We start from the raw sequence: 57,671 nt of genomic DNA, 5'->3' as shown, positions 1-57,671 counted from the left end.
TCTACCGGGCGCTGGTGGCGTACCGGGCGCGGCTGGCCGAGCAGCGCGGCAAGACGCTGGTGCAGGTCGACTGCTCGCCGGACAGCCGCCCGATCCTGGAGCGGCTGGGGCTTGTCGCGGTCACCACGACCACTCCGTACGTCTACACTCCGTGATCATGGAACCGTTGACGGAGGACGAGCGGCTGACCCTCAGGACCGGAGCCTTCGGCGCGGTCTTCCTGGTCTCCAACGCCGAGCCGGGAATGCTGTCCCTGGTGCGGGAGAGCTTCGCGGCGTCCGGGGCGCTCGGCGGCGCCAGCGGGGTGGTGAAGGAGGCACTCACCGCGGGCCGGCTGCCGCAACTGCCCCGGGACTCCGCGCTGGAGATCGAGGCGACGGTGCTGCCCGCGTTGCGCCGCGCGGTGGAGATCCTGCGGGCGAAGTCGCCGGCGGACGTCGAGACGTACCGGTCGGTGGTGCTGGCCGCGGCGGAGCGGGTGGCGCAGGCCCACCGGGGGAAGTCGACCAGTGAGGCGGCGGTGATCGACAAGATCAGGGGTGCGCTGGCCGGGCCCGCCTGACCGGCTCGGCGGACCAGAGCGCGCGGACGCTGGCCCGGACACAGCGGTCGCGGACGCGGCCGCAGGCGCACCGGTAGGTGTCCGGGATCATCCGGCGGCAGGGCCGGCGGGAGGTGCGCAGGCCTCCCGCCGGGTCGCGCCGACCCGGTGATACGCCGTTTTCGGACATATGCCTCACCTCCCGGTTTGTGAGCCTACCCGGCACTCGGGCGCCCGGTGACCTGTGTCACTCTGAGCGCCCGGAGGGGCGATGCTACTTGTGGGTAACATAGGTCCCGTGGGCAACCGCACAGCAGCCCGCAGTTGACCGATCGTTAAGTCACGCGGGAGGCTGCGCCCGTGACCGGGCGAGTGATCGCTACACCAAACAGGAGGGTCGTCGAAGCGCGATGAACATCGTCGTACTCGTCAAGCAGGTGCCCGATTCGGGCGCGGACCGCAACCTGCGTCCTGACGACAACACCGTCGACCGCGGTTCGGCGAACAACGTCATCAACGAGATGGACGAGTACGCCATCGAGGAGGCGTTGAAGATCAAGGAGGCGCACGGCGGCGAGGTCACCATCCTGACCATGGGTCCGGACCGGGCGACCGAGTCGATCCGCAAGGCGCTCTCCATGGGCCCGGACAAGGCCGTGCACGTGGTGGACGACGCCCTGCACGGGTCCTGCGCCGTGGCCACCTCCAAGGTGCTCGCCGCCGCCCTCGGTCAGCTCGGCGCAGACCTGGTGATCTGCGGTGCCGAGTCGACCGACGGCCGGGTCCAGGTCCTCCCGCACATGATCGCCGAGCGGCTGGGGGTCGCCGCCCTGACCGGCGCGCGCAAGCTCACCGTCGACGGCTCCACCTTGACCGTCGAGCGGCAGACCGAGGAGGGCTACGAGGTGGTCACCGCCGCCACCCCGGCCGTGGTCTCCGTCTGGGACACCATCAACGAGCCGCGCTACCCCTCCTTCAAGGGCATCATGGCCGCCAAGAAGAAGCCGGTGCAGACGCTCTCCCTGGCTGACCTCGGCGTCGCCCCCGCCGAGGTGGGCTTCGACGGCGCGACCAGCGCCGTGCTCGAGCACACCAAGCGCCCGCCGCGCTCCGGCGGCGAGAAGATCACCGATGAGGGCGAGGGCGGCGTGAAGCTGGTCGAGTTCCTCGCCACCGAGAAGTTCGTGTGAGAGGTCTGGACATGTCTGAGGTTCTCGTCGTCGTCGAAGCCACCCGGGAGTTCGGCGTCAAGAAGGTCACCCTGGAGATGCTCACCCTCGCCCGCGAGCTGGGCACCCCGAGCGCGGTCGTGCTCGGTGGCGCCGGTGCCGCCGAGGCGCTGAGCGCCAAGCTGGGCGAGTACGGCGCGGAGAAGATCTACGCCGCCGAGGGTGCGGAGATCGACGGCTACCTGGTGGCCCCGAAGGCCACCGTGGTGGCCGAGCTGGTCGAGCGGGTGCAGCCGGCCGCCGTGCTGCTCGCCTCGTCGCAGGAGGGCAAGGAGATCGCCGCCCGCCTGGCGGTCAAGCTGGACAACGGCATCCTGACCGACGTGGTCGCCCTCGCCGCCGACGGCACCGCGACCCAGGTCGCGTTCGCCGGCTCCACCATCGTCAAGTCCAAGGTCACCAAGGGGCTGCCGCTGGTCACCGTCCGGCCGAACTCGCTCACCCCGGCCCCGGCCCCGGCCAGCCCGGCGGTGGAGCAGCTCACCGTGTCGGTCACCGACGCCGACAAGCTCGCCAAGGTCGTGGAGCGGGTCGCCGAGCAGAAGGGCTCCCGCCCGGAGCTCACCGAGGCCTCGGTCGTCGTCTCCGGCGGTCGCGGTGTCGGCAACGCGGACAACTTCAAGCTGGTCGAGGAGCTGGCCGACCTGCTCGGCGGCGCCGTCGGCGCGTCCCGCGCGGCGGTCGACTCCGGCTTCTACCCGCACCAGTTCCAGGTGGGCCAGACCGGCAAGACCGTCTCCCCGCAGCTCTACATCGCGCTGGGCATCTCCGGCGCGATCCAGCACCGGGCCGGCATGCAGACCTCGAAGACCATCGTCGCGGTGAACAAGGACGCCGAGGCGCCGATCTTCGAGCTGGCCGACTTCGGCGTGGTCGGCGACCTGTTCAAGGTCGTCCCGCAGGCCGCGGAGGAGATCCGCAAGCGGAAGTGACCGAAGGGAGCTGATCGGCGGGCCGGGGAGCTGAGCCGGCCCGCCGATCAGCCCGTCAGGGTTGCCCTCGGCGAGTTGTCGGCGACGTGGGCCCGTTCAGCGTACCGACTGGGAACATCCGGCGTGGCCCGGGATCGACGGGCGGTCCGGCGTCCGGCGGCACGGCGCTGGGCCGTTAGGCTGAGCGGGATGGCATACCTGGATCACGCGGCGACGACCCCGATGCTCGATGAGGCACTCGAGGCGTACCTCGCCACGGCCCGCGAGGTGGGCAATGCGTCGTCGCTGCACGCGACGGGCCGGCGCGCCCGGCGGCGGGTGGAGGAGTCCCGTGAGCGGGTGGCCGCCGTCCTCGGTGCCCGCCCCTCCGAGGTGATCTTCACCGGGGGTGGCACCGAGAGTGACAACCTCGCGGTGAAGGGCATCTTCTGGGCCCGCCGCACCGCCCACGCCGAGCGGACCCGGGTGGTCTCCAGCGCCGTCGAGCACCACGCCGTGCTGGACGCGGTGGACTGGCTCGCCGGCCACGAGGGCGCCGAGGTCGGCTGGCTGCCCGTCGACGCCGCCGGCCGGCTCGACCCGGAGCGGCTCCGCGCCGAGCTGGCCGCGCACGGCGAGCGGGTGGCCCTGGTCACCACCATGTGGGCCAACAACGAGGTGGGCACCGTGCAGCCGGTCGCCGAACTGGCCGCGGTCGCCGCCGAGCACGGGGTGCCGTTCCACACCGACGCGATCCAGGCGGTCGGGCAGGTGCCGGTCGACTTCGCCGCGAGCGGAGTGTCCGCCCTCACCGTCACCGGGCACAAGCTCGGCGGTCCGACCGGTGTCGGCGCCCTGCTGCTGGCCCGGGACGTCGCCGCCACCCCGGTGCTGCACGGCGGCGGCCAGGAGCGCGACGTCCGCTCCGGCACCCTCGACACCGCCGGCATCGTGGCCTTCGCGGTCGCCGTCGAGTCCGCCGTGAAGGGCCAGCAGGAGTACGCGGCCCGGATCGCCGCCCTCCGCGACGAGCTGGTGGAACGGGTCCGGCAGGCGGTCCCCGAGGTGATCTTCAACGGCGACCCGGTCGAGCGGCTCCCCGGCAACGCGCACTTCTCCTTCCCCGGCTGCGAGGGGGACGCGCTGCTGCTCCTCCTCGACGCCCAGGGCATCGCCTGCTCGACCGGCTCGGCCTGCTCGGCCGGGGTGGCCCAGCCCTCGCACGTGCTGCTGGCCATGGGCGCCGACGACGACCGGGCCCGTTCGTCACTGCGGTTCACCCTCGGCCACACCAGCACCCGGGCGGAGGTCGACGCGCTGATCGCCGCGCTGCCGGCCGCCGTGGAGCGAGCCCGCCGCGCGGCCGCTCTCCGCACCCCCCGCTGACCCGGATACCCTCGGTGAGGACGAGGGGAGTGAGCCGGTGAGGGTTCTGGCGGCGATGTCGGGCGGGGTGGACTCCGCGGTGGCGGCGGCGCGCGCGGTGGAGGCCGGGCACGACGTGACCGGGGTGCACCTGGCGCTGGCCCGCAACCCGCAGACCTACCGCACCGGTGCCCGGGGCTGCTGCACCCTTGAGGACTCCCGGGACGCCCGTCGGGCCGCCGACGTGCTCGGCATCCCGTTCTACGTCTGGGACCTGGCCGACCGCTTCCACGAGGACGTGGTGGACGACTTCGTCGCCGAGTACGCGGCCGGACGTACCCCGAACCCGTGCCTGCGCTGCAACGAGAAGATCAAGTTCGCCGCGGTGCTGGACCGGGCGGTGGCGCTCGGCTTCGACGCGGTGGTGACCGGCCACCACGCCCGGCTCGGCCCGGACGGTCTGCTGCGGCGCAGCGTCGACCTGGCCAAGGACCAGTCGTACGTCCTCGCGGTGCTGACCCGCGCGCAGCTCGACCGGTCGATCTTCCCGCTCGGCGACTCCACCAAGGCCGAGGTACGCGCGGAGGCCGCCCGGCGCGGCCTCGCGGTGGCCGACAAGCCGGACTCGCACGACATCTGCTTCATCGCCGACGGCGACACCCGGGGCTTCCTGGCCGAGCGGCTCGGCGAGGCCCCCGGCGAGGTGGTCGACGCGCTCACCGGCGCGGTGGTGGGCAGCCACACCGGCGCCTACCAGTACACCGTCGGGCAGCGGCGCGGCCTGCACCTGGACCGGCCCGCCCCGGACGGCCGCCCCCGCTACGTGCTCTCCATCACCCCGAAGACCAACACCGTGACGGTCGGGCCGGCCGAGGCGCTGGAGGTCTCCCAGGTGCGGGCCACCCGCCCGGTGTGGACCGGTGGCGAGCGGCCTGCCGGCCCGGTCGAGTGCGAGGTGCAGTTGCGGGCGCACGGCGACGTGGTGCCGGCGACCGTGTCGCTGGACGCCGACGGGCTGCACGCCGAGCTGCGGCGCCCGGTACGCGGGGTCGCCGCCGGGCAGGCCGTGGTGGCATACCGGCCGGACCCGGCCGGGGACGTGGTGCTCGGCTCCGCCACCATCACCGGCTGAGCCCCCGCTGCTCCCGCTCAAGCTCTCGCGGTCGGTGCGCGTTTCGGCATTCCGCGATGGGCACTGGGCGTCCGGCGTGGTCGGTCGGCGGTGACCATAGCTCTGGCCCTGGTCTTTTCGGTGCCGCCGGCCGTCGCGCCCCGAAGCCCTCCTCGCGCCGGCGACTGTGCCTGCGCGTCCTTTCGAGCTGATGTCATAAACGATTCAGCCTGCCGCTGCCGCTGCCGCTGCCGGGTGCGGGTGCCGGCGGGTGCGGGTGCGGGTGTCAGGGTTGGAGGCCTGGTCGGGTCGTGCGGCGGTGGCGCTGAGTCGTTCGTGATGTCAGCTCGAAAGCGGCTGCGGGGACTAGGGCGCGTCTCCCGGATCTTCGCCGGCCTGCGACGAGCCCAGGCGGCGCCCGGCGGCGTTGTCGGATCGCCGCCTGGGCCTCGTCTCGGCTCGACGAGATCCGGGAGACACGCCCTAATTCGGGCTGCGTGCCGGCCACGTGGACACCGCTGGCGTGCCGTTCTTCGCCCGGGGCGGCGTCCCCGCCGGAAGCGGGCCGGGCAGCGGATAGTCTGCGGCGGTGAGTGATCAGCCCTGGCCCTGGCCCGCTGGGGCGGCGACCGGCATCGGTTCGCTGCCCGGCACCGACATCGCCGAGGCGCAGCGCATCGTGCTCGGCGAGCTGCCCGCCCTGCCGCACCTGCCGGAGCTGCCCGCCCGGGGTCCCGGTGCCGACCTGATCGGCCGGACCGCCGGGCTGCTCGTCGAGCTGCCGGTCGAGCTGTTCGCGGCCCGCTGGCGGGTCGCGCCGCGCCCCGGCAAGGACCTGCGTCGCGCCCGCGACCTGATGGAGCGCGACCTCGACCAGCTCGCCGAGCAGGCCGAGGAGTACGCCGGCCCGGTCAAGGTCCAGGCGGCCGGCCCGTTCACCCTGGCCGCGTCGGTGGAGCTGCCGATCGGCGGCCGGATGATCCGTGACCCGGGCGCGGTGCGGGACCTCGCCGGCTCGCTCGCCGAGGGGCTGCGCGGGCACGTCGAGGCGGTGGCCCGGCGGCTGCCCCGGGCGTCGGTGCTGCTCCAGCTCGACGAGCCGTCCCTGCCGGCGGTACTGGCCGGCCGGGTGCCCACCGAGAGTGGCTTCGGCACCTACCCTGCGGTGGAACCGGAGGTCGCCAGGGCGCTGCTGCGCGACGTGATCGAGGCGACCGGCGTGCCGACCCTGCTGCACTGCTGCGCGCCCGAGGTGCCGCTGGAGCTGATCCGGACCGCCGGGGCCGCCGGCGTCGCCCTCGACCTCGGACTGGTCACCGACCTGGACCCGCTCGGCGAGGCGATCGACGCCGGGCTCGGGCTGCTGGCCGGCGCCGCGCCCGCGCTGCCGCCGCCCGGCGGTCGCGCCCCCACCTCGGCCCAGGTCGCCGACCGGGTACGCCGGGTCTGGGACCAACTAGGCTTCCCCCGCCGCCGGCTCGCCGAGCAGGTGGTGGTCACCCCCGCCTGCGGCCTGGCCGGGGCCGCCCCGGCGTACGCCCGGGCGGTCCTCGCGGCGTGCCGGGACGCCGGCCGACGGCTGGCCGAGGACTGAGGTTTCCTGTCGCACCTACCGGGCAGGATGACCGGCATGATTGGACAGCTGCGTTCCGTGGTGATCGACTGCCCCGATCCGCGCGCGCTGGCCGGCTTCTACGCGGAGCTGCTCGGCCTCCCGCTGATCGAGGACAACTCCGACGGCGACGAATGGGTGGTGCTCGGCGGTCCGCCGGGGCACCAGCCGCGGATCGCCTTCCAGCAGGCGCCCGGCCTGCGCGCGCCGGACTGGCCCGACCCGGACCGGCCGCAGCAGTTCCACCTCGACGTGACGGTGGACGACATCGAGACCGCGGAGAAGGCAGCGCTGGCCCTGGGGGCGCGGCGGCTGCCCGGCGAGGGTGAGGGTTTCCGGGTCTACGCCGACCCGGCCGGGCATCCGTTCTGCCTCTGCTGGGACTGACCGCGAGCGGCGCGGCTTGCGGCGGCGGTGCATGATCGCCACCGTGATCGACTCTTCGCCGCGCCGCTCCTCCGGTTCGCTGTTCGGTCTCGCCTACGGCGACGCCCTGGGCCGGCCCACCGAGTTCCTGACCGTCGCCGAGATCGTCCGCCGCTACGGCCCGGCCGGCCCGCGGGAGTTGACCGGCGACCCGGCGCTGGTCACCGACGACACCCAGATGGCGCTCGCGGTGGCCTGGGCGCTGCACGACGCGCCCGCGTACACGCCGGGGGTGGTGGAGCCGCTGCTGCGGCAGCGGTTCCTCGCCTGGGCGGTCAGCCCGGACAACAACCGCGCGCCGGGGATGACCTGCCTGCGGGCCTGCGCCGAGCTGGACCGGGGCGTCCGCTGGCAGCAGGCGACGGTCGCCGGCTCGAAGGGCTGCGGGGCGAACATGCGGGTCACCCCGGTCGGGCTGCTCGACGTCGACCTCGACACGCTCGCCGGGCTGGCCCAGCTCCAGGCCGGCCTGACCCACGGGCACCCGACCGGCCTGGCGGCCAGCGAGCTGACCGCGTACGCGGTCCGGCTGCTGCGCGACGGCGCCGCGCTCACCGACCTGCCCGACCTGCTCGCCACCCGGGCCCGGGAGCAGCGGACGGTCTACCGCGCCGACTGGCTCGGCGACCTGTGGCAGCGCCCCGGCGAGGCGACGCCCGAGGAGTTCATCGCCCGGGGGTGGGACGAGTGCCTGCGGGTACTCGGCCGGCTCGACACGGCGCTGGCCCGGCCGGACGACGGCGGCGACCCGTGCCGGCTCACCGGGGAGGGTTGGATCGCCGAGGAGGCCCTGGCGACCGCGCTGCTCTGCGCGCTGCGGCACGCCGACGACCCGGTCGGCGCGCTGGCCCGGGCGGCCACCACCGCCGGCGACTCCGACTCCATCGCCGCGCTCGCCGGGGCCTTCCTCGGCGCCGCCCGTGGCATGTCCGCGTGGCCCGCCGACTGGTCCACCCGCATCGAGTACGCCGACCAGCTCACCACCCTCGCCACCCCCCACGACTGACCGGCCCGCCCCCGGCCGGTGAACCGGCGGGTGGTCGGGGGCCGGGGGCTCGGCGCATGCTGGTGTCGCGTGCCTGGTCAGGGCGGGTGGGAGGACGGTTGTCAGCCCTGCCCGCTACGGTGCGGAGGTCACACGATCACGGGAGGTCGACTAGGGTGTCCGAGAGCGGCAGCGGGTCCGAGGACGCGGTTCCCCAGACGGTCAGCCCCGCCCAGGAGGCGGCGGCGGGCGCCGAGCCGACCCCGGAGGCCCGGGAGCGGCACGCCACGCTGAGCCAGGAGCTCACCGAGCACCAGTACCGCTACTACGTGCTCGACGCGCCGACCATCCCGGACGCGGACTTCGACAAGCTGCTGCGCGAGCTCGAGGCGCTGGAGGAGGAGTACCCGGCGCTACGCACCCCCGACTCGCCGACCCAGCGGGTGGGCGGGACCTTCTCCACCGACTTCACCCCGGTCACCCACGCCCAGCGGATGCTCTCGCTGGACAACGCCTTCGCCGACGAGGAGTTGGCCGCCTGGGCCGAGCGGGTCGAGCGGGACGCCGGCGGCCCGGCGCCCTACCTCTGTGAGCTCAAGGTCGACGGCCTGGCCATCAACCTGACCTACGAGAAGGGCCGACTGGTCCGGGCCGCCACCCGGGGCGACGGTCGCACCGGCGAGGACGTCACCGCCAACGTGCGCAGCATCCGGGACGTGCCGGCCCGGCTGACCCCGTCCGACGACTTCCCGGACGTGCCCGACCTCCTGGAGGTGCGCGGCGAGATCTACTTCCCGGTCGCCGCGTTCGCCGACCTCAACGCCGGCCTGGTCGAGCAGGGCAAGGCGCCGTTCGCCAACCCGCGCAACGCCGCCGCAGGCAGCCTGCGCCAGAAGGATCCCCGGATCACCGCCTCCCGCCCGCTGCGCCTGGTGGTGCACGGCATCGGCGCCCGGGACGGCTTCCAGCCGACGGCGCAGTCCGAGTCGTACGCGGCGCTCAAGGCATGGGGGCTGCCCACCAGCGACCGCTGGCGGGTGGTGCCCGACCTCGCCGGGGTGGCCGAGTACATCGCCTATTACGCCGAGCACCGGCACGACGTCGAGCACGAGATCGACGGCGTCGTGGTCAAGGTCGACCCGGTTTCCATCCAGGGGCGGCTCGGCTCGACCAGCCGCGCGCCACGCTGGGCGATCGCCTTCAAGTATCCGCCGGAGGAGGTCAACACAAAGCTGCTCGACATCGACGTCGAGGTCGGGCGGACCGGCCGGGTGACGCCGCGGGCCGTCCTCCAGCCGGTCAAGGTGGCCGGCTCCACCGTCGCGTACGCCACCCTGCACAACGCCCGCGAGGTAGAGCGCAAGGGTGTGCTGATCGGCGACACCGTGGTGCTCCGCAAGGCCGGCGACGTCATCCCCGAGGTGCTCGGCCCGGTGGTCGACCTGCGCCCCGCCGACGCCCACCCGTTCGTCATGCCCACCACGTGCCCGGCCTGCGACACCCCGCTCGCGCCGGCCAAGGAGGGTGACGTCGACATCCGCTGCCCCAACGCGCGTACCTGCCCGGGCCAGATTCGCGGACGGGTCGTCTACCTGGCCGACCGCAAGGTGCTCGACATCGAGGTGCTCGGCGAGAAGAGCGCCGCCGCGCTGCTCGACGCGCAGATCATCACCAACGAGGGCGACCTGTTCCAGCTGGACGCCGAGCAGCTGGCCCGCTCTCCGTTCTTCGTCAACAAGGACGGCACCCTGGGCAGCAACGCCACCAAGCTGCTGGAGAGCCTGGCCGTGACCAAGGAGCGGGACCTGTGGCGGGTGCTGGTCGCGCTCTCCATCCGGCACGTCGGCCCGACCGCCGCGCAGGCCCTCGCGCGGCACTTCCGGTCCGTCCCGGCGATCGAGGCGGCCAGCGAGGAGGAGCTGTCCTCGGTGGACGGGGTCGGCCCGACCATCGCCGCCAGCATCAAGGAGTGGTTCGCCGTCGACTGGCACCGCGAGGTGGTGCGCAAGTGGGCCGAGGCCGGCGTGCGGATGGCCGAGGAGGCCGGCGAGGAGGGGCCGCGCCCCCTCGAAGGGGTGACCGTGGTGGTGACCGGCACCCTGGCCGGGTTCAGCCGCGACCAGGCGTCCGAGGCGATCCAGAGCCGGGGCGGCAAGGTCACCGGCTCGGTCTCCAAGAAGACCGGCTTCGTCGTGGTGGGGGAGAACCCCGGGTCCAAGGCCGACAAGGCGGCCAGCCTCAAGCTGCCCGTCCTCGACGAGGAGGGCTTCCGGGTGCTGCTGGAGTCCGGCCCGGACGCGGCCCGGGCGGTGGCCCGCGTCGAGGAGTGAGGGCGGGCTCGAAGTGGATCTCCGCGGGGTCGAGGCGCGGATACCAAGTTAATTACGACTACGACCGATTCGTGACTGTCGTGGCGGGAATCGGGCCCTGAGGGCGTTTCATTGGCGTACGGCGTGTGACGGCGCACGCCGGAGGGCCGCTCCCGGGAGGTGCGATGGAGACCGGCGACCCGCGTAACTCCGTGCCGCCTGGGCGGGGTACGCCGTTCTTCGGTTTCGTCGCCGTGGTCGGGGTGCTGGCCGTGCTCGTCTCGGCCGGTCCGCTGGCCGGGCTGCCGGAACGGCTGTCGGACATGCCGCCGGCCTTCTGGACCATGGCGGCGCTCGCCGTCGCCTGTGACGCCCGCCCGTTCGTCCCGCCCGGCCGGCGCCGGACCTCGGCGGTCTTCCCGTCGACCTGCTTCACCTTCGCGATCCTGCTCGGCTGGGGGCTCGGCCCGGCCGTCGCCGTGCAGGCCGTGGCGGTGGCCGTCTCCGGCTGGCGGCTCGGATACGCCCTCTGGCGGACCGGCTTCAACGCCGCCCAGTACGCCTGCGCGCTCGGTGCCGCGTACCTGGTCACCCGGCTCGGTGCCGGCGACCTCTTCGACGGCGGGCGGCTGCACTGGGCCGACGTCGCGGCGGTGGGCGGTGCCGCCGCAGCCTGGTTCACGGTCAACTACGGCCTGGTCACCTTCGCGATCCGGCTGCGTTTCGGCGCCCGCTGGTGGCCCCGGGTCCGCCTCGGCCTGGCCTACGAGCTGCTCTCCACCGGTTCGCTGCTGCTGCTCGCCCCGGTGCTGGTCGCCGCCGCCCGGGCCAGCGCCGCGTTGATCCCGCTGGTGCTGGTGCCGCTCTTCGCCGTCTACCGGATGGCCCGACTCTCCGCTGAGCAGGAGCAACTGGCCGCCCTCGACCCGCTCACCGGGCTGCCCAACCGCAAGGCGCTGCTGGCCGAAGTGGCCGAGCAGGTGCACCTGCACGCCGAGCGCGCCGCCCGGAGCGAGCCGGACGCCCACCTCGCCCTGCTGCTGCTCGACCTGGACCGGTTCAAGCACGTCAACGACGCCCTCGGGCACGCGGTGGGGGACCGGCTGCTGGTCGAGGTGAGCGCCCGGCTGACCGACGTGGTGGACGAGGATCACCTGGTGGCCCGCCTCGGCGGCGACGAGTTCGCCATCGTCGTACCCCGGCTCACCGGTGCCGACCAGGCCCGGGAACTGGCCGACCGGGTGGTCGCCGCGCTCGCCGAGCCGGTCCCGCTGGACGGGCTGCCGCTGGACGTGGGCGGCTCGATCGGTGTCGCGATGTTCCCGGAGCACGGCGAGGACTTCGCCACGCTGATGCGCCACGCCGACGTGGCCATGTACGACGCCAAGCACCGCAACGACACCGTCGCCGTCTACGCGGCCGAGTCCGACCACAACTCGGCGGAACGGCTCGGCCTCCTGGCCGACCTGCGCCGGGTGCTGGAGTGCACGCCGACCCCGCCCGTCGCGGCGCCGCCCGGCGTACGCGGGGGCGACGGCGCCGCCCTCGCCGCCGCGCCCGGCCTGCCCGCCCCGGCTCGGGCCGACGGCGTAGCCCGCAACGGCGGCCGGCGCGGCGTCGCTGCCCGGCCGGGCCAGGGGTCGGGGCGGTGGCGGCTGCGTCGCCGACCGGCCCGGGTCGACCTGCGGCACGACGACGAGCTGATCAACCGGATCGTCACGAACGCCGATCCGATCCGCCGCCGGGCCGCCCGCACGGTCGGCGCCAACGCGTCGGTGGGCGCCGCGGGTGACCGGTTCCCGGAGGCGCTCGGCGAGGGCCCGGTCCGCAACGTCGGCGGCGGGGACGACCCGGCCGGGGATCCGGGCGAGATCACCATGTACTACCAGCCGCAGATCGCCATCGCGACCGGCGAGGTCGTCGGGGTCGAGGCGTTGCTGCGCTGGCGACACCCGCGCCGCGGCATGGTCGACCCGGGGGAGCTGATCCAGGTCGCCGAGCAGAGCGCGGTGATGCGGCTGCTCACCCGCCGGGTGGTGGACGACGTGACGGAGCAGCTGGCGAAGTGGTCGGCGGCCGGCCTCACGCTGCGCGCCGCGCTCAACGTCAGCGTCCGTGACCTGCACACCGGCGAGATCGCCGAGCAGATCGCCGACCGGCTGGCCCGGTACGGCGTGCCGCCGGACCGGCTCCAGGTGGAGATCACCGAGGGCGCCCTGATGGCCGACCCGCGGCGGGTGCTGGCCAGCATCTCCCAGCTGCATCGCATTGGCGTCGGCATCGCGTTGGACGACTTCGGCACCGGGTACTCGTCGTTGCAGCACCTGCGCCGGCTGCCGCTGTCCGAGGTGAAGGTGGACCGGTCGTTCGTCCTCGGGATGGCGGAGGACCCGGACGACGCGGCGATCGTCCGGTCGATGATCGAGCTGGCCGGGGCGCTCGGGCTGCGCGTGGTGGCCGAGGGCGTGGAGGACGAGCGCACCTGGCGGCTGCTGCACGCCGCCGGCTGCGACGTGGCCCAGGGCTGGTTCTACGCCCGCCCGATGCCGGCCGAGGAGCTGGTCACCTGGCTGTCCCGCTACCGTCCGGTCCACCCGGTGTCGGCCGCGGAAGCGGAGGGGCCGCGCCGACCGGCCCGGTGACGGGGCCGGGAGGGGGAGTCGGAGGCGCCGACCCGACCGCAGGACAATAGACTCGCTGCGGTCACCGCGCGTCATCGCCACCGACGAACGCGCGGCCGGCACACCGAAGACGCAGCAGGACAGCCACGAAGGGGGCACCCGATGGCCGCCATCTCCCGCGAGGAGGTCGCGCACCTCGCGCGACTGTCGCGGCTCGCCGTCACCGAGGAGGAGCTGGACACCTTCGCCGGTCAGCTGGACGTGATCCTCCAGTCGGTCGCCCAGGTCGGCGAGGTCGCCGCGGCGGACATCCCGCCGACCTCCCACTCGGTGCCGCTGACCAACGTCCTACGCGAGGACGTGGTGGCGCCGTGCCTGACCCCGCAGGAGGCGCTGTCGGGTGCGCCCGACGCCGAGGAGCAGCGGTTCCGCGTCCCGCGGATCCTGGATGAGGATGTGGCTTCATGAGCGAGCGCAGCGAGCGAATCATCAGGATCAGCGTGGTGGTGCCTCATGGCGGCACGGAGCGAAGCGGAGTGTCGGCATGAGCGACCTGATCAAGCTGAGCGCGAGCGAGATCGCGGGGCTCGTGGCGAGCGGGGAGACCTCCGCCGTCGAGGTGACCCAGGCCCACCTGGACCGGATCGCCGCCGTGGAGGACCAGGTCCACGCCTTCCTGCATGTCGACACCGAGGGCGCGCTGGCGGCCGCCCGCACCGTCGACGAGCGCCGGGCCGCCGGCGCGGAACTGGGCCCGCTGGCCGGCGTGCCGGTCGCCGTGAAGGACGTGCTCACCACCAAGGGTGTGCCGACCACGGTCGGGTCGAAGATCCTGGAGGGCTGGCGCCCGCCGTACGACTCGACGATCGTGCAGCGGCTGCGCGACGCGGGCACGGTGATGCTCGGCAAGACCAACATGGACGAGTTCGCCATGGGCTCCTCCACCGAATACTCGGCCTACGGTCCGACCCACAACCCCTGGGACCTGACCCGGATCCCGGGCGGCTCGGGTGGCGGCAGCGCCGCCGCGCTGGCCGCGTTCGAGGCGCCGCTGGCGATCGGCTCGGACACCGGCGGCTCGATCCGCCAGCCCGGTGCGGTCACCGGCACGGTCGGCGCCAAGCCCACCTACGGCGGCACCTCCCGGTACGGCCTGGTCGCGTTCTCCTCGTCTCTGGACACGCCTGGTCCGTGCGCCCGTACGGTGCTGGACGCCGCGCTGCTGCACCAGGTGATCGGCGGGCACGACCCGCGCGACTCCACCTCCATCCCGGTCGCCGTGCCGGACGTGGTGGGTGCGGCGAAGCTCGGCGCGACCGGCGACCTGACCGGCGTGAAGCTCGGTGTGGTCACCGAGTTCACCGGCGAGGGTGCCGAACCGGGCGTGATGGCCGCGTTCCGCGAGTCGGTGGAGGCGCTGGCGAAGCTGGGCGCCGAGATCGTCGAGGTCTCCTGCCCGCACTTCAAGTACGCCCTGCCGGCCTACTACCTGATCGCGCCGAGCGAGTGCTCCTCCAACCTGGCCCGGTTCGACGGCGTCCGGTTCGGCCTGCGGGTCGGCGACGACGGCAACCGGTCGCTGGAGGAGGTCATGTCGCTGACCCGCGAGACCGGCTTCGGCCCGGAGGTCAAGCGGCGCATCATGATCGGCACGTACGCGCTCTCGTCGGGCTACTACGACGCCTACTACGGGCAGGCGCAGAAGGTCCGCACCCTGATCACCCGGGACTTCACCGCAGCGTTCGAGCAGGTGGACGCGCTGATCTCGCCGACCACCCCGTTCGTGGCCTTCCCGATCGGGGCGCGTACCGCCGACCCGTACCAGATGTACCTGGCGGACCTGTTCACCATCCCGACCAACCTGTACGGCGGGCCGGCCATCTCGGTCCCGTGCGGCCTCTCCGAGGGGCTTCCGGTGGGTCTGCAGATCATGGCCCCGACGATGGCGGACGACCGGATGTACCGGGTGGCCGCCGCGCTGGAGTCCACGGTCGGCACGTTCGCCCCGCCGGCCCTGTGACCCGCCCGCGGGGCGGCCGACCGGCCGCCCCGCGAGGGGCGCGGTCACGTCCGGGAACGGGCGCCGCGGCAGCCGAAGCCAACACCGATCGGCAACACGCGGTCACCGTTCGGTCCATTACGCCTTCCTGGCTGTCCTGATTGGATAAGGTCGCTTCGCGCTGGTGAACGCGAATCCCCGGCTTACCTTGATCGAATCCTGGACGGGCGATGAAGACGCTGCGACCGATAATGATCGTATCGGCACTCCTGCTGGTGCTGCTCGGCACGGCACAGCCAGCGGCTGCCGCGACGATCACCATCACCTCCGGTCCGCCGGCGTCCCCGGTCACCGCCTACGAGGAATACCCGACGCACACGTTCACGGCGTCGGGTGGCACGGCGCCGTACACGCTGTCGTTGCGGGCGGGTGCGTTGCCGCCGGGCCTGGCGTTGGCGTCGGCGGGGACGCTCTCGGGTACGCCGACCACCCCGGGCGAGTACACGTTCGAGATCCGGATGACGGACGCGAACAGCGACTTCGCCGAGCAAACCGTGACCGTCAAGGTGGTGGCACCGACCATCACCATCACCTCAGGCACCCCCGCCTCCCGGGTCACCGCCTACGAGACGTATCCGACGCACACGTTCACGGCGTCGGGTGGCACGGCACCGTACACGCTGTCGTTGCGGGCGGGTGCGTTGCCGCCGGGGATGGCGTTGGCGTCGGCGGGGACGCTCTCGGGTACGCCGACCACGCCGGGCAGCTACCAGTTCGAGATCCGGATGAGTGACGACCACGGCTTCTACGCCGAGCAGGACGTGACCGTCGAGGTGGTGCCGCCCACGATCACCATCACCTCGGGCGTGCCCACCTCGCCCTGGTACACCGCGCAGCCGTACCCCACGCACACCTTCAAGGCCTCCGGCGGCACCGGGCCGTACACGCTGTCGTTGCGGGCGGGTGCGTTGCCGCCGGGGATGGCGTTGGCGTCGGCGGGGACGCTCTCGGGAACGCCGACGGCGACGGGCAGCTACTCGTTCGAGATCCGGATGAGTGACGACCACGGCTTCTACGCCGAGCAGGACGTCACGGTCGTCATCGCCAAGCCGGCCACCACCATCACGTCCGGAGCGCCGCCCAAGGGCGCGGTCGGCGAGGCCTACTCGTTCCGGTTCACCGCCACCGGCGACTCCAACATCACCTTCAAGCTGGACGCCGGTGACCTGCCCGACGGGCTCGACCTCGGCCCGGACGGCGTGCTCAGCGGCACCCCCGAGGCCGAGGGCAGCTTCACCTTCACGGTGAAGGCGACCGGCACCGCGTCGAGCGCCACCGACGAGGTCACTCTCGTCATCGACGCAGCGCCGTCCTCGCCGTCCCCGACGCCCACGTCATCGGCATCGCCGTCCCCGTCATCGGCGTCGCCGTCGGCGACGGCCGGGCCCGGGCTCCCGGTCACCGGATCCGACACGCGAACCATGCTGTTGCTGGGTGTCGCGGTGATCGCCGTCGGTGGGATGCTCCTCCTCCTGGCCTACGAGCGCCGCCGGCGATCCCTGACCCGCGGGTGACGCCCGGTCAGGCCAGGCCCCGCCGCCCGGCCTGCAGCCCGGCCTGAAAGCGGGTACGGGCGCCGAGCGCGGCCAGCAGGGCGGACGAGCGGCGTCCCAGGGTGCGTACGCTCACGCCGAGTTCGCGGGCGATGGCTTCGTCCTTGAGCCCGGTGGCGAGCAGGCCCAGCAGCCGCAGATCCGGCTCGTCGGCCCCCGTCGCGGGCTGCTCCGGGTCCCAGGCGGGCAGCGGCGTGGCCTGCGCCCAGAGCAGTTCGAAGAGCTTCACCAGCGCCGACACGACCATGGGCGCGCGGATCACCAGCGCGGCGTCCATGGCCCGCTCGCTGGCCAGCGGCAGCAGCGCCACCGAGCGGTCGCCGATCGCCAGCTTCAGCGGCACGTCCGTGTGCACCCGCGCCTGTTCCCCGGCCGCGACGGCCGCCATCGCCTGCTCGTAGGCGCCGGGCAGCTCGAAGGCCTCGGGGGCGTAGATGCCCCGCACGCTGGCGTCCCGGCCGAGCAGCTCGTTCTCGGACACGTTCGCCGACGCCACCTCCTGGGCGTACGGCGGGCGATCCAGGACCAGCAGCTCCTTCGTCGCGCCGTAGGTGAGCTGGACGAACTGGGCCTCGACGGCAGCCCGGCCGGTGACGATCTCCAGCAGCTCGTCCGGCCTGGTCGGCAGCTCCTGCGGAAACTCCTCCGCCATCCGTTCGGCGGCTCGGCGTACCTGGGTGAACTCCTCGGTGCGCCGCACGACCAGGGCGTTCACCGCGACGTCCGGGCGGGTCGGCAGCAGCCGGGTGCCGGCACCGACCAGCCGGCTGACGAAGCCGAGTTCCGCCAGGCGTTCGGTCGCCGCGCGGACCACCCGGACACTCTCCCCGACCTGCCGGGCCAACTCCGGCACGCTCGACTGCCGTCGGTGCAGGAGGGCCAGGTAGACCGATTCCTCCACCGGGGTCAGACCCAACGACTCGAACATCCGAGCCCCTTCCCGCCTCGCGGGTGTCCGACACAGGCCATGGCCGGGCTCGGACACCCGAAACTGTGGCGATCGGTGCATGTCCACGTCTAGACATGCTTCATGATCTTCTCCCGACTCAGCGGTGTACTCGCGCTGGCCGTCACGGCCGCCGGTGCCGTCAACCTCGCCACCGTGGCGCCCGCGGCCGCTGCCGACGGGTGGCACCGCCCGCAGTGCGGCATGGTGCAGGGCGACGGCTCGGTCACCTTCACGCGTAACGACGGTGGCGTCCTGGCCCGCACCACGACCCCCCTCACCCCGGTCGCCTACCCGAGGCTCGTCGCCCTGAGCACGGCGAACACGCTGGTGGCCATCTCGAAGACGGCGATCCAGCGGTCCACCGACGCCGGCTGCACCTGGCAGCAGATCGCCGACACCGGGCTGAGCCTGGCGGCGTACTTCCTCGCCGCCGGGCCGGACGGGAACGCCTACGCGTACGGCGTGAACGATCAGCCGATCTACCGGGTGCAGGGCGACCAGGTCGCCGAGGTGGCCGGCCCGGTCCCAGGCGACGGCGTGGTCGGACTGGCGGTGGACCGGACCGACGCGCGGGACCTGCGGGCCGTTAGCAAGGCCGGGCAGGTCTACGACTCCCAGGACGGCGGTGCCACCTGGGCCGCCGTCGGGGTGCCGGCCGGCCAGGACGAGTTCGTCTACCAGGCGGCCGTCGATCCCGCCGACCGGGATCACCTCATCGTGGGCACCATGGGCCACGGCAGCTACGTCACGTTCGACGGCGGCCGCAGCTGGACCCGGTCGGCCGGGGTCGGCGCCACCCCCCAGGCGAACGGCTTCTCCGTCGCCTTCTCGCCGGCGGATCCGCGGACGGTGTGGCTGGAGGGCTACGACCTCAGCCAGAACGACAACTCCGCGCGGCACATCTGGCGTTCGACCGACGGGGGCCGCAGCTTCGTGTCGGCGCTCGACGGCGCGCAGGCGACCCTGATCAACGGCACCCCGTTGTGGCCCAGCCCGGTGGACCCGGACGTGCTGTACTTCGCCTACGGCACGTGGTTCGGTGGCTACGGCACCGATCTCTACCGGTACGACGCGTCGACCGGCCGGTTGACCTCGCAGCACAACTCCCACGACGGCATCGCCGGTCTCGCCTTCAATCCGGTCGACCCGCAGGTGATGTACCTCGGGTTGGTCGAGGAGCGCTGACCTCGGGGCCCGCCCGGGGACCACACCTCGGGCGGGCGCCCGGCCGGACCGGACACGCACCGGCCCGGGTGGAAACCCGGGCGAGGTGACCGCCGCCGGCCCGACTAGGCTGGACCGGTTCCGTCCGGATCGCGCCTGGAGCTCAGATGACGACGACACTGCCCGCGTACGACGAGGTCGTCGCGCGCTACGAACCGGTGATCGGCCTGGAGACCCACGTCGAGCTGGGCACGAACACCAAGATGTTCTGCGGCTGCCCGACCGACTTCGGTGGCGAGCCGAACACCCGGGTCTGCCCGGTCTGCCTGGGCCTGCCGGGTTCGCTGCCGGTGGCCAACAAGGCCGCCATCGAGGCGACGATCCGGATCGGCCTCGCGCTGAACTGCTCGATCGCCGAGTGGTGCCGGTTCGCCCGGAAGAACTACTTCTACCCGGACATGCCGAAGAACTTCCAGATCAGCCAGTACGACGAGCCGCTCTGCGTCGACGGCTACCTGGACGTCGAGGTCAACGGCGAGACCGTGCGGATCGGCATCGAGCGGGTGCACCTGGAGGAGGACACCGGCAAGACGCTGCACGTCGGCGGCGCCACCGGCCGGATCCACGGTGCGACCGAGTCGCTGGTCGACTACAACCGGGCCGGCATCCCCCTCGTGGAGATCGTCACCAAGCCGATCCCCGGCACCGGCGCGCTCGCGCCGGAGGTGGCCCGGGCGTACGTCGCCGAACTGCGCGACGTGATCCGCTCGCTGGGCGTCTCCGACGTCCGGATGGAGGAGGGCTCGCTGCGCTGCGACGTCAACACCTCGCTGAACAAGCCGGGCGAGGAGTGGGGCACCCGCACCGAGACCAAGAACGTCAACTCGCTGCGCTCGGTCGAGCGGGCGGTCCGCTCGGAGATGCTGCGCCAGGCCACGGTGCTCGACGCCGGCGGCAGCATCACCCAGGAGACCCGGCACTTCCACGAGGACACCGGCGACACCACGCCGGGCCGGTCCAAGGAGACCGCCACCGACTACCGGTACTTCCCGGAGCCCGACCTGGTCCCGCTCGCGCCGGACCCGGCCTGGGTGGCCGAGCTGAAGGCCGCCCTGCCGGAGCTGCCCCGGCTGCACCGCCGCCGGCTGCAGGAGCAGTGGGGTCTGTCCGACCTGGACATGCAGTCGGTGCTCAACGCCGGCGCGGTCGAGCTGATCGAGCAGACCGTGGCCGCCGGCACCACCCCGGCCGCCGCCCGCAAGTGGTGGCTCGGTGAGCTGTCCCGGCGGGCCAACGAGACCGGTGTCGAGTTGGCCGACGCCGGGGCCACCCCGGCGCAGGTCGCCGAGCTGCAGGGCCTGGTCGACGCCGGCAAGCTCACCGACAAGCTGGCCCGTACCGTCCTGGAGGGCGTGGTGGCCGGCGAGGGCTCGCCGACCCAGATCATGGCCAACCGGAACCTGGAGGTCGTCTCCGACACCGGCGCGCTCACCGCCGCGGTGGACGAGGCGATCGCCGCCAACCCGGAGGTCGCCGACAAGGTCCGCAGCGGCAAGGTCGCCGCGGCCGGCGCCCTGGTCGGCGCGGTCATGAAGACCACCCGCGGCCAGGCGGACGCCCGGACCGTCCGCGAGCTGATCCTGGCGCGCCTCGGCGTCCAGGGCTGAGGCGAAGGGCCCTGTTGACGCCTGGTGCTCAGCAGGGATCCCCGCCTGACACCCCCGTGAAGGCCGCCGTCGCGATCCGGCGGCGGCCCTTCCCGTATCCCCCCGGCTAGCGCGCCGACCCGCGCACCCCCCGCGAAGGGCGTCAACGGCGACGCCCGGATGGAGTCACCGTGAACCAGCACGACCTCGACGTCCTCGACGAGATCCAGCGGCGGGTGCTCTGGCTCGCCACCCGCATCGTGGACGCCGCCAACCACGACCGGAACACCGGTGACGGGGTGAAGGTCGGCGGCCACCAGGCGTCCAGCGCCTCCCTGGTCACCGCGATGACCGCGCTCTGGTTCGCCCACCTGGACGGCGAGGACCGGGTCTCGGTCAAGCCGCACGCCTCGCCGGTGTTCCACGCCATCCAGTACCTGCTCGGCAACCTGGACCGGTCGTACCTGCCGAAGCTGCGGGCGCGCGGCGGCCTGCAGTCCTACCCGTCGCGGACCAAGGATCCGGACGGGGTGGACTTCTCCACCGGCTCGGTCGGCCTGGGCGCCGCCGCGCCGCTGTTCGCCGCGGTCACCCGCCGCTACGTCGACGCGCACTTCGGCGCCCGTCCGCACTCCCGGTTCATCGCGCTGATCGGGGACGCCGAACTGGACGAGGGAAACATCTGGGAGGCCGTCGCCGACCCGGCCACCACCGGGCTGGGCAACGTGATGTGGCTGGTCGACTTCAACCGCCAGTCGCTGGACCGGGTCGTCCCGGGCATCCGGATCAACCAGTGGCGCGGCCAGTTCGAGGCCGCCGGCTGGCACGTCGTCGAGGTCAAGTACGGCCGCAAGCTCGCCGAGGCGTACGCCCGGCCGGGCGGCGAGGCGCTGCGCGACTGGATCGACCTGATGCCGAACGAGCAGTACCAGTCGCTGTTCGGACTGGCCGGGCCGGCCCTGCGCAAGCAGTTCCTCGACGGCGCGCCGGCCGAGGTGTCCGCCTTCGTGGCCGACATCCCCGACGACGAGTTGGGCCCGCTCGTCACCGACCTCGGCGGGCACGACCTCGAGGCGATGCTCGACGCGTACACCCAGTGCGACGCGGTCACCGACCGGCCCAGCGTGGTCTTCGCGTACACGGTCAAGGGGTGGGGGCTGCCGATCGCCGGCAACCCGCGCAACCACTCGGCGCTGCTCAGCACCGAGCAGGTCGACGCGCTGCGCGCCGCGCACGGCCTGACCCGCGAGACCGAGTGGGACCGCCTCGACCCGGCCTCCCCGGCCGGCATCCGGGCCGGCGAGCGCCGGGAGGCGCTGTCCCGCGCGCCGCGCGAGCGGGCGCTGGGGGTCACCGTCCCGGAGACCACCAAGGTACGCGCCAACAAGCCCGTCTCCACCCAGGAGGTCTTCGGCCGGGTGCTGGTCGACCTGGCCCGGGACGCCGACGTCGCGCCCTACCTGGTCACCACCGCGCCCGACGTGGCCACCTCGACGAACCTGGCCGGGTTCATCAACAAGACCGGCGTCTTCGCCCCCACCGCGCAGCGCTCCTGGACCGAGGACCGGATGCTGCGCTGGACGGAGAGCCCGGCGGGCCAGCACATCGAGCTGGGCATCTCGGAGATGAACCTGTTCCTGCTGCTCGGCCAGCTCGGCCTGTCCTGGGACCTGTCCGGCCAGCCGCTGCTGCCGGTCGGCACGGTCTACGACCCGTTCGTGCTGCGCGGCCTGGACGCCTTCCTCTACGGCACCTACTCGGGTTCCCGGTTCGTGGTCGCCGGCACCCCGTCCGGCATCACCCTCGCCCCGGAGGGCGGCGCCCACCAGTCCACCATCACCGCCTCGGTGGGGTTGGAGCTGCCCGGCGTCACCTTCATCGAGCCCGCGTACGCCGGCAGCCTCGACTGGCTGCTCTGCGACGCGCTCGGCCAGATCGCCGGGGGAGCCGCACCCGCCGCCACCGCCGCGCCCACCGAGGACGGGGCGTACTACTTCCGGCTCAGCACCCGCCCCGTCGACCAGGCGCCCTTCGAGGCGGCCCGGGCCCGGATCGGCGACGCGGTCCTGCGCCGGCAGGTGGTCGCCGGGGCCTACCGGCTGGTGGACGCGCACGAGGCGTACCCCCAGCTGGTCGACGCCCCGGTCGTGCAGCTCGCCGCCTCCGGCGCGGTGTTGCCCGAGGTGCTGGCGGCCGCCGCGGAGCTGGCGGAGGAGGGGGTGGCCGCGCACGTCGTGGACGTCACCTCGCTGGACCGGCTCTACCGGGCCTGGCAGCGGACCCTGCGTCAGGGCGTCCGGACGGCGACCGTGCCGAGCGTGCCCGGCGCGCTGCGGTCGGCCTTCGCCGACCGGGTGCCGGTGGTGACCGTGCACGATGCCGCCTCGCACGCGATGGCCTGGCTCGGCTCGGCGCTCGGCGCCCCGGCGGTGCCGCTCGGGGTGGACGAGTTCGGCCAGTCGGGCAGCGTCCACGAGCTGTACGAGCTGCACGACCTGCTGCCGGGCAGCATCGTCAACGCCGCCCTGGCCGCGCTCTCGCTGCGCTGACGCCTCAGCGGGTCGGGCTCGCGGTCGGGCTGCCCGGGGTCGGACCGGACGGCACCGGGGCGCCCCGGGTGGGAGTCGGGGTGACCGGCACCTGGTCGCCCTTCGCCGGGTCGCTGATCACGTGCCGTGCCAGGTTGACCTGCGACTGGCCGGTGCCGCCCACGGTGATCTCGTCGTACGCCTGGAGCAGCTTCTGCTGGTCGAAGTAGAGCACCGTCATGGTCAGCGGGGTGGGCTTCTCGCCCTCCAGGCCGCGCAGCCCGGCGCCGCCGGTGGAGCCCTCCACCATCAGCGTGGTCGGCTCCTTGCCCGGCGACTGCGGCAGCTTCAGCACCTGCCGTTCGTGCAGGTGCCCGGCCAGTACCAGCGGGCAGGTGCCGGAGAGCGGCCCGGCCGAGGCCGGGTCGTGCACGAGGGCGATGTTCACCTTGGTCGGCGAGTTCTGCACCGTGGTGGCCAGCTGCTCGCCGACCCCGATCACCTGGTCGGCGACCTGCGCGGTGAGCCCGCTGCCGGCCGGTGAGGTCTCCTTGTCTGGGGTGAACCGCGGGTCGCCGATGCCGGCGATGGTCAGCCCGGACACGGTGGTCGTGGAGTTGTCGAGCACGATCGCGTTCGGCTGATTGGCCACGGCCGCGGCGGTCCGCGCCGAGTCGTGGTTGCCGCGGATGTAGACGTACGGCTTCTTGAGCAGGCCGATCGAGCCGACGTAGGACGCCTCCGGTTCGCTGCCCCAGTCGGTGATGTCGCCGGTGTCGATCACCACGTCGATGCCGAACTGCTCGACGATGGTCCGGATCAGCGACCAGCCGGTCGGGTTGAGGTGCATGTCGGACACGTGCAGGACCCGGGTGGTGCCGGGGGCCGGCTCGTACACCGGCAGCGCCGAGACGGTGGTGTAGAGCTTGCTGACGTTGCCGACCAGCCGCTGGAGCTGCTCGGCGTACTTGGTGTAGTCGTTGGCGATCCGCCGCGCATCACCGACGATCGCTGGCGCGTTGACCAGCAGCCCCTCGTAGCGCGGCTCCTCGATCGACTGCGGGCGGACGGTGGCGGCGGCCAGCCCGAGACTCCCGGCGGTGACCACCAGCGCCAGGCCGCCGGCCCAGGCCATCCGGCGTACGTCCCGGAAGACCAGCCCGGCCAGCAGCAGGGTGGCCAGCACCGCCGAGGCGAGCGTCTTCAGCCCGAGGCGCATCACGCCGGTGCGGACGTCCTCCACGGCGGACTGGCTGGCCCGGCTGATGCTCGCCGGGTCGTCGATCAGCGCCTCGGTCCGCCGCTGGTCCAGCGCGCCCAGCTCCACGGTCAGGTAGGTCGGTCCGTTGTGGCTGTCCAGCTTCAACGCGCCCAGCGGCGGGATGTCGATGGTGGTGCCACCGCTCAGCGACGGGCTGAGGCTCAGGTGCGCGCGGAACGGCCCGATGTCGGTGCCCACGTGCCCACCGGCGTACGTGCCGGCGATGATCCCGGTGAGGGTGACCACGAGCAGGGCCAGCACCGCGCCGAGTTGGCGCAGTCGGACACTCGGCCGTCCCGGCCACCACCGTCGGGACGCCCAGCGGCGGGCGCGCCCGATCGCCGGGGCCGTCTCGTCCCCGGTCCTGCGCTGCTCGTTCTCCTGGCCGTCCATGCTCAGATTCTGACCTGCCCAATGCTGGATCTTGGTAAACCCGGGCCATGCCCGGACATTCTCACCTGTCGGTCGGTGCCGGCCGGCGTGACCGGTCAGCTGCGTCCGGCCCCGCCGTCGGCGAAGACCAGCCGCAGTATCCGGTCGTCCTCCGGGACCGGCTTGCCCCGGCCGTCCCGGTTGGAGGTGGTCACCCAGACCGAGCCGTCCGGGGCGACCGCGGCGGCCCGGAGCCGGCCGTACTTGCCGGTCAGCAGCTCGCGGGGCTGGCCGAGGACGGTCCCGGCCGGGGCCAGCTCGACCAGCCAGAGCCGCTGCCCGCGCAGGCACGCGGTGACCAGCAGGCGCTCCGCCGCGGCCAGCCCGGAGCAGGAGGCCTCGCCGGTCCGCCACTGCACGACCGGGTTGACGTAGCGCTTGTCGTCGCCGCGCCCCTCCACCTGCGGCCAGCCGTAGTTGCCGCCCTTGTTGATCTGGTTGATCTCGTCCCAGGTGTTCTGGCCGAACTCGACGGCGTACATCCGCTTGTCCGGCGTGAAGGCGAAGCCCTGGACGTTGCGGTGCCCGAGCGACCACACCGGGGAGCCGGCGGTGGGGTTACCCGGAGCCGGCTTGCCGTCGGGCGTGATCCGCAGGATCTTGCCGCCGAGGCTCTTCGGGTCCTGCGCGTTGGCCGTGTTCCCGGCGTCGCCCGTGCTGACGTAGAGGTAGCCGTCGGGGCCGAAGCCGAGGCCGCCGCCGTTGTGGTTGCCGGCCTTGGGGATGCCGGTGAGGATCGGGGTGGGCCGCCCGCCGAGCTCCAGCTTCGCGATCCGGTTGTCCTGCGCGGCGGTGTAGTAGACGAATACCGTGCGGTCCTTCGCGTACGACGGGGAGACGGCGATGCCGAGCAGCCCGCCCTCGCCGCCGGGCGCGACGTCCGGCACGCTCTGCACCACGGTGACGTTCATCCCCTCCGGCCCGGACTCCGGGCCGACCTGGAGGATCCGGCCGCTGTCCCGCTCGGTCACCAGGGCGCCACCGTCGGGCAGGAACGCGATCGCCCACGGCACCGCCAGGCCCTTGGCCAGCACCGTCGTGACCACCTGCTGGCCGGCGCCGCCCGGGCTGGCGGTCGCCGACGGTGTCGGCAGGTTGGGCGGCTGGCCGGCCGGGTCGGGATCCGGCTCGCCGAAGGCGCAGCCGGCGGTGCCCAGCAGCAGCGCCGCGCAGGACGCCGCCAGCGCCGCCCGACGGCGACCGGTGCGGGGGTACGGGGGAGGCGCGCTCACCCGACCCAGGGTAGCCGGGCTGAGGCCGCGCGGACGGCCACCGCGAGCAGGGCCGCGCCCGTCGGCGACTATCGTCGGCGATCGTGAAGGTTTGGATCCCGCACCGGGCCGGTCCCGCCCTCCTCGGTGAGCTGCCTCCGGGCGTCACCGTGGAGCTGCTGGAGGACCCCGCCCGGCTCCCGTCCTCCCCGGCCGGCGTGCGGTTCTGGGTGCCGCCGTTCCTCTCCGCCGGTCCGGCCGCCGCCCCGCTCCTGGCCGACCTTCCCGACCTGGCGGTGGTGCAGCTCCTGTCCGCCGGGGCGGACGCCTGGGTGGGGCAGATCCCCGCCGGGGTGACGCTCTGCGACGCCCGCGGCGTGCACGACACCAGCACCGCCGAGTGGGTGGTCACCGCCATCCTGTCGGTGCTGCGCGGCTTCGGCCCGCTGGCCCGGGCGCAGGCCCGCCGGGAGTGGGCGTATGACGCGGTGGCCCCGACCGACGAGCTGGCCGGCAAGCGGGTGCTGATCGTCGGGGCGGGGTCGATCGGGGCCGCGGTGCAGGCCCGGCTGGCCCCGTTCGAGGTGACCTTCACCCTGGTCGCCCGGACCGCGCGCCCCGCCGAGGGGGTGCACGGGGTGGACGAGTTGCCCACCCTGCTGCCCGAGGCGGACGTGGTGGTCCTGCTGGTGCCGCTGACCGAGCAGACCCGGGGACTGGTCGACGAGAAGTTCCTCGCCGCGATGTCGGACGGCGCGCTGCTGGTCAACGCCGCCCGCGGCCCGGTGGCCCGGACGCCGGCGCTGGTCGCCGAGCTGGCCTCTGGCCGGCTGCGGGCCGCGCTGGACGTCACCGATCCCGAGCCGCTGCCCGCCGACCATCCGCTGTGGGAGCTGCCGAACGTCCTGCTCACCCCGCACGTCGCCGGCTCGGTCCGCGGCCTGCTGCCGCGTGCGTACCGGCTGGTGGGCGAGCAGGTGCGCCGGTTCGTGGCCGGGGAGCCGCTGGTGAACCGGGTGGTGGACGGCTACTGACCGGGCCGGCTCAGCCCGTCCCGGCCGTTCCCGCCGGGGTCGGGCTCAGCCGGCGGTGTCGGACAGCTCGTGCCCGGTCGCGGAGATCAGCCGGGGCAGGTCGGCGGCGCGTACCGCGGGGAGCACCAGCAGCTCGCCGTCGTCGAGCCGGACGACCGCCCGGCCCCGCGCGTCGGCGGTCAGCTCGGCGACCCGCGCCCAGGGGATCCGCCGCTGCCCGGCGAGTGCCCGCAGCCGCAGCTCGCGGGGGTCCGCGTCGGTGCCGCCCCGCCAGGCCCAGAGCGCGACCGCCAGCGGGATCAGCAGGACCCAGAGCAGCCACCAGCGGGCGGTGGCCAGGGGTAGCGCGCCGAGGAACGCGACGATCGCGGCGACCAGGATCGCCTGGTTGTGGCGGAAACGGATGGTGTCGGCGCGGCTCACCCTCCGATGATCGCACCCCTGGCCGGGCGGGTGCCGGCCGGGCGGGAGGCCGGTGGCGGGTGGCATAGATGTGAGCGGCATCACGGGCGGCATGGCGTAACCAGCCCTGTCCGGGATCGTTTCTCGGCGTGGCCGTGCCGGTTCCCGCCCGGCCTTGGTCATGCCCGTCGCCGCCGCCCACCGTTGACCCCGCCCGTCCGCAGTCGCTCCCGCCCCGTGTCCCCCTCACGAAGGCGTCCGCCGTGCCCGTCACCCACCCCGCCGATGATCATCGCCGGCCACCGCTCGCCGACCTCGTCGTGGCGCTCGCCGGCACGCTGTTCGTCCTCGCCGGGGCCGCCGGCCTCGTCCCGGCCCTGTCCGGCGTGGCGCTCGCCGTGGCGGGTGGCTGCGCACTGGCCTGCGTGCGGCTCGCCTGGCTGGCCAGCGCCCCGCCCACACCGGCTGGGCCGGGCCTGCCGCCGGCCCCCGACCCGACCTGCCCCGCCGGACCGGGCCTACCGGGAGCCGACGACCCGACCCGCCGCGCCGAAGGCGATCTGGTCCCGGCCGGCCAGCACGGGCCGAACCCGCCGGTGCGCGACCCGGCCCGCCCCGCCGGGGCGCGGACCGGTCGGCAGGCCCGGCGCGCCGCGCTGACCCGTCGGGTCGCCACCATCCTCGACGCCGCGGTGCTGGCCGCCGGGCTGACCATCGCCGTGCTGCCGCTGACCGACCCGGCGCACCGGCTGCCGGTCGCGTTGGCCGGCCTCGCGGTCACCGCCCCGCTGTACGCCGTGGCCCTGCTCCGGCTCCCCGGCCGCTCCCGGCTCACCGGGGCCGAGCGGCTCCGGCGGGTCGTCGACGTCCTCGGGCTCGGCGTCAGCCTGGTCTTCGCGGGCTGGGTGCTGCTGCCGCCCGGCGAGGTGCCGTCGGTGGCGCGTACCGCGAGCGTCGCCGGCGCGACCGGGCTGGCGGTGCTGCTGGTGGCCGCGCTGGCGGACCGGCGTCGCCGCCCGGGCGCGGCGCGCTGCCAAGCCGGTGCGGCGGCCACCCTCGCCGGGCTGGCCCTCCTCGTGGTGCTGCTCGCCTACCGCGCGCCGGACCGCGCCGTCCTGGGCGTCGCGCCCCTGCTGCTGGTCGGCGCGCTGCTCACCGCCGGCGGCGCCCGGCGCAGCGCCACCGGGGAGCGACCCCGACCCGGCGGGTTCCCGGTCGCCTGGCCAGGGCTGACCGCGCCGGCCGGCATCGCGGCGCTCGCGGCCGGTCATCATTTGTGGACGGTGGGCGAGTTCACCGGCACCGCGATCGCCCTGGGGCTGGCGGTCATCCCGCCGATGGTGCTCCGGGAACTGCTCGCCGCCGCCGACCAGCGACGGCGCGTCGCCCGGCTGGCCGCCCGCGAGGCGCGACTGCGCGACCTGGTCGGCGACGACCCGCCGGCCGGCCCGGCGGCCGCCGTGGCCCCGGTCGACCGGCCCGGGCTGCTACGCGGGCTGGCCCGGCGGACGGGTGGCGCGCTGCTGGTCATCGACCTGCACGCGCCGGACGGCCGGGCCGTGGAGGCGCCGGTGCTGGTCGAGGTCGCCGGCCGGATCCGGGCCGGCTGCGGCAGCGCCGACCTGGTGGCCCGCCTCGCCGATCACGAGTTCGCCGTGCTGACCGACGTCGGGCCGGTGCTCGCGTACGCGTTGGGCACCCGGCTGCTGGCCGCGCTGGCCGCACCTTACCCACGGCCCGCCGGGGCGATCCGGCTCCAGGTCAGCGTCGGGCTGGCCGAGACCACCGGCGGCGACGCGGAGGACGTGCTGCGCCAGGCCGACCTGGCCCGGCGCCGCGCGGTGCAGCTCGGCCGCGACCGGGTCGAGTGGTACGACGCCTACCTCGAGGAGCAGCTGGTCCGCCGGCTGGACCTGGAACGGGAGCTGCCCGGCGCGGTCGCCCGGGGCGAGCTGGATCTGGTCTTCCAGCCGGTGCTGGCCCTGGCCGACCGGCACCCGGTGGGCACCGAGGCGCTGCTGCGCTGGCGCAGCCCGGTGCTGGGCACGGTGCTGCCGGACGAACTGCTGCCCGTCGCGGCGGATCTCGACCTGGTCGGCGAGGTGGGGCGGTGGGTGCTCGACCGAGCCTGCCGGCAGCTCGCCGCCTGGTCCGACGGGGGCCGGGAGCTGTGGATGGCCGTCAACGTCACGCCCCGGGAGCTTGCCGCGCCGGACTTCGTCACCCGCACCGCGACCGCGCTGGCCGCGTACGACGTGCCGCCGGAACGCCTCGTGGTGGAGGTGGCCGAACCCGCGGTCGGGGCGGAACTGTCCACCGTGGTGGCCCGGCTCGCCGGCCTGCGCTCCCTCGGGGTGCGGACCGCGCTGGACGACTTCCGGGCCGAGCACGCCTCCCTCGCCCAGCTCCGTCGGCTGCCGATCGACCTGCTCAAGGTCGGCCCGCACCTGGTCGGTCCGGCCACCGAGGGGCAGCGCCCGCTGATCGAGGTGGTGGCCAACCTGGGCGACCGGCTGGGCCTGGAGGTGGTGGTCGAAGGACTGGAGTCCGAGGCGCAGGTGGCCGGGGCCCGCCGCGCCGGTTGCCGCTACGGCCAGGGTTTCGCCCTCGCCCGCCCGGCCACCGCCGAGCGGGTGGAGGCGTGGTTCGAGGAGTTCCCCTCCACCCCGCGATGACCCGGCCGGCGATGGTCGGCCGCTGCACCGTCCAGCAGCAGGCGCGTGCATTGCCACCGTTCGCCCGGCTGGTGATGCTGTTCATCGGTGGCTGCCAGATCGTCCGAGGAATCATGGAAGGCGCGGTGAAGCCGTGAGCCGTCGAGCGCTGCACGAGGGTTGGGTGCTGCGGGCCGCGCCCGGCCCGCAGGTGCCGCCGGAGGTCGCCGAGGTGGCGGTGCCGGCCACCGTACCCGGCTGCGTGCACACCGACCTGCTGGCCGCCGGCCTCATCCCCGACCCGTTCCTGGACGACAACGAGACCCGGCTGGGCTGGATCGGGCGTACCGACTGGGTCTACGAGACCACCTTCGACTGGTGGCCGGGCGACGACGAGCGGGTGGACCTGGTCTGCGCCGGCTTGGACACGGTCGCCACGGTGACCCTCAACGGCAGCGAGGTCGGCCGCACCGAGAACCAGCACCGCAGCTACCGGTTCGCCGTCGGGCCGCTGCTGCGGGGCGGTTCGAACACGCTGACCGTCCGCTTCGACTCGCCGTACCGCTACGCGGAGGCGCACCGGGACCGGCTCGGTGACCGGCCGAACGCCTACTCGGAGCCGTTCCACTTCATCCGCAAGACGGCCTGCAACTTCGGCTGGGACTGGGGTCCCACGCTGGTGACCGCCGGCATCTGGCAGGAGATCGGGTTGCACGCCTGGTCGGTCGCCCGGCTGGCCACCGTCCGCCCGCTGGCCACGGTTGACGGCGACACCGGCCGGGTGGAGCTGCACGTCGAGGTGGAGCGGGTGGCGAACGCGCCGGTCACCGTGCAGGCCACCGTGGGTGGCAGCGCCACCGAGGTCACCGTCCCGGTGGGGGAGTGCAGCGCCGTGATGGCCCTCACCGTCCGCAACCCCGAGCGATGGTGGCCGGTGGGGTACGGCGAGCAGGCGCGCTACGACCTCGAGGTGACCCTGCGCGCCGCGGACGGCCGGGCGCTGGACGGCTGGTCCCGCCGGATCGGCTTCCGTTCGATACGCCTGGACACCGCCCCCGACGCGCACGGCTCCGCGTTCACCCTGCACGTCAACGAGATGCCGGTCTTCGTCCGGGGAGTCAACTGGATCCCCGACGACGCCCTTCCCAACCGCGTCACGCGGGAGCGGCTGGCCGAACGCCTCGCCCAGGCGGTCGGGGCGAACGTCAACCTGCTGCGGGTCTGGGGCGGTGGCCGGTACGAGTCGGCGGACTTCTACGAACTCGCCGACGAACTTGGCCTGCTTGTGCAGCAGGACTTCCTCTTCGCCTGCGCCGCGTACCCGGAGGAGGAGCCGTTCCGCTCCGAGGTCGAGGCCGAGGCGCGGGAGCAGGTGACCCGGCTGGCCGCCCACCCGTCGCTGGTGCTCTGGACCGGCAACAACGAGAACATCTGGGGCTGGCACGACTGGGACTGGCAGGAACCGCTCGCCGGGCGGACCTGGGGGCGCGGCTACTACCTGGTGCTGCTGCCCCGGATCGTCGGCGAGCTGGATCCGACCCGGCCGTACTGGCCGGGCAGCCCGTGGTCGGGCCGGGAGGACGTGCACCCGAACGACCCGGCGTACGGGACCACGCACATCTGGGATGTGTGGAACACCGACGACTACCGGAAGTACCGGGAGTACGTGCCGCGGTTCGTCGCCGAGTTCGGCTACCAGGGGCCCCCGGCGTACGCGACCCTGCGCCGGGCTCTCTCCGACAACCCGCTGGCGCCCGACTCACCCGGCATGGTCCACCACCAGAAGGCGATTGACGGGGACCTGAAGCTGCGGCGCGGGCTGGACGCCCACCTGCCGGTGCCCGCCGACTTCGACGACTGGCACTACCTCACCCAGCTCAACCAGGCCCGGGCCGTCCAGCTCGGGGTGGAGCACTTCCGGTCCCACCGGCCGGTGTGTATGGGCACCGTCGTCTGGCAGTTCAACGACTGCTGGCCGGTCACCTCGTGGTCGGCGGTCGACGGCGACGGCCGCCGCAAGCCCCTCTGGTACGCGCTGCGCCGGGCGTACGCCGACCGGCTGCTCACCGTGCAGCCGCGGGACGGGGGGCTGGCCCTGGTGGCGGTGAACGAGACCGGCGAGGCGTGGCAGGTGCCGGCCATGGTCACCCGGCTCACCCTGGGGTGGGAGTCGAGGGCGACGACCGCGGTGGAGCTCGATGTTCCCGCGTACTCCTCGACCGTGGTGGCGCTGCCGGCGGAGCTGGCGCTGCCGGACGAGGCTCGGCGAGAGCTGCTCGTCGCCGAGCCCTGGGACTCGGCGGAGCGGGCGATCTGGTTCTTCGCCGAGGACCGCGAGATCGAGTGGCCGGCGGCGGAGCTGGACGCGACGGTCGAGCCGGTCGACGGCGGTCAGCTGGTGCAGGTGAGCGCCCGGACGGTGCTGCGCGACCTGACGCTCTTCCCGGACCGGCTGCACCCGTCGGCGGAGGTCGACCAGGCTCTCGTCACCCTGCTGCCGGGCGATTCGGCGGCGTTCACCGTGCGCGCGGACGTGCCGCTCGACCCGGCCGCGCTGACCACCCGACCGGTGCTGCGTTGCGTCAACGACATGTGAAGGGAAAGGGCTGGCCGCCGTCGTGCGGGCCCTGCCCGAGATTGCGACCTCGACTTGAAGGTTTCTGCAAGTGCTAAAGTCTTCATGGGCTTTGGGAGGGGTTGCCGTGTCGGTGCCGCTGTATCAGGCGAAGGCGGAGCTGTTCCGCACCCTCGGGCACCCGGTCCGCATCCGGGTGCTCGAACTGCTCCAGGACGGGCCGAAGCCGGTCCGTGACCTGCTCGCCGCCATCGACGTCGAGGCGTCCAACCTCTCCCAGCAGCTCGCCGTGCTGCGCCGGGCCGGCATGGTCACCTCCTACCGGGACGGGCCGCTGGTCATCTATTCCCTCAGCACTCCCGACGTGGCCGACCTGCTGGCTGCGGGTCGGCGGATCCTCGGCGCGGTCCTCACCGACCGGGACGCCCTCCTCGACGAACTGCGCGCCTCCGGGACCGACCGGTGAACGCGGCAGCACTGGGCCGGGACACCACCCCGGCCGCCGCAGACGCCAGTCGCAAGCACGGCGTACGGCGGGCCGGCCGCCAGGTCGCGGCACGCCTGCTCAGGCTGCTTCCCGGCCGGGCCGACTGGGCGGCCGTACGCCGCTCACCCCGCCGCGACCTGCTCGCCGGGCTGACCGTCGCCGTGGTGGCGCTGCCGCTGGCCCTCGCGTTCGGTGTCACCTCCGGCCTGGGCGCGCAGGCTGGGCTGGTCACCGCAGTGGTCGCCGGGGCGGTGGCCGCCGTGTTCGGCGGGTCCAACCTCCAGGTCTCCGGCCCCACCGGGGCGATGACCGTCGTGCTGGTGCCGGTGGTGCAGCGCTTCGGCGCCGGCGGGGTGCTCATGGTCGGCGCGCTGGCCGGGCTGGTGCTGATCGCCCTCGCCCTCGCCCGGCTCGGCCGGTACGTCCGCTACCTGCCGGCCCCGGTGATCGAGGGCTTCACCGCCGGCATCGCCGTGGTCATCGCGCTCCAGCAGGTGCCCGCCGCACTCGGGATCACCGACGCCCACGGCGACAAGGTCTGGGCGGTGGCCGCGGACGCCGTCGCCCGGTTCGTCACACACCCCCGTCCAGCGGCCGTGGCCGTGGCCCTCAGCGTCGCGGCGCTCATGCTGCTCGGCTCGCGGTGGCGGCCCGGACTACCGTTCTCGCTGCTCGGGGTCGGTGCGGCGACGGCCCTCGCCGAGTTCGCCCCGGTCGACCTGATCCGGATCGGCGCCCTGCCGCAGCACCTGCCCGCCCCCTCGCTGGGCTTCCTCGACCTCGGCGCGATCGGGGTGCTGCTGCCCAGCGCGCTCGCGGTCGCCGCGCTCGCCGCGCTGGAGAGCCTGCTCTCGGCCACCGTCGCGGACGGGATGACCGTCGGCCAGCGGCACGACCCGGACCGGGAGCTCTTCGGGCAGGGCCTGGCCAATCTGGCGTCGCCGCTGTTCAGCGGCATCCCGGCCACCGCCGCCATCGCCCGGACGGCGGTGAACGTCCGCGCCGGTGCGGGCTCCAAGCTGGCGGCGCTGGCCCATGCGGTCGCCCTCGCGGCGATCGTGCTGGCCGCCGCCCCGCTGGTCGGTCGCATCCCGCTGGCCGCCCTGGCCGGGGTGCTGCTGGCCACCACCGTCCGGATGGTGGAGGCCGGCTCGCTCCGGGCGATCGCCCGGGCCACCCGTGGCGACGCGGTGGTGCTCGTGCTCACCTTCGCCGTCACGGTGATCTGGGACCTGGTCACCGCGGTGGCGGTCGGCCTCGCCGTGGCGGTCGTGCTCGCCCTGCGTGCGGTGGCCCGCAGCGCCCGGCTGGAGCAGGTCCCGCTCGACCAGGGCGAGCACAGCGCCGAGGAACACGCCCTGCTGGCCGAGCACATCGTGGCCTACCGGCTGGACGGGCCGCTCTTCTTCGCCGCCGCGCACACCTTCCTGCTCGAACTGTCCGACGTCGCCGACGTGCGGGTGGTCATCCTGCGGATGTCCCGGGTGTCCACCATGGACGCCACCGGTGCGCAGGTGCTGGGCGACGCCATCGACCGGCTCCGGGCGCGCGGGATCGTGGTGCTGCTCTCCGGCATCACCCCCGGTCACGACCAGGTGCTGGACGCCCTGGGCGTGGCCGACGAGCTGCGCCGCGCGGGCCTGGTCTTCCCGGACACCCCAGCCGCCATCCGGTACGCCCGCACGGTCGCCCTCGGGCCCGCGCCCTCAGCTCGGTAGCGCGCCCAGCCCAGCGAGCAGCTCACCCCGCTCGTCCTCGGTGAGCACCGCGTACGCGGGCGCGTCCCGGCGGTCGGTGTCGGCCTCGATCGCCGCGCGTTCCGGCCCGTCGGGCAGCGCCTTGATCTGCTCGGCGGTCAGCCCGGCGGCCCGCCACGCCGCCCGGTGCGCGTCGGCCCGGTGGTGGCGCAGCGAGCCGAGCCGGGTGGTGAGCAGCAGCGCCGGCGAGGCGTCGTCCGGCTCGTACGGCGGGGTCATGGCGCGGAACGCCGGCCCGCCGGTGGCCAGCCCGTGCGCCAGCACCCGGCCGACCAGCTCGGCGAGCCGGGGCACCGAGGCCAGGCCGGGCAGCATCGGTGGCCCGGCGGACCACAGCTCCTCGGCGGCCTCGGCGGTCGCCCGCTGCGCGTACAGCGCCAGCTCCCGGCCCAGCTCGGTCAGGTGCCAGGTGCCCTCGGCGTCCACCTTCAGCACGCCCTGGGCCAGCTCGCGGCTCATGTCGCCGTCGGTGTAGGCGAGTCCGTCAGCGAGCGCATCGGCCGGCATGGGCCGAGCCAGCACGCCGGAGTAGAAGCTGTTCTCCGCGCCGAGGTCCGCGCCCCGCTCCGCGTAGAACGCCTCCATCCGGGCCCGGGCCGCCCAGCGGGCACCCACGTACACCCGGTCGATCACGGGCCGGATCCGTCGCGCGTAGCTCATGGTCGCTTTCACGACGTGCGACCCTATCGGGAATGGCGTTCGGAAGGGGCCCCTGCCATGCCGCAGGCGTTGACCGGGGACCCTCCTGCTACTCCGGCACCCGGCGGTAGGCGCCGTCGCTGGCCGAGGTGGCCATCGAGGCGTACGCGCGCAGCGCCGCGGACACCGGCCGCTGCCGGTCGGCCGGGGTGTATGGCCGGTCCCGCTTCTCCTCGGCGACCCGGCGGGCCTGGAGCACCTCCTCGGGCACGTTGAGGTGGATCGACCGGGCCGGGATGTCGATGACGATCTCGTCGCCCTCCCGTACCAGCGCGATCAGGCCGCCCGAGGCGGCCTCCGGGGAGACGTGGCCGATGGACAGTCCGGAGGTGCCGCCGGAGAACCGGCCGTCGGTGAGCAGCGCGCAGGAGCGGCCCAGCCCGCGGCCCTTGAGGAACGAGGTCGGGTAGAGCATCTCCTGCATGCCCGGCCCGCCCTTCGGGCCCTCGTACCGGATCACCACCACGTCCCCGGCGACGACCTCCTTGGCCAGGATCGCCGACACCGCGTCGTCCTGCGATTCATAGACCTTGGCCGGCCCGCGGAACGTCAGGCACTCCTCGGGCACCCCGGCGGTCTTCACCACGCAGCCGTCCGGCGCCAGGTTGCCGTGCAGGATGGCCAGCCCGCCGTCGGCGCTGTACGCGTGCTCCCGGTCCCGCACGCACCCGCCGGCCGCGTCGGTGTCCAGCGACGACCAGCGGTTGGTGGTGGAGAACGGTTCGGTGGTGCGCACCCCGCCGGGGGCGGCGTGGAACAGCTCGACCGCCTCGGGGGTGGCCGAGCCGCCCCGCACGTCCCAGTCGGCCAGCCACTGCTGCAGGCTGGGGGAGTGCACCGCGTGCACGTCCCGGTGCAGCAGGCCGGCCCGGTCGAGCTCGCCGAGGATGGCGGGGATGCCGCCGGCCCGGTGCACGTCCTCCATGTGGTACTGCGGCGAGTTCGGCGCGACCTTGGCCAGGCAGGGCACCCGGCGGGAGATGGCGTCGATGTCGGCCACCCCGAAGTCCAGCTCCGCCTCCCGGGCGGCGGCGAGCAGGTGCAGCACCGTGTTGGTCGAGCCGCCCATGGCCACGTCGAGCGCGACGGCGTTCTCGAAGGCCGCCCGGCTGGCGATCGACCGGGGCAGCACCGAGGCGTCGTCCTGGTCGTACCAGCGCTTGGCGATCGCCACCGCGGTGCGGCCGGCCTCGACGAACAGCGACCGGCGCGCGGCGTGGGTGGCCAGGGTCGACCCGTTGCCGGGCAGCGCCAGGCCGATCGCCTCGGTGAGGCAGTTCATCGAGTTGGCGGTGAACATGCCGGAGCAGGAGCCGCAGGTCGGGCAGGCCGAGCGCTCGATCTGGCCGAGCTGGTCCTCGGTGACCGACTCGTTCGACGCGGCGATCATCGCGTCGATCAGGTCGATCTTGGAGTGGACCACGCCCTCGATCGCCACCGTCTTGCCGGCCTCCATCGGCCCGCCGGAGACGAAGACGGTCGGGATGTTGAGCCGCAGCGCGGCCAGCAGCATGCCCGGCGTGATCTTGTCGCAGTTGGAGATGCAGACCAGGACGTCCGCGCAGTGCGCGTTGACCATGTACTCCACCGCGTCGGCGATCAGCTCCCGGCTGGGCAGCGAGTAGAGCATGCCGCCGTGGCCCATGGCGATGCCGTCGTCCACGGCGATGGTGTTGAACTCCCGGCCCACCCCGCCGGCCTCCGCCACCGCGTCGGCGACCAGGCCGCCGAGGTCCTTGAGGTGTACGTGACCGGGGACGAACTGGGTGAAACTGTTGGCGATGGCGACGATCGGCTTGCCGAAGTCGTCGTCGGTCATCCCGGTGGCCCGCCACAGGGCCCGGGCGCCGGCCATCGTCCGACCGTGGGTGGAGGTCCTCGACCGCAGCTCAGGCATGACTACCAGTCTGACACCGCCGCCGCAGCACCCGGCGGCCGCGCGCGCCGTGTCCCAACAGATGCACACCCGGCACCCCACGGGGTGCTCACATCCGGCACAGTTGAGGTCGTGCAGTCGTCCCCGGGGATGGTCACCGTCGCGGTGCTGAGCGGGCTCGCCGCCGCCGCCGGTACCGCGCTGCTCGCCGGGTCGGCCCGCCGCCGGGTCGGGCCCCACCGGCAGGCCCACCTGCTGCTCGCCGCGGCCGCCGGCATCGCCCTGCTCACCCTCCTCGTCGGGGTGGCCGCCGCGCTGGTCGCCACGCCGCACTGGGCCCACGAGCAGGGGCAGCGGACCGGTTGGGCGACCCTGGTGTCGGTGGGCAGCACGCTCAGCGCGCTCACCCTCGGCGTCGCGCTGCTCCGGCTGCCCGGCGCCGCGGCGACCCGGACGGCGGCCGCCCGGCTGCTGCTCGACGGCCTGATCATGGCTAGCGCGCTCTGGTTCGTCGGCTGGGTCCTGTTCAGCCCGCCGACCCGGCTGCTCGGCGCGGCCACTCCGATCGCCTGCGTACCCATCGGGCTGGCCACGGTGAGCGCGGCGGTCACCGCCGGGCTGACCCTGATCGTGGTGCTGCGGGCCGCGCCGCCGCGCGGCCGGCTCGCGTTGCTGGGGGCCGGGCTGACCGGGATGACCGGCGGCGGGCTGGGTGTCTCCGCCGGGCTCTGTCAGGGCGGTCCGGTGATGGTGCACGCCGGCGCCGCGGTGCTGGCCGCGGGCCTGCTGGCCATCGCCCTGGCCGTGCACCGGGTCGACCTGCCCGGGCAGGTGAACGTCGACCTGATCCGCCGCGACGGCGAGTACGCCTTCGTGCCGATGTTCGCGATGGCCGCGTCGGCGATGTACCACCTGGTCCAGGGCGGCGGGTTCGACGCGATGGGCATCGTCGCCGGCAGCGTCGAGGGCTTCGCCCTGGTGGCCCGGCAATATCTCGCCCTCAACGACGTACGTAACTACGCCGACCGGCTGGCCGAGCGGGAGGCCCACTTCCGTGAGCTGGCGCACACCGACCCGCTCACCGGCCTGGCCAACCGGCGTGGCCTGCTGCGGGCGCTGCACCGCTGCGCCGAGGCCCGGGTCCCCTGCGTCCTGCTCGGGCTGGACCTGGACGGCTTCAAGAACGTCAATGACATGCGTGGGCACGACGTCGGCGACGCGGTGTTGGCCGAGGTCGGCCGGCGGCTGCGCGGCAATCTGCGCCCGGGCGATCTGGCCGCCCGGCTCGGCGGCGACGAGTTCGCGGTGCTGATGCACGGCGCGAGCGACGCCGGGCCGGTCGCCGAGCGGCTGCTCGGGGTGCTCGGCCGCCCGTACGAGGAGGCGGACGGGCCGGTCTTCCTCTCGGTCAGCATCGGGGTGGCCCGCAGCAGCGGGGAGACCGACGTCGAGTTGCTGCTGCGCAACGCCGACCTGGCGCTGCGCTACGCCAAGCAGCGGGGCAAGAACCGGGTCGAGCGCTACGACGCCACGTACGACCAACTGCTGCGCCGGCGCACCATGCTCGAGCACGAGCTGCGCGGCGCGATCGAGCGCGACGAGCTGCGCCTGGCGTTCCAGCCGGTGGCCTCGCTGCCGTCGGTCCGGCCGGTCGGCGCCGAGGCGCTGCTCCGCTGGCACCACCCCGAACTGGGTAACGTCCGGCCGGACGAGTTCATCCCGCTGGCCGAGGAGTGCGGGATGATCTCGAAGCTGGGCGCCTGGGTGCTGCACCAGGCCTGCTACCAGCTCTCCCGCTGGCTGGCCGACGGGCACGACGTCTGGGTCTCGGTCAACGTCTCGCCCCGGGAGCTGCACGCCCCGGAGTACGTGGTCCAGGTCGCCGACGCGCTGCGCGCCCACCACGTACCGCCGCAGCGGCTGGTGCTGGAGGTCACCGAGCACGCGGTCGCCACCGACCTGGACGAGCTGATCCGCCGGCTGGCCGCGCTGCGGCGCACCGGCGTGCGGATCGCGCTGGACGATTTCGGCGCCGGCTACTCCTCGCTGGGGCAGCTGCGCCGGCTCCCGATCGACATCCTCAAGATCGACCACAGTCTGGTCGCCGAGCACGAGCCGGTCCGTCCGGTCGGCCGGGACGGCCCGGCGTTCGCCCCGATGGTGGACATCGTCATGCGCCTCGGGCACCAGCTCGGCCTGGAGGTGATCGCCGAGGGTGTGACCACCCCCACGGAGCTGGCTGCGGTGGTGGCCGCCGGCTGCCGGTTCGGGCAGGGCGCGCTCTTCGGCTGGGGGGTGCCGGCCGAGCACCTGGAGGCGATGCTGGAGGCGGCCACCTCGCCCGGCGCCCGGCCCACCTCGGTGCCGCCGGCCCCGCCGCCCGCGCCGGTCCGCCCGGCCTCCCCGCTGCTGCCCCGGCTCCGGTCAGATCCACCGGCGTCGGTGCCCGTCCCGCGTCCCCCGAACGAGGGATCTGCGCAGGTCGCACCGGCTGTCGGGGGCGCGTCGGGTGCCGACACGCCGAGGTCCGTTAACCAAAATGTGGGATCAGTTGACTCATCGCGTGAGATGCGTCAGGCTTAGCCACATGTCGTCGAACCGGTCGCTGCGAGTACTTACCTGAGCGCACTCTCCCTGAGCGAGAGTGCGCTGGCCCCGTGCATCTGCACGTGGGCCGTTTTTGTTGCCATCGGACCATCGCCGGGACGCCCGCGTTCCACCCTGAGAAACGCATCACCCACTCCAGCCGAAGGCTTGAACCGCCATGACGAGACCCACGCCCGAGACCCTCGCCCACTCCGTCCGGCGAGCCCGCCCGGCCACCGAGCCGGCCGCTGCCGCCGACCACGCCACCACCCCCCGCAACGGGTCCACCCCGGCCGTACGGCAGCCCGCCTCGGCGCAGGTCTCCGGCGCCGGATCGCTGGTGCGGTCACTTGAGGCCCTCGGCGTCGACGTCGTCTTCGGCATTCCGGGCGGCGCGATCCTGCCGGCGTACGACCCGCTCTACGACTCCGCCGTCCGGCACATCCTGGTCCGCCACGAGCAGGGCGCCGGCCACGCCGCCACCGGGTACGCCCAGGCGACCGGCAAGGTCGGGGTCTGCATGGCCACCTCCGGCCCGGGCGCGACCAACCTGGTCACCCCGATCGCCGACGCGTACATGGACTCGGTGCCCATGGTGGCGATCACCGGCCAGGTCGCGCGTCCGGCGATCGGCACGGACGCCTTCCAGGAAGCGGACATCCAGGGCATCACCCTGCCGATCACCAAGCACAACTTCCTGGTGCAGACCGCCGACGAGATCCCGCAGGTGCTGGCCGAGGCGTTCCACCTGGCCGCGACCGGCCGGCCGGGCCCGGTCCTGGTGGACATCCCCAAGGACGTCCTCCAGGCGCAGACCACCTTCGCCTGGCCGCCCACCCTCGACCTGCCCGGCTACCGACCGACCCTGCACCCGCACGGCAAGCAGATCCGCGAGGCGGCCCGGCTGATGACCACCGCCCGCCGCCCGGTGCTCTACGTCGGCGGCGGCGTGCTCAAGGCCGGCGCCACCGAGGGGCTGCGCCGGCTGGCCGAGCTGACCGGCATCCCGGTGGTCACCACCCTGATGGCGCTCGGCGCGTTCCCCGACTCGCACCGGCAGCACCTGGGCATGCCCGGCATGCACGGCACCGTCGCCGCGGTCTACGGCCTGCAGAAGGCCGACCTGATCGTGGCGCTCGGGGCCCGCTTCGACGACCGGGTCACCGGTCGCCTCGACTCCTTCGCGCCGGACGCCGCCGTGGTGCACGCCGACATCGACCCGGCCGAGATCGGCAAGAACCGGCACGCGGACGTGCCGATCGTCGGCGACGCCCGGCACGTGATCGACGAGCTGATCGCCGCCGTCACCACCGAGCAGGCGGCCCGACCGGCGGCCGACCTCGGCGACTGGTGGAACCAGCTCGACGACCTGCGCCAGCGGTACCCGCTCGGATACGAGGAGCCGGCCGACGGCACCCTGTCGCCGCAGTACGTGATCAAGCGGCTGGGCGAGATCGCCGGCCCGGACACCGTCTACGTGGCGGGCGTCGGCCAGCATCAGATGTGGGCCAGCCAGTTCATCTCGTACGAGAAGCCGTACACCTGGCTCAACTCCGGCGGCCTCGGCACCATGGGATACGCCGTCCCGGCGGCGATGGGCGCCAAGGTCGGCAAGCCGGACACCACGGTCTGGGCGGTGGACGGCGACGGCTGCTTCCAGATGACCAATCAGGAGCTGGCCACCTGCGCGCTCGAGGGCATCCCGATCAAGGTCGCAGTGATCAACAACGGCAACCTGGGCATGGTCCGGCAGTGGCAGACCCTGTTCTACGGGGAGCGTTACTCCAACACCGAGCTGGGCACCCACAAGCACCGCATCCCGGATTTCGTCAAGCTCGCCGAGGCGTTGGGCTGCGTCGGCCTGCGCTGCGAGAGCGCCGCCGACGTGGACAAGGTCATCGAGGCGGCCATGGCGATCAACGACGCCCCGGTGGTCATCGACTTCGTGGTCGGCAAGGACGCCATGGTCTGGCCGATGGTCGCCGCCGGCACCAGCAACGACGAGATCATGTTCGCCCGGGGCGTCCGCCCCGCCTTCGACGAGGACGAACTCTAAATGAGCGAGCGCAGCGAGCGAATCATCGAACTCAGCCCCATGTCGCGTCATGACGCGACCGAGCGGAGCGAGGTCGTGGCATGACCATGCACACGCTGTCCGTGCTCGTGGAGAACAAGCCGGGTGTCCTGGCCCGGGTCTCCGGGCTGTTCTCCCGGCGCGGCTTCAACATCGACAGCCTCGCCGTGGGGGAGACCGAGAACCCGGACGTCTCCCGGATCACCATCGTGGTCAACGCCGAGTCGTCTCCGCTGGAGCAGGTGACCAAGCAGCTCAACAAGCTGGTCAACGTACTCAAGATCGTTGAGCTGGACCCGCAGGTCTCGGTGGCCCGGGAGCTGCTGCTGGTCAAGGTCCGCGCGGACCGCAACGCCCGTGGCCAGGTGCTGGAGACGGTGAACCTGTTCCGGGCGCGGGTGGTCGACGTCGCCCCGGACACGTTGACCATCGAGGCCACCGGCACCCCGGACAAGCTCGACGCGCTGCTGCGCGACCTCGAACCCTTCGGCATCAAGGAGATGGTGCAGTCCGGCACGGTGGCGATCGGGCGCGGCTCGCGCTCCATCACCGCCGGCCCGGCGCTGCGCGCCGCCTGAGACCCGACCGTGCCGGCGCCGCGCGCCGCTGGAACCACCGCACAAGTCCACGACGGGCCGCCGGGCACCGCCGTACGAAAGGGAAGTAAATGAGCGTTGAGGTGTACTACGACGACGACGCCGACCTGGGTCTGATCCAGGGCCGCAAGGTCGCCGTGATCGGGTACGGCAGCCAGGGCCACGCCCACGCGCTGTCGCTGCGCGACTCCGGCGTCGACGTGGTGATCGGCCTGCCCGCCGGTTCGAAGAGCCGGCCGAAGGCCGAGGAGCAGGGCCTGCGGGTGCTCACGCCGGCCGAGGCGGCGGCCGAGGCCGACGTGATCATGATCCTGGCGCCGGACACCGCCCAGCGCGGCCTGTACGCCGAGGCGATCGCGCCCAACCTCGCCCCCGGCAAGGCGCTCTTCTTCGGCCACGGCTTCAACATCCGGTACGGCCTGATCAAGCCGCCGGCCGACGTGGACGTGGCGATGGTCGCGCCGAAGGGCCCGGGTCACCTGGTCCGCCGCCAGTACGTCGACGGCAAGGGTGTGCCCTGCCTGGTCGCCGTCGAGCAGGACGCCAGCGGCACCGCCTTCGGCCTGGCCCTGGCCTACGCGAAGGCGATCGGCGGCACCCGGGCCGGCGCGATCAAGACCACCTTCACCGAGGAGACCGAGACCGACCTGTTCGGCGAGCAGGCGGTGCTCTGCGGCGGTGCCGCGGCGCTGGTGCAGACCGGCTTCGAGGTGCTCACCGAGGCCGGGTACGCCCCCGAGGTGGCCTACTTCGAGTGCCTGCACGAGCTGAAGCTCATCGTCGACCTGATGTACGAGGGCGGCATCGCCCGGATGCGCTACAGCATCTCGGACACCGCCGAGTACGGCGACCTCTCCCGCGGCCCCCGGGTCATCGACTCCCGGGTCAAGGAGGAGATGCGCAAGATCCTCGGCGAGATCCAGTCCGGCGAGTTCGCCCGCGAGTGGGTCGCCGAGGACGAGGCCGGCCGGCCGAACTTCGCCAAGTGGCGGGCCGAGGGCGCGGCGCACCCGATCGAGGAGACCGGGCAGAAGCTGCGCGCCATGATGAGCTGGGTCGACCGGCCCATCACCGAGACCGCCTGACGGCTCCGGCAACCGGGTGGCCGCGCCCGGCGCTCTCCCCGGCGCCGGACGCGGCCACTGCCGTCATCCCGCCCGCTCCTCGATCGGGACGGCCTCGTCGTGGACGGGGGCGGGCGGATCGCGGCGGCGGCTGTGTGCCGGGCCGTGCCGGAGGAGGCTCACCTGCTGGGACCGGGTGACCAACGCCTCGGCCAGCCGCGGGCCGCTCCGGAACGGGGCGGGCCGGGCCAGCCGGCGCGGCAGCGCGATACGGATGGCTGTGTGAGGGCGCTCACCCCATACTCCGGGACATGCTGGCCGGGGTGCACCCTACGATCGCTGATAGGTGCGTAGCCGGCACCGAACGGCCACGGCACGGTTCAGCGCAGGACGCAGCGCGGCGTCCGGGCGTGCCAGGCCGACCGCATACGAGCGTCTACGAGGACCGATGAATCCTGTCGTACTGATCGCCGAAGAACTCGCCCCTGCCGCCATCGAGGTGCTTGCGCACGACTTCGACGTGCGCCACGTCGACGGCACCGACCGTCCGGCCCTGCTGTCCGCGCTCTCCGAGGCCGACGCGGTGATCGTACGCAGTGCCACCCAGATCGACGCCGAGGCGATCGCCGCCGCGCCGCGCCTGAAGGTGGTCGCCCGGGCCGGCGTGGGCCTGGACAACGTCGAGGTGCCGGCCGCCACCGCCCGGGGCGTCATGGTCGTCAACGCGCCCACCTCCAACATCGTCTCCGCCGCCGAGCAGGCCGTCGCGCTGCTGCTCGCCGTGGCGCGCAACACCGCCAGCGCCAGCGCGGCGCTCAAGGCGGGGGAGTGGAAGCGGTCCAAGTACACCGGCGTGGAGCTCCAGGGCAAGACCGTGGGCGTGGTCGGCCTCGGCCGCATCGGCGTGCTCTTCGCGCAGCGCATCGCCGCCTTCGGCACCCGGTTGATCGCGTACGACCCGTACATCCAGCCGGCCCGCGCCGCCCAGCTCGGCGTCCGCCTGGTCGGGCTGGAGGAGCTGCTGCGGGAGAGCGACTTCATCTCGATCCACCTGCCCAAGACGCCGGAGACGGTGGGTCTGATCGGCGAGAAGGAACTGGCGATCGTCAAGCCGGGCGTGCGGATCGTCAACGCCGCCCGGGGTGGCCTGGTCGACGAGCAGGCGCTGGCGGACGCGATCGCCGAGGGCCGGGTCGGTGGCGCCGGCATCGACGTCTACGCCAAGGAGCCCTGCACCTCCTCGCCGCTGTTCGCCTTCGACAACGTGGTGGCCACCCCGCACCTGGGCGCCTCCACCCACGAGGCGCAGGACAAGGCCGGCCTGGCCGTGGCCAAGAGCGTCAAGCTGGCGCTCCAGGGCGAGTTCGTGCCGGACGCGGTGAACGTGCAGGCCGGCGGGGTGGTCGCCGAGGACGTCCGGCCGCTGCTGCCGCTGGCCGAGAAGCTGGGCCGGGCCTTCACCGCGGTGGCCGGCGGGGTGGCCGCCAGCGTCACCGTCGAGGTGCGCGGCGAGATCGTCAACCACGACGTGTCGGTGCTCAAGCTCGCCGCCACCAAGGGGCTGTTCAGCTCGGTGGTGGAGGAGCAGGTCACCTACGTCAACGCGCCGCACCTGGCCGCCGAGCGCGGGGTCGAGGTGACCCTGACCGCGCAGGCCGAGACGATCGACCACCCCAACCTGGTGACCGTACGCGGCGCCCTGCCGGACGGGCGGACGGTCAGCGTCTCGGGCACCCTGACCCAGGCTGGCGCCCGGGACGTCCTCAAGCTGACCGAGGTGGACGGTTTCGACGTCGAGATCGGCGCGGAGGGCATCCTGGTCTTCCTGCGCTACGTCGACCGGCCGGGCGTGGTCGGCACCGTCGGTACCCTGCTCGGCGAGGCCGGCGTCAACATCGCCGCCATGCAGGTCGCCCGTCGGGAGGCCGGTGGCGAGACGCTGATGACGCTCACCGTCGACCAGGCGCTCGGCGCGGACCTGCTCAGCTCGGCCGCCGACTCGATCGGCGCGGTCGCGGCCAGCGCGGCCGACCTGCGCGACGAGTAGTCCACACACGACGAACCCGGGGCCCGGCCGCACGGCCGGGCCCTCGTCGTACCCGGCGATCAGCGGGTGACGCGGGTGGGCGGCGGGTAGACCGTGCCGTCCTGGACGTCGTAGAGCATCAGGTCGTGCTCGCCGGCCAGCCGCTCGATGTCGAGCAGCACCTGGTCCTCGCAGGTGGGGATGAGGTTCATCTCCACGTGGTCGGCGGCCGCGTGCAGCGGGGCGACCGCCCAGGGCGTGCCCGGGCGGGCCGGGCGGTCGGGATAGGCGGCCGTGATCGCCCGGTAGAAACCGACCACCCTCGGGTCGGGGTGACGCTCGCCGTGCCGTCCTTCGCGGCACCGCTGCACCGCCGCCCGTACGTCGTCGGGCGTGGCTCCGGCCGGCAGGGCCCACACGCTCAGATCGAAACTCACGGCGGACAGCGTGCCATCCCCGGTCCGCGCCGTCACGCCTGCCCCGCCGCTGGCCAGTGTGCGCGGGCTGGGATGACGGTCCGCTGTGGAGCCTCTTGCGTCGAGTTACGTCGATTGGCTAGCGTACCTGTGCGGTCACGGACTGAGTTGAGACTCCGGCCCGTCTTCGGGTGGCGCGGTCGGACGCCCGGCCCAATCAGGTCCGCACCCCTCGGTTGCGCGAGCCACGCGCACTCGTCGCTGACCGGCCCCCACGGTCGTTGCCGAGACCGTGGGGGCCGATCGCGGCCCGCGTCCCGGGTGCGAAGACGGGGCGACGGGTGTCGAGTGTCGACGCGTTCAGCGCCGGCGGTGGGCGAAGAGCGCCCGGTAGTCCGAACCGTTGCGGAACCAGGCCAGCCCGGCCGGCCCGGCGGCGTACAGGGCGGTGGCGTAGGCGTCGGCCACCGTGAGGTCCGGTCCCACCACGGTGGCGGCGACGAGTTGGTCGGCGGGCTCACCGGTGTGCGGGTCCACCACGTGCCCCTGGCGTCCGGACACCCCGGAGGTGCCCACCGCGCCGGCCGTCATCTCCAGCACCAGCGGCGCCCGCTGCGCGTCCGTGGGATGGTGCACGGCCACCCGCCACGGGCCGCCGTGCGCGGCGTGCCCGCGTACGGTGAGGTCGGCGCCGCAGAGCACGGCGTAGTCGTGGACGCCGGCGGCGCGCAACCGGGCCGCGGCGCGTTCCACCGCCCAGCCGTTGAGCAGGCCACCCGGGTCGAAGCCGCCCGGCACCGCCCAGGCGTCGAACCACCCGTCGGTCGCCGCCCGCATCGCGGCGCAGCGGTTCACGAGGTCCGCCAGCGGCGGGTACGACTCGGGGCTGATCTCGCCCCGCCGCAGCTTCGACACCAGGCTGTCCGGCTGGTTCGGCCCGTACGTGAGGTCGATGGCGCGCAGTTCGGCGACCGCGTCCCGCATCGCCTCGCCGACGCCCCGGTGGCCCAGCCACTCGGGCGCGTTCAAGAGCAGAGAGTATTCGGCGGTGGAGGTGCGGACGGTGTGCCGGACGCTGATCCGGTCGACCGCGGTGCCGCCGGCCCGGTCCAGCCGGTGGCTGCGGGCGCCGAGGCGCAGGTCGGGGCGGTGGCTGCGGAAGGCGGCCTGGTCGATCCACCGGGTCCGGGGTTGCTCGTCGGCCCACCGGGCCGGTCGCTGCTCGTCGATCCGCATCGCATCCGCTCCCTCGCTGACGACGCCGCAGCGCCGCGGCGAAGCCGGTCCCGGGCCCCCGTCCGACCCGGACGTCTCCGACCCTAGGCAGCGGAGATGACTGCACCATGAATGCCACCTGGGAGACTCCTGAGCATCCGGATATCCCGAATGTTGGAAGGCGCGTACCGGGAACCGGGACGACGGCGTACCGTTGCCGGGACCGACGAGTTGAGGAGCGTGTGGTGGCACGGATCGCGGTGGTGGCCGGAGACGGGATCGGACCCGAGGTGGTCGCGCAGGCCCGCAAGGTCATCGACGCCGTGCTCCCCGGCGTGACGGCCACCGAGTACGACCTCGGCGCCGCCCGCTACCACCGCACCGGCGAGGTGCTGCCCGACTCGGTCCTCGACGAGCTGGCCGGGCACGACGCGATCCTGCTCGGCGCGGTCGGCGATCCCACCGTGCCGCCGGGCGTGCTGGAGCGTGGCCTGCTGCTCAAGCTCCGCTTCGCCTTCGACCAGTACGTCAACCTGCGCCCGTCGCGGCTCTGGCCGGGCGTGTCCGCCCCGCTGGCCGCCGTCAAGCCGGGCGAGGTCGACCTGGTCGTGGTCCGCGAGGGGACCGAGGGCCTGTATGCCGGCGCCGGCGGTTCGCTGCACCGGAACACCCCGGCCGAAGTGGCCACCGAGGAGAGCCTCAACACCCGGCACGGCGTCGAGCGGGTGATCCGGGACGCCTTCGCCCGGGCCGGCCGCCGGGAGCGCCGCAAGGTCACCCTGGTGCACAAGACCAACGTGCTGACCCACGCCGGCTCGCTGTGGGCACGCACCTTCGAGGCCGTCGCCGCCGAGCACCCCGACGTGGCCACCGAGTACCAGCACGTCGACGCCGCCGCGATGTTCCTGGTGACCAACCCGCAGCGGTACGACGTGGTGGTCACCGACAACCTGTTCGGCGACATCCTCACCGACATCGCCGCCGCGGTGACCGGCGGCATCGGCCTCGCGGCCAGCGGTTGCATCAACCCGGAGGGGCGCTACCCGTCGATGTTCGAGCCGGTGCACGGCTCCGCGCCGGACATCGCCGGCCGCGGCGTCGCCGACCCGGTCGCCGCGGTGCTCTCGGCCGCGCTGCTGCTCGACCAGCTCGGGCACGCCGACGCCGCCGCGCGGGTCACCGCCGCGGTCGGCGCCGAGCTGGCCGGCCGTACGCCGGGTGCGCCGCTGCGCACCGAGGAGGTCGGCGACCGGCTCGCCGGCTACGCCGTAGCCTGACCAGGGCCGTCCACGGCCCGGCGTCGGGCCGCCAGACCCGTCCCCGGGCCCGCTCCGCCCGCCCATCCCGAGTCGCCGTTCGGTGCGCTCGATGTGGCGGGCAGGAGCTATCCGCTGAACGACCGTTCGGGGTAAGTTTCTGGCACCAATGACGTCGGCCTGCGACAACGCATGCCGTGGACCCGCAGGGAGGTCAGCGCGATGAGCGGTGGTGACAAGCTCGATTTCGAGATCCGTCCGAATCCCGCGCCGGTATCCGCCGCCGACCGGGCCGCCCTGCTGGCGAACCCCGGGTTCGGTCGGGTGTTCACCGACCACATGGTGACGATCCGGTACGCCGACGGGAAGGGCTGGTACGACCCCCGGGTGGAGGCGCGCGCGCCGATCCCGATGGACCCGGCCGCCGCCGTCCTGCACTACGCGCAGGAGATCTTCGAGGGGCTGAAGGCGTACCGGGGCGCGGACGGGTCGGTGACCCTGTTCCGCCCCGAGGCGAACGCCGCCCGCTTCGCCGCCTCCGCCCGGCGGCTGGCGATGCCCGAGCTGTCGACGGAGACCTTCGTCGAGTCGCTGCGCCGGCTGGTCGAGATCGACCGGGAGTGGATCCCGGAGGCCGAGGACGGCAGCCTCTACCTGCGGCCGTTCATGTTCGCCAGCGAGGTCTTCCTCGGGGTGCGGCCGGCCAACGAGTACCTCTACGCGGTGATCGCCTCGCCCGCGGGGGCGTACTTCCCGGGCGGGGTCAAGCCGATCACGGTCTGGGTCTCCCCGGACTACACCCGGGCGGCCCCGGGCGGCACCGGCGCGGCCAAGTGCGGCGGCAACTACGCCAGCTCGCTGGTGGCCCAGGCCGAGGCGATCGAGGCGGGCTGCGACCAGGTGGTCTTCCTGGACGCGGTGGAGCGGCGCTTCGTCGACGAGTTGGGCGGCATGAACGTCTTCTTCGTCTACGACGACGACACCCTGGTCACCCCGCCGCTGACCGGCACCATCCTGCCGGGCATCACCCGGGACGCGATCCTCACCCTGGCGGCCGAGTCGGGGCACCGGGTCGAGGAGCGGCCGGTCAGCTTCGCCGACTGGCAGGCGGACGCGGCCAGCGGCCGGCTGCGCGAGGTCTTCGCCTGTGGCACCGCCGCGGTGATCACCCCGATTGGCGGGGTGCGCTTCCCCGACGGCGAGTTCCTCATCGGCGGTGGGGAGTCCGGGCGCTCCACGATAGCCCTGCGGCAGCGGCTGGTCGACATCCAGCGCGGCCGCGCCGAGGACCGGCACGGCTGGGTGCAGCGAGTCCTCTGACCTGCCCCCTGGATCCGGCACGGCCGGCACCGTCTCCGACGGTGCCGGCCGTATCTCGTCGTGCCCGCCACCGTCGGCCTGCTTCCGGCGGCACCCTGTCGTTGATCAAGAAGTCTGCGTCGGCGCGCCGGAATCAGACGCAAACTTCTTGATCAACATCTGGGGGTGGGGGGTTAGGCGAGGAGGTGGGCGCGGAGGGCGGTCAGCTGCGCGTCGGTCAGGCCGGCGCGGTGCAGGTAGCCCTCCACGGAGCCGTGGCCCGCGCGCAGCTCGGTGAGGAAGATGGTCATCGCCTCGGCGGGGGAGGCGAGGTACGGGCGGGGCGGCTGCGCGGCCTCGGGCAGCGCCGCGGCGACCCAGGCGCTGAACCGCTCGGACGCCTCGGTGCTCAACGCGTAGTCGGCGACGATGTCCTCGTCGGCCACGCCGAGCACCGCGAGGGTGAGCGCGCAGACGATCCCGGTCCGGTCCTTGCCGGCCACGCAGTGCACCACCACCGGCGCGGTGGCGCTGTCCGCGATCAGCCCGATCGCCTCGGCCAGCCCGGCGGTGCCCGTCTGGGCCAGGGCCGCGTACCGGTCGGCGAGCCAGCGGGGCAGGCTCTCCTGCGGGTCGTAGGGGATTCCGGCCCAGTCGTCGTGTTCGGGGTGGATGTGCCGGTAGGTCAGGCCGTCGTATGCGGGCACCCGGCCGTCGCGGGCCACCTCGGTGGGGCGGCGCAGGTCGATGACGGTGCGGATGCCGAGGGCGGTGAACATTTCCCGGTCGGTCTCGTCGATCCGGTGCAGGGAGTCGGAGCGGTAGAGCCGGCCCCGGCGGACGGTCCGCCCGTCGTGGCCGGTCAGCCCGCCCACGTCGCGAAAGTTGAACAGGGCGGGGAAGGGGTTGCGCTGAGGGGTGTCCGTGGCGTCCACCCCTGACACGGTAACGGCCGGCGGGGCCCCGATGTGCCCCGCCGGCCGTCAGTGGCAGGCGCCCTCCGTCACCGGGCGGTACCCGGCGGGATCGACGAGTAGGTGTCGTCGTAGTACCCGCCGAGCTTGTCCCGGTACGCCGGATCGGTGTCGGTGCTCTCGTCGTACTCGGGCGCGGCCTTGATCTGGTCCTTGCTCCGGTCGACGTATACCTTCCGCTCGTCGTGGTCGACGTGGTTGACGGTGCCGGCCGGCAGCATGACCTTCTTGCCGAAGATCCATGGCCCGGTGTCGACCACCAGGTAACTGGAGTTCACCTCGTGGCTGGCCCGGTCCACCTTGCCGATCCCGCCGTCGGTCGCCTCCACCTTGTAGCCGACCAGGTCGATGCCGGTCACCCCGGCCCCGTCCCGGTAGCTCCACGGGTCGAAGCGTCCCGCGGGCGTGCCGCCCACGAAGGCGCTCTGATCACCGTAGGTGAGCGGGTCCGGCGTCCCGTGGGTCGTTCGAGGGTCGAGCCGCTCCATGGCGTTCACTCCCTTTCTCGACTTTCTCGGGGGATGTGCGCTGTCGGATCCTTCGTACCCGGGTGTGGAGGTCGCTACACCGGCCGCTCAGGACAGGGCGGCCTCCGCGTCCAGAGCCACCGCGGCGGCGTGCACGACGGCCGCGATGCGCAGCCCCTCGTGCACCTGCTCGCGGCTGAACCCGGCGCTGCGCAGGGTCTTCTCGTGCGACTCCAGGCAGACCCCGCAGCCGGTGATCGCCGAGACGGCGAGGCACCAGAGCTCGAAGTCGCCCTTCTCCACCCCCGGCCGGGCGATGATCTGCATCCGCAGCCGGGCCGGCAGCGACGCGTACTGCTCGTCGCCGATCAGGTGCTTGGCCCGGTAGTAGATGTTGTTCATCGCCATGATGGTGGCGGCGCCCTTGGCCGCCTCGACCGCCTCCGGCGTCAGGTGACCGGCCGCCTCGGCGGCGATCTCCCTGAGCACCACCGGGTTGCGGGCCGCCACCGCGCAGGCCAGGGCGGTGCCCCAGGCCTGCTCCGGCTTCAGGGTCGAGGTGGTGATGGTGGAGCCGAGATTGAGCCGGATGTCCTTGGCGTACTCGGGCAGAGCCGCCTTCACCGCGTCCAGGCCCATGGTCAGGCCCCGGCGCCGGCGAGCAGCGCGTTGGCGTCCAGGGTCGCGCCACCCTTGTTCCAGTTGCACGGGCAGAGCTCGTCGGTCTGCAGCGCGTCCAGCACCCGCAGCACCTCGGAGACGTTCCGGCCGACCGAGCCGGCGGTCACCATGGCGAACTGGATCTCGTTGTCCGGGTCGACGATGAAGGTGGCCCGCTGCGCGACGCCGTCCGCGCCGAGCACGCCGCAGGCGGCGGTCAGCTCGCGCTTGATGTCACTGAGCATCGGGAAGGGCAACTCGCGCAGGTCCGGGTGGTCCTTGCGCCACGCGTAGTGGACGAACTCGTTGTCCACGGAGACGCCGAGCACCTGGGCGTCCCGGTCGGCGAACTCGCCGTTGAGTCGGCCGAACTCGGCGATCTCGGTGGGGCAGATGAAGGTGAAGTCCTTCGGCCAGAAGAAGACCACCCGCCACTTGCCCTGGTGGGACTTGTGGTCGATCGTCTCGAACGCCTTGTCGGCGTCCAGCGACACGCAGGCGGTGAGTTCGTACTCGGGGAAGCGGTCACCGACAGTGAGCACAGGTCCTCCTTGACAACGGCTTGTCAGCGGCGCGAGGCCGGTAACTGGATCGGTTCCAGATATTGCCGCAGCGTCGTTTCCGCTTGATAGCGGCCGGATGACTTGTGAAGTCGATCACGAGCCGGGGGGTTCTGCCGCAGGTCGTCCCTCAATCGGGTGCTAACACCCTCCGTCACCGTCCCGGCATGTGGATTATGCCTCCCAAAACCAGGATCGGGGTGGCAGAGTACGGACCGTGACCAGCTCCGCCCTGATTATTGGCAACTAGCGCGCCGGCTTCCCTCTCGCCGAGCGCGCAGACCTCCCGCATCCGCGGGGGGTCTTTTTGTTGCTCCCCTCAAGGCTCGAGAAGAGGACTCCCATGACCTTCCAGGTGTACGACACGACGCTGCGCGACGGCGCCCAGCGCGAGGGGCTCAGCTACTCGGTGGTCGACAAGCTGGCGGTGGCCCGCCTGCTGGACGACCTCGGGGTCGGCTTCATCGAGGGCGGCTGGCCCGGCGCGGTGCCCAAGGACACCGAGTTCTTCCGGCGCGCGCGCACCGAGCTGAAGCTGAAGCACGCGATCCTGGTCGCGTTCGGGGCCACCCGCAAGGTCGGGGTGGCGGTCAACGCCGACCCGCAGGTGCGCGGGCTGCTCGACGCGGAGACCCCGGCGGTGGCCCTGGTCGCCAAGGCGGACCTGCGGCACGTCGAGCGGGCGCTGCGCACCACCGCCGAGGAGAACCTGGCGATGGTCCGGGACACGGTCGCGCACCTGGTGCGGCAGGGCCGGCGGGTCTTCGTCGACGGGGAGCACTTCTTCGACGGCTACCGGCACGACCCGGCGTACACCGCGGCGGTGCTGGAGACGGCGCTGGCCGCCGGCGCCGAGCGGTTCGTGCTCTGCGACACCAACGGCGGGATGCTGCCGTCCCAGATCACCGCCGCCATCGCCGACGTCACCGCGCGCACCGGCGTGGCGCCGGAGCTGCTCGGCATCCACTGCCAGAACGACACCGCCTGCGCGGTGGCCAACACGATCGCCGCGGTCGAGGCCGGCGTCCGACACTTCCAGGGCACCGCCAACGGGTACGGCGAGCGCCCCGGCAACGCCGACATCTTCGCGGTGGTCGCCAACCTCCAGCTCAAGCTCGGGCTGCCCGTCCTGCCGGAGGGCTGCCTGGAACAGATGGTGCGGGTCTCGCACGCCATCGCCGAGATCGCCAACATCGCCCCCGACACCCACCAGGCGTACGTCGGGGCCGCCGCCTTCGCCCACAAGGCCGGGCTGCACGCGAGCGCGATCAAGGTCGACCCGTTGCTCTACAACCACGTGGACCCGTCGGTGGTGGGCAACGACATGCGGATCCTGGTGACCGAGATGGCCGGCCGGGCCAGCATCGAGCTCAAGAGCCGTGAGCTCGGGCTGGACCTGGCCGGCCATCCGGAGGCGCTGTCCACCGTCACCAGGCGGGTCAAGGAGCTGGAGGCCGGCGGCTGGTCGTTCGAGGCCGCCGACGCGTCGTTCGAGCTGCTGGTCCGCGCCGAGCTGCCCGGCCGCGCCGCGCCCCGGCCGTTCGCCCTGGAGTCCTACCGGGTGCTGGTCGAGCACCGCGAGGACGGCGCGGTGGTCTCCGAGGCCACCGTCAAGATCCGGGTACGCGGCGAGCGGGTGATCGCCACCGCCGAGGGGAACGGCCCGGTCAACGCCCTGGACGAGGCGCTGCGGGTGGGGCTGGCCCGGCACTATCCGGAGCTGCGCGACTTCGAGCTGGCCGACTACAAGGTCCGGATCCTGGAGGGCAGCCACGGCACCGGCGCGGTGACCCGGGTGCTGGTGGAGACCGCCGGCGCGGGCCGCGACTGGACCACCGTCGGTGTGCACCCCAACGTGGTCGAGGCGAGCTGGCACGCCCTCGTCGACGCGCTCACCTACGGCCTGGACCGGGCCCGGGTGTAAGGAGGGGGTCCCGCTCAACGCCTGAGGTCAACCAGACGCCCCTGCTCACGCGGCGGGCAGGCGCAGCTCGGCGAGGACGGCCCGGTGGTCGCTGCCGGGGACGGGGTGCACGGCCACCGAGCGGACCGCGATGCGCCGGTCCACCAGCACGTGGTCGATGGTGACCGGCGGGATCAGGTCCCCGTCGTACGGGCCCCAGGTGCCGGCGAGCCCGGCGCCGGCCGCGTCGGCGGCGTCGACGTAGCCGGTGGCGATCAGCTCCCGCAGCGGCGCGTGGTCGAGAGTGGCGTTGAAGTCCCCGGCCAGGATGCTCAGCCGTCCCCGGGGTGTGGCGGGCGGCTGCCCCCGCAGGTCGGTCCACCAGTCGGGGAGCGCCTCGACGGCGTACGGGGCGGCCGGGTGCGCGGATTCCACCCGCAGGGGTGGCGCGCCCGGCACCGCCAGGGTCCCGTACGCCTGGGTAAAGGCGAAGCCCGGGTTGCGCCGGAACCCGCCCTCGCTGAGCGGGAAGCGCGCGTACAGCCCGGAGCCGGTGGTGCCGACCTCGGGGTTGAGCTCCTGGTAGGGGAGCAGGGTGGCCAGCCCGAGGCGGTCCAGTTCGGCCGCGATCCCGGGGGTGAACTCCTGCACGGCCAGCACGTCCACCCGATGCGCGCGGACCAGCTCGACCAGCCTGGCCGGGTCGGCGCCGCCCACCAGCAGGTTGGCGGTGAGCAGGCGAAGCGTGGGGCCACCGACCTCGGGCTGCCCGGCGGCGACCGCGCGGGGCGCCACCACCCCGACCAGCGCCAACGCGATGACCGCCGCGACCACCGCCGCAGCGCGGCGCCGCAGCGCGAGCGCCAGCACCAGCGGCACCAGGGACGCGGCGGCGACGTACGGCGTGAAGGCGACCGCCTGCACCAGCGGCCCGCGCTCCAGTCCGGCCAGCCGGAGCACGGCCCAGGCGGCCACCGGCGCGACGGTGAGCCAGCAGGCGGTGGTGGCGATCCGGCGCGTCCGGACGGTGGCCCGTCCCGCGTCCGTGGTGGTGATCACGGCCGTCACCGTACCGCGCCGGGTGCCGCCACGGTGCCCGCATCACCATTTCACGAATGGTCTCCGATTCACCTTTCACAGTTTTCGGGTCGCCAATCGCGAGTCGACACGCAAATGGGCGCTATTGACCCTCAGCATTTTCCGGTGCTAACTTCCACGTGGTTGAGACGTCGCGACTCTCGGTAGTAAGACCAGGTCAAGCTGGGTGCAGAAGGTTGAGTGTCAACCTTGACGGTGCGGAAAAAACGCGCGGGCTTCCCGATGGCCCGCAGGTTTCTGTGCCCGGCTCTCCGGCAGTAGTCATCCGGCTCGTCAATCGCGGGTCGGCCAGCTCGTCACGGTCACAAAAGGGAGACCTGTCATGGCCATATTCCTCAGACGCAAGGCGGCGGTGGTAGCGCTTGGCGTCCTGACCCTCACCTTGGCCGGCGGGGGCATCGCGGCCGCCGCCCACCCGGCGGCGAAGGCTCCGGCCGAGGTCGCCCAGCCCGGCGCCCGGCAGCCCGGCCAGCAGCCCCCGGTGACCGCCGCCGAGGCCCGGGCGGCGAAGTCCGCGCTGCGGGCGACCCTCGCCCCGCCCGCCGCCGGCACGGTCGCCTGGGCCGTCGTCAGCAGCAACGGCACCCTGCTCCAGCACTCGGCCAACGTCACCGCTGTCACGAAGTTCGCCAGCAATCTGCCGGGCCAGTTCGCGGGGCAGTATCAGGTGACGCTCGACTACGACGTGCGTCTCAAGGCGTACAACGCGACCATCGGCACCAACGACCCGGCCAACGTCCCCCCGGGCGGCGAGATCTCGGCCGCGCCCCGGACCCTGATCCCGAACGCGGTCTTCGTCCAGACCCGCAGCTCCTCCGGCGGGTACGCGGACAGGCCGTTCCACATCGTCATCGCCAACTGACCCGCCCCGCCGCGCTGGCCCCCGCTCCGGCGGGGGCCAGCGCCGTTCGTCGCCCCCGGCCGCCGCGACGGCGACCCGTCTGCGCCCAGCTGCGCCGCCCGCACCCGCTCACCCGGTTGGTGCCCGGCTGGGGGTGTCCTCCCCGTCCGGCTCAGGAACGACCGCCGAGGGGCCGATAATCCGACGTTTGCCGCCGGGCCGGCTCGGGAAGCAAGCACCGTGACGGACATCTCGGACACCCTGGCCAGCGTGCCCAGCCCGGTGGATGCCGATGCGAGCAGCGCCGAGCTGGAACAGACCCTCTTCGAGGTCAAACGCGTGATCGTCGGGCAGGATCGCCTCGTCGAACGCCTGCTCACCGCCCTGATCGCCGACGGCCACTGCCTCTTGGAGGGCGTGCCGGGGGTCGCGAAGACCCTCGCGGCGCAGACCCTCGCCACCGTCGTCGGCGGCACGTTCTCCCGGATCCAGTTCACCCCCGACCTGGTCCCCTCGGACATCGTCGGCACCCGGATCTATCGGGCCTCCACCGAGGCCTTCGACGTCGAACTGGGCCCGATCATGGCGAACCTGGTGCTCGCCGACGAGATCAACCGCGCCCCGGCGAAGGTGCAGTCGGCCCTGCTGGAGGCGATGGCCGAGCGGCAGGTCTCGATCGGCGGCCGGACCTGGTCCGTCCCCGACCCGTTCCTGGTGCTCGCCACCCAGAACCCGATCGAGTCGGAGGGCGTCTACCAGCTTCCCGAGGCGCAGCGGGACCGCTTCCTCATGAAGATCGTGGTCGACTACCCGACCGACGCCGACGAGCTGGCCATCCTCTACCGGATGAGCAGCGACCGGCCGACGGCCCGGCCGGTGCTCGACCCGGCCCGGCTGCGAGAACTCCAGCGCCGGGCCAGCGACATCTTCGTCCACCACGCGCTCGCCGAGTACGTCGTCCGGCTCATCCTCGCTACCCGCGACCCGGGCCGGTTTGGGCTGCCCGAGATCGCGCCGCTGCTGGCGTACGGGGCGAGTCCCCGGGCCACCCTCGGCCTGGTCGCCGCCGCCCGCGCCCAGGCGCTCATCCGGGGCCGGGAGTACGTGCTTCCGGAGGACGTTCGGGAGTTGGCCGTCGACGTGCTCGCCCACCGGCTGGTGCTCTCCTTCGACGCGGTGGCCGACGGCGTCTCCGCCGAGGCGGTGGTACGCCGGCTGATCGAGGCGGTGCCGCCGCCG

46 protein-coding genes (2 of these 46 running past the window's edge) are annotated in these 57,671 nt (G+C 73.4%); 33 read left to right on the top strand and 13 right to left on the bottom strand.

Annotated features, from left to right (window positions below; all coding sequences use genetic code 11):
* From ABZ783_RS02340 to ABZ783_RS02275, 14 genes are all read left to right on the top strand, one after another.
* Positions 1 to 155 carry the 3' end of a GNAT family N-acetyltransferase gene (locus ABZ783_RS02340; protein WP_357433899.1) on the top strand. It extends 643 nt beyond the left edge of the window, so only the last 155 of its 798 coding nucleotides appear in the window; its start codon lies beyond the left edge, outside the window; it ends in the stop codon at positions 153 to 155.
* A gap of 2 nt (positions 156 to 157) precedes the next feature.
* Positions 158 to 562 (top strand): hypothetical protein, encoded by a 405-nt coding sequence (locus ABZ783_RS02335; RefSeq protein ID WP_357433897.1) that lies wholly within the window; start codon positions 158 to 160, stop codon positions 560 to 562.
* Between the two features lie 389 nt (positions 563 to 951).
* On the top strand, positions 952 to 1,731 hold the full coding sequence (locus tag ABZ783_RS02330; protein ID WP_357433895.1) for an electron transfer flavoprotein subunit beta/FixA family protein: 780 nt from the start codon (positions 952 to 954) through the stop codon (positions 1,729 to 1,731).
* Positions 1,732 to 1,742: 11 nt separating this feature from the next.
* The gene (locus ABZ783_RS02325; RefSeq protein WP_357433893.1) at positions 1,743 to 2,702 is read left to right on the top strand and encodes an electron transfer flavoprotein subunit alpha/FixB family protein; all 960 of its coding nucleotides are present in this window, start codon (positions 1,743 to 1,745) and stop codon (positions 2,700 to 2,702) included.
* A gap of 189 nt (positions 2,703 to 2,891) precedes the next feature.
* A complete protein-coding gene (locus ABZ783_RS02320) occupies positions 2,892 to 4,067 on the top strand; it encodes a cysteine desulfurase family protein (RefSeq protein WP_357433891.1) in 1,176 nt (391 codons plus the stop codon).
* A gap of 37 nt (positions 4,068 to 4,104) precedes the next feature.
* Positions 4,105 to 5,178: a tRNA 2-thiouridine(34) synthase MnmA gene (gene mnmA / locus ABZ783_RS02315; RefSeq protein WP_357433889.1), complete on the top strand. Its 1,074-nt coding sequence runs from the start codon at positions 4,105 to 4,107 to the stop codon at positions 5,176 to 5,178.
* A gap of 568 nt (positions 5,179 to 5,746) precedes the next feature.
* Positions 5,747 to 6,751, top strand: coding sequence for a methionine synthase (locus tag ABZ783_RS02310; protein WP_357433886.1), 1,005 nt, complete (start codon positions 5,747 to 5,749; stop codon positions 6,749 to 6,751).
* 36 nt (positions 6,752 to 6,787) lie between these two features.
* The gene (locus ABZ783_RS02305; RefSeq protein ID WP_198940144.1) at positions 6,788 to 7,156 is read left to right on the top strand and encodes a VOC family protein; all 369 of its coding nucleotides are present in this window, start codon (positions 6,788 to 6,790) and stop codon (positions 7,154 to 7,156) included.
* A gap of 31 nt (positions 7,157 to 7,187) precedes the next feature.
* Positions 7,188 to 8,201 carry an ADP-ribosylglycohydrolase family protein gene (locus tag ABZ783_RS02300; RefSeq protein WP_357433884.1) on the top strand — a complete coding sequence of 338 codons (1,014 nt, stop codon included), beginning with the start codon at positions 7,188 to 7,190 and terminating at the stop codon, positions 8,199 to 8,201.
* A gap of 155 nt (positions 8,202 to 8,356) precedes the next feature.
* On the top strand, positions 8,357 to 10,510 hold the full coding sequence (ligA, locus tag ABZ783_RS02295) for an NAD-dependent DNA ligase LigA (protein WP_357433882.1): 2,154 nt from the start codon (positions 8,357 to 8,359) through the stop codon (positions 10,508 to 10,510).
* A gap of 164 nt (positions 10,511 to 10,674) precedes the next feature.
* Complete coding sequence (locus ABZ783_RS02290; RefSeq protein WP_357433880.1) at positions 10,675 to 13,131, top strand: EAL domain-containing protein; 2,457 nt, start codon at positions 10,675 to 10,677, stop codon at positions 13,129 to 13,131.
* A 141-nt stretch (positions 13,132 to 13,272) separates the two neighbouring features.
* Positions 13,273 to 13,578 carry an Asp-tRNA(Asn)/Glu-tRNA(Gln) amidotransferase subunit GatC gene (gene gatC, locus ABZ783_RS02285; protein WP_148797891.1) on the top strand — a complete coding sequence of 102 codons (306 nt, stop codon included), beginning with the start codon at positions 13,273 to 13,275 and terminating at the stop codon, positions 13,576 to 13,578.
* Between the two features lie 76 nt (positions 13,579 to 13,654).
* Complete coding sequence (gene gatA / locus ABZ783_RS02280) at positions 13,655 to 15,130, top strand: Asp-tRNA(Asn)/Glu-tRNA(Gln) amidotransferase subunit GatA (protein WP_357433877.1); 1,476 nt, start codon at positions 13,655 to 13,657, stop codon at positions 15,128 to 15,130.
* A 230-nt stretch (positions 15,131 to 15,360) separates the two neighbouring features.
* Positions 15,361 to 16,683, top strand: a complete 1,323-nt coding sequence (locus ABZ783_RS02275; protein ID WP_357433875.1) for an Ig domain-containing protein — start codon at positions 15,361 to 15,363, stop codon at positions 16,681 to 16,683.
* Between the two features lie 7 nt (positions 16,684 to 16,690).
* Here ABZ783_RS02275 and ABZ783_RS02270 read toward each other — a convergent pair whose 3' ends face one another.
* Positions 16,691 to 17,650 (bottom strand): helix-turn-helix domain-containing protein, encoded by a 960-nt coding sequence (locus tag ABZ783_RS02270; protein WP_357433872.1) that lies wholly within the window; start codon positions 17,648 to 17,650, stop codon positions 16,691 to 16,693.
* 102 nt (positions 17,651 to 17,752) lie between these two features.
* On the opposite strand from ABZ783_RS02270, the gene ABZ783_RS02265 reads away from it, so the two are divergent.
* From ABZ783_RS02265 to ABZ783_RS02255, 3 genes are all read left to right on the top strand, one after another.
* A complete protein-coding gene (locus ABZ783_RS02265; RefSeq protein WP_357433870.1) occupies positions 17,753 to 18,856 on the top strand; it encodes a hypothetical protein in 1,104 nt (367 codons plus the stop codon).
* A gap of 146 nt (positions 18,857 to 19,002) precedes the next feature.
* Entirely contained in the window at positions 19,003 to 20,502 is a 1,500-nt protein-coding gene (gene gatB / locus ABZ783_RS02260; protein ID WP_357433868.1) for an Asp-tRNA(Asn)/Glu-tRNA(Gln) amidotransferase subunit GatB, read from the top strand.
* A gap of 170 nt (positions 20,503 to 20,672) precedes the next feature.
* Positions 20,673 to 23,030 (top strand): pyruvate dehydrogenase, encoded by a 2,358-nt coding sequence (locus ABZ783_RS02255; protein WP_357433866.1) that lies wholly within the window; start codon positions 20,673 to 20,675, stop codon positions 23,028 to 23,030.
* Between the two features lie 4 nt (positions 23,031 to 23,034).
* On the opposite strand, the gene ABZ783_RS02250 is transcribed toward ABZ783_RS02255, so the two are convergent.
* Both ABZ783_RS02250 and ABZ783_RS02245 read right to left on the bottom strand, forming a co-directional pair.
* Entirely contained in the window at positions 23,035 to 24,663 is a 1,629-nt protein-coding gene (locus ABZ783_RS02250) for a metallophosphoesterase (protein WP_357433864.1), read from the bottom strand.
* 95 nt (positions 24,664 to 24,758) lie between these two features.
* The gene (locus ABZ783_RS02245; protein WP_357433862.1) at positions 24,759 to 25,934 is read right to left on the bottom strand and encodes a PQQ-dependent sugar dehydrogenase; all 1,176 of its coding nucleotides are present in this window, start codon (positions 25,932 to 25,934) and stop codon (positions 24,759 to 24,761) included.
* Between the two features lie 83 nt (positions 25,935 to 26,017).
* On the opposite strand from ABZ783_RS02245, the gene ABZ783_RS02240 reads away from it, so the two are divergent.
* Positions 26,018 to 26,947: a 2-hydroxyacid dehydrogenase gene (locus ABZ783_RS02240; RefSeq protein ID WP_357433860.1), complete on the top strand. Its 930-nt coding sequence runs from the start codon at positions 26,018 to 26,020 to the stop codon at positions 26,945 to 26,947.
* Positions 26,948 to 26,992: 45 nt separating this feature from the next.
* Here ABZ783_RS02240 and ABZ783_RS02235 read toward each other — a convergent pair whose 3' ends face one another.
* The gene (locus ABZ783_RS02235) at positions 26,993 to 27,370 is read right to left on the bottom strand and encodes a PH domain-containing protein (RefSeq protein ID WP_357433858.1); all 378 of its coding nucleotides are present in this window, start codon (positions 27,368 to 27,370) and stop codon (positions 26,993 to 26,995) included.
* Between the two features lie 242 nt (positions 27,371 to 27,612).
* On the opposite strand from ABZ783_RS02235, the gene ABZ783_RS02230 reads away from it, so the two are divergent.
* The 5 genes from ABZ783_RS02230 (at position 27,613) to ABZ783_RS02210 (ending at position 34,783) form a co-directional block, all read left to right on the top strand.
* A complete protein-coding gene (locus tag ABZ783_RS02230) occupies positions 27,613 to 30,024 on the top strand; it encodes a GGDEF domain-containing phosphodiesterase (protein ID WP_357433856.1) in 2,412 nt (803 codons plus the stop codon).
* Positions 30,021 to 30,161, top strand: coding sequence for a hypothetical protein (locus ABZ783_RS02225; protein ID WP_357433854.1), 141 nt, complete (start codon positions 30,021 to 30,023; stop codon positions 30,159 to 30,161). The genes ABZ783_RS02230 and ABZ783_RS02225 overlap by 4 nt, the downstream gene beginning before the upstream one ends.
* Positions 30,158 to 32,599 (top strand): glycoside hydrolase family 2 protein, encoded by a 2,442-nt coding sequence (locus tag ABZ783_RS02220; protein WP_357433852.1) that lies wholly within the window; start codon positions 30,158 to 30,160, stop codon positions 32,597 to 32,599. The genes ABZ783_RS02225 and ABZ783_RS02220 overlap by 4 nt, the downstream gene beginning before the upstream one ends.
* A 106-nt stretch (positions 32,600 to 32,705) precedes the next feature.
* Positions 32,706 to 33,044 carry a metalloregulator ArsR/SmtB family transcription factor gene (locus tag ABZ783_RS02215; protein WP_357433850.1) on the top strand — a complete coding sequence of 113 codons (339 nt, stop codon included), beginning with the start codon at positions 32,706 to 32,708 and terminating at the stop codon, positions 33,042 to 33,044.
* Positions 33,045 to 33,139: 95 nt separating this feature from the next.
* Positions 33,140 to 34,783, top strand: a complete 1,644-nt coding sequence (locus tag ABZ783_RS02210) for a SulP family inorganic anion transporter (RefSeq protein ID WP_357434299.1) — start codon at positions 33,140 to 33,142, stop codon at positions 34,781 to 34,783.
* Here ABZ783_RS02210 and ABZ783_RS02205 read toward each other — a convergent pair.
* Complete coding sequence (locus ABZ783_RS02205) at positions 34,772 to 35,494, bottom strand: hypothetical protein (RefSeq protein WP_357433848.1); 723 nt, start codon at positions 35,492 to 35,494, stop codon at positions 34,772 to 34,774. The genes ABZ783_RS02210 and ABZ783_RS02205 overlap by 12 nt on opposite strands.
* A 76-nt stretch (positions 35,495 to 35,570) precedes the next feature.
* Positions 35,571 to 37,418 (bottom strand): dihydroxy-acid dehydratase, encoded by a 1,848-nt coding sequence (ilvD, locus tag ABZ783_RS02200; protein ID WP_357433846.1) that lies wholly within the window; start codon positions 37,416 to 37,418, stop codon positions 35,571 to 35,573.
* 111 nt (positions 37,419 to 37,529) lie between these two features.
* Between ilvD and ABZ783_RS02195 the strand changes: the two genes are divergently transcribed.
* From ABZ783_RS02195 to serA, 5 genes are all read left to right on the top strand, one after another.
* On the top strand, positions 37,530 to 39,980 hold the full coding sequence (locus ABZ783_RS02195; RefSeq protein WP_357433844.1) for a bifunctional diguanylate cyclase/phosphodiesterase: 2,451 nt from the start codon (positions 37,530 to 37,532) through the stop codon (positions 39,978 to 39,980).
* Between the two features lie 181 nt (positions 39,981 to 40,161).
* Complete coding sequence (locus ABZ783_RS02190; RefSeq protein ID WP_357433842.1) at positions 40,162 to 42,039, top strand: acetolactate synthase large subunit; 1,878 nt, start codon at positions 40,162 to 40,164, stop codon at positions 42,037 to 42,039.
* An 80-nt stretch (positions 42,040 to 42,119) separates the two neighbouring features.
* Positions 42,120 to 42,635 (top strand): acetolactate synthase small subunit, encoded by a 516-nt coding sequence (gene ilvN / locus ABZ783_RS02185; protein ID WP_073832451.1) that lies wholly within the window; start codon positions 42,120 to 42,122, stop codon positions 42,633 to 42,635.
* An 89-nt stretch (positions 42,636 to 42,724) separates the two neighbouring features.
* Positions 42,725 to 43,738 carry a ketol-acid reductoisomerase gene (gene ilvC, locus ABZ783_RS02180; RefSeq protein WP_357433840.1) on the top strand — a complete coding sequence of 338 codons (1,014 nt, stop codon included), beginning with the start codon at positions 42,725 to 42,727 and terminating at the stop codon, positions 43,736 to 43,738.
* A gap of 427 nt (positions 43,739 to 44,165) precedes the next feature.
* Positions 44,166 to 45,764, top strand: a complete 1,599-nt coding sequence (gene serA / locus ABZ783_RS02175; RefSeq protein ID WP_357433838.1) for a phosphoglycerate dehydrogenase — start codon at positions 44,166 to 44,168, stop codon at positions 45,762 to 45,764.
* A gap of 59 nt (positions 45,765 to 45,823) precedes the next feature.
* Here the strand turns inward: serA and ABZ783_RS02170 are convergent, their stop codons facing one another.
* Positions 45,824 to 46,180 carry a hypothetical protein gene (locus ABZ783_RS02170; RefSeq protein ID WP_357433836.1) on the bottom strand — a complete coding sequence of 119 codons (357 nt, stop codon included), beginning with the start codon at positions 46,178 to 46,180 and terminating at the stop codon, positions 45,824 to 45,826.
* Positions 46,181 to 46,519: 339 nt separating this feature from the next.
* Positions 46,520 to 47,395, bottom strand: a complete 876-nt coding sequence (locus ABZ783_RS02165) for an FAD:protein FMN transferase (protein WP_357433834.1) — start codon at positions 47,393 to 47,395, stop codon at positions 46,520 to 46,522.
* A gap of 224 nt (positions 47,396 to 47,619) precedes the next feature.
* Between ABZ783_RS02165 and ABZ783_RS02160 the strand changes: the two genes are divergently transcribed.
* On the top strand, positions 47,620 to 48,651 hold the full coding sequence (locus tag ABZ783_RS02160; protein ID WP_357433832.1) for a 3-isopropylmalate dehydrogenase: 1,032 nt from the start codon (positions 47,620 to 47,622) through the stop codon (positions 48,649 to 48,651).
* Positions 48,652 to 48,852: 201 nt separating this feature from the next.
* The gene (locus ABZ783_RS02155) at positions 48,853 to 49,950 is read left to right on the top strand and encodes a branched-chain amino acid aminotransferase (protein ID WP_357433830.1); all 1,098 of its coding nucleotides are present in this window, start codon (positions 48,853 to 48,855) and stop codon (positions 49,948 to 49,950) included.
* 173 nt (positions 49,951 to 50,123) lie between these two features.
* Here ABZ783_RS02155 and ABZ783_RS02150 read toward each other — a convergent pair whose 3' ends face one another.
* The 4 genes from ABZ783_RS02150 to ABZ783_RS02135 all read right to left on the bottom strand — a co-directional run bounded on the left by ABZ783_RS02150 (position 50,124) and on the right by ABZ783_RS02135 (position 52,572).
* Entirely contained in the window at positions 50,124 to 50,864 is a 741-nt protein-coding gene (locus ABZ783_RS02150) for a tyrosine-protein phosphatase (RefSeq protein ID WP_357433828.1), read from the bottom strand.
* A gap of 68 nt (positions 50,865 to 50,932) precedes the next feature.
* Positions 50,933 to 51,391 carry a PRC-barrel domain-containing protein gene (locus ABZ783_RS02145; RefSeq protein WP_357433826.1) on the bottom strand — a complete coding sequence of 153 codons (459 nt, stop codon included), beginning with the start codon at positions 51,389 to 51,391 and terminating at the stop codon, positions 50,933 to 50,935.
* Between the two features lie 87 nt (positions 51,392 to 51,478).
* Positions 51,479 to 52,009: a carboxymuconolactone decarboxylase family protein gene (locus ABZ783_RS02140; RefSeq protein ID WP_357433824.1), complete on the bottom strand. Its 531-nt coding sequence runs from the start codon at positions 52,007 to 52,009 to the stop codon at positions 51,479 to 51,481.
* A 2-nt stretch (positions 52,010 to 52,011) separates the two neighbouring features.
* Positions 52,012 to 52,572: a peroxiredoxin gene (locus ABZ783_RS02135; protein WP_357433822.1), complete on the bottom strand. Its 561-nt coding sequence runs from the start codon at positions 52,570 to 52,572 to the stop codon at positions 52,012 to 52,014.
* Between the two features lie 361 nt (positions 52,573 to 52,933).
* Between ABZ783_RS02135 and cimA the strand changes: the two genes are divergently transcribed.
* Positions 52,934 to 54,514: a citramalate synthase gene (gene cimA / locus ABZ783_RS02130; RefSeq protein ID WP_357433820.1), complete on the top strand. Its 1,581-nt coding sequence runs from the start codon at positions 52,934 to 52,936 to the stop codon at positions 54,512 to 54,514.
* A gap of 45 nt (positions 54,515 to 54,559) precedes the next feature.
* Here cimA and ABZ783_RS02125 read toward each other — a convergent pair whose 3' ends face one another.
* A complete protein-coding gene (locus ABZ783_RS02125; protein ID WP_357434298.1) occupies positions 54,560 to 55,549 on the bottom strand; it encodes an endonuclease/exonuclease/phosphatase family protein in 990 nt (329 codons plus the stop codon).
* A gap of 364 nt (positions 55,550 to 55,913) precedes the next feature.
* Between ABZ783_RS02125 and ABZ783_RS02120 the strand changes: the two genes are divergently transcribed.
* Positions 55,914 to 56,453, top strand: coding sequence for a hypothetical protein (locus ABZ783_RS02120; RefSeq protein ID WP_357433818.1), 540 nt, complete (start codon positions 55,914 to 55,916; stop codon positions 56,451 to 56,453).
* Between the two features lie 219 nt (positions 56,454 to 56,672).
* On the top strand, positions 56,673 to 57,671 hold the 5' portion of the coding sequence (locus tag ABZ783_RS02115; protein ID WP_073832460.1) for a MoxR family ATPase. 51 nt of this gene lie beyond the right edge of the window; only the first 999 of its 1,050 coding nucleotides appear in the window; it begins with the start codon at positions 56,673 to 56,675; its stop codon lies beyond the right edge, outside the window.

The organism is Micromonospora sp. NPDC047738 (genome assembly GCF_040642675.1).
Classification (GTDB): Bacteria; Actinomycetota; Actinomycetes; order Mycobacteriales; family Micromonosporaceae; genus Micromonospora.
This window is presented reverse-complemented; position numbering and strand designations above follow the sequence as displayed.

What these genes read in the sequence shown, in the direction of transcription:
- ABZ783_RS02335 (WP_357433897.1), top strand. Translation starts at nt 158, where the DNA reads ATGGAACCGTTGACGGAGGACGAGCGGCTGACCCTCAGGACCGGAGCC.
- ABZ783_RS02330 (WP_357433895.1), top strand. Translation starts at nt 952, where the DNA reads ATGAACATCGTCGTACTCGTCAAGCAGGTGCCCGATTCGGGCGCGGAC.
- ABZ783_RS02325 (WP_357433893.1), top strand. Translation starts at nt 1,743, where the DNA reads ATGTCTGAGGTTCTCGTCGTCGTCGAAGCCACCCGGGAGTTCGGCGTC.
- ABZ783_RS02320 (WP_357433891.1), top strand. Translation starts at nt 2,892, where the DNA reads ATGGCATACCTGGATCACGCGGCGACGACCCCGATGCTCGATGAGGCA.
- ABZ783_RS02305 (WP_198940144.1), top strand. Translation starts at nt 6,788, where the DNA reads ATGATTGGACAGCTGCGTTCCGTGGTGATCGACTGCCCCGATCCGCGC.
- ABZ783_RS02300 (WP_357433884.1), top strand. Translation starts at nt 7,188, where the DNA reads ATGATCGCCACCGTGATCGACTCTTCGCCGCGCCGCTCCTCCGGTTCG.
- ABZ783_RS02290 (WP_357433880.1), top strand. Translation starts at nt 10,675, where the DNA reads ATGGAGACCGGCGACCCGCGTAACTCCGTGCCGCCTGGGCGGGGTACG.
- gatC (WP_148797891.1), top strand. Translation starts at nt 13,273, where the DNA reads ATGGCCGCCATCTCCCGCGAGGAGGTCGCGCACCTCGCGCGACTGTCG.
- gatA (WP_357433877.1), top strand. Translation starts at nt 13,655, where the DNA reads ATGAGCGACCTGATCAAGCTGAGCGCGAGCGAGATCGCGGGGCTCGTG.
- ABZ783_RS02275 (WP_357433875.1), top strand. Translation starts at nt 15,361, where the DNA reads ATGATCGTATCGGCACTCCTGCTGGTGCTGCTCGGCACGGCACAGCCA.
- ABZ783_RS02270 (WP_357433872.1), bottom strand. Translation starts at nt 17,650, where the DNA reads ATGTTCGAGTCGTTGGGTCTGACCCCGGTGGAGGAATCGGTCTACCTG.
- ABZ783_RS02265 (WP_357433870.1), top strand. Translation starts at nt 17,753, where the DNA reads ATGATCTTCTCCCGACTCAGCGGTGTACTCGCGCTGGCCGTCACGGCC.
- gatB (WP_357433868.1), top strand. Translation starts at nt 19,003, where the DNA reads ATGACGACGACACTGCCCGCGTACGACGAGGTCGTCGCGCGCTACGAA.
- ABZ783_RS02250 (WP_357433864.1), bottom strand. Translation starts at nt 24,663, where the DNA reads ATGGACGGCCAGGAGAACGAGCAGCGCAGGACCGGGGACGAGACGGCC.
- ABZ783_RS02225 (WP_357433854.1), top strand. Translation starts at nt 30,021, where the DNA reads ATGACCCGGCCGGCGATGGTCGGCCGCTGCACCGTCCAGCAGCAGGCG.
- ilvD (WP_357433846.1), bottom strand. Translation starts at nt 37,418, where the DNA reads ATGCCTGAGCTGCGGTCGAGGACCTCCACCCACGGTCGGACGATGGCC.
- ABZ783_RS02190 (WP_357433842.1), top strand. Translation starts at nt 40,162, where the DNA reads ATGACGAGACCCACGCCCGAGACCCTCGCCCACTCCGTCCGGCGAGCC.
- ilvN (WP_073832451.1), top strand. Translation starts at nt 42,120, where the DNA reads ATGACCATGCACACGCTGTCCGTGCTCGTGGAGAACAAGCCGGGTGTC.
- ilvC (WP_357433840.1), top strand. Translation starts at nt 42,725, where the DNA reads ATGAGCGTTGAGGTGTACTACGACGACGACGCCGACCTGGGTCTGATC.
- serA (WP_357433838.1), top strand. Translation starts at nt 44,166, where the DNA reads ATGAATCCTGTCGTACTGATCGCCGAAGAACTCGCCCCTGCCGCCATC.
- ABZ783_RS02165 (WP_357433834.1), bottom strand. Translation starts at nt 47,395, where the DNA reads ATGCGGATCGACGAGCAGCGACCGGCCCGGTGGGCCGACGAGCAACCC.
- ABZ783_RS02155 (WP_357433830.1), top strand. Translation starts at nt 48,853, where the DNA reads ATGAGCGGTGGTGACAAGCTCGATTTCGAGATCCGTCCGAATCCCGCG.
- ABZ783_RS02145 (WP_357433826.1), bottom strand. Translation starts at nt 51,391, where the DNA reads ATGGAGCGGCTCGACCCTCGAACGACCCACGGGACGCCGGACCCGCTC.
- ABZ783_RS02140 (WP_357433824.1), bottom strand. Translation starts at nt 52,009, where the DNA reads ATGGGCCTGGACGCGGTGAAGGCGGCTCTGCCCGAGTACGCCAAGGAC.
- cimA (WP_357433820.1), top strand. Translation starts at nt 52,934, where the DNA reads ATGACCTTCCAGGTGTACGACACGACGCTGCGCGACGGCGCCCAGCGC.
- ABZ783_RS02120 (WP_357433818.1), top strand. Translation starts at nt 55,914, where the DNA reads ATGGCCATATTCCTCAGACGCAAGGCGGCGGTGGTAGCGCTTGGCGTC.